The sequence below is a fragment of the Njordella calcicola genome (assembly GCF_056494125.1).
Genome location: NZ_CM151396.1, coordinates 6,574,550 through 6,632,220 on the forward strand (window position 1 = coordinate 6,574,550; position 57,671 = coordinate 6,632,220).

A 57,671-nucleotide genomic window follows, 5' to 3' on the forward strand; every position below is an offset into this window, starting at 1 on the left:
CAAGCCGCACTCGGTTTTCGCCGAACCGCTCCATCGACCAGCGCGTTCATCTTCCCCAACTCCAACCGCACGCGTGCACGGCCAGCAACCGATACTGGGATAACCTTTATCGTGCAGCGGGTTGTATGGAACGTCGTTCTTTAACAGGAAATTCCAAACGTCCTGCTTGGTCCAATTTGCCAGCGGACTGATCTTCACCAACTGAAACTTGCTGTCCCACTGGACGATATCCGCTTTGGCGCGATCGTCGCTTTGGCCGCGCCGGATGGCACTAGCCCAAGCATACAAGCCCTTGGCTGCATCACGCAAAACAGCTAGCTTGCGATCGCCGCAGCAACGGTTGGTATCGTGCGTATAAACTGGCCCGCCATGCAAAGCTTCATACTCTGGCACACTCAATTTCGCTCGTCGCAATTCGACCTGGATACCGTACTTGTCGCGGACCTTGTCAACTAGATCCAACGTGTCCTGAAACTGGTAACCGGTATCTAAATTGAAGATCGGCGTCTGCGGCGCTTGTTCCGCAAGCATCGCAATGATGCACATGCCTTCGGGACCAAACGCCGTGGCCATGGAAAAACGCGGCGCGAAACGATCGACCGCATACTGCAAAATCGCCTGCGGCGTCGCGGTTTCCAGCCGCTTACTAGCGTCCGCCAGTTCTGCAAGCAGTTCTTGGTCGCAAACCAACGGCGGATCGGCCGCGAGCGCTCCGGCGGCGTCAGGGTTCGAGAGGGGCAATCGCACTCCCGCTAAATCATTGAAAGCGGTCGGACTGGTTTTGAGCATCGTCATGTTGAATACTTTTCAAAGCGTCTCACGCGGCGAAACCGTCAAATTCTGTCTATATGATCGGCATTTAACTGGCCGCGGATGACATATACTACAAATCCGATCGAAATTGTCAAGTATGAATGGGAGCGGAAGGGGAGTGCGAGTGAAGCGGTTGGGGGGCGGCGGCACTTCGGGCTGTGTGGAAACTGGGCTAGCTTGTACAATGTGGCCAACGCCTTGGGATAGGTTTTGACAGCAAACTAGGAATAAAGCAGCAATCGATGGTTCAACGACTAGTGCCGGAGGATTTGAATTCGATAGATCAGCTTCCGAGCATTGAATCGCTGCTTCCCAACTACAAGATACCTCACGGGCGGTTTGACTCGTTTTCCATCGACGACCCCGCCGTGATTTTGGCGTGGCTCAAGCTGCTGACGCGGGAAGACGCTTATCAGCAACTGAAGTCCGATCCGACGCAGATCAGTTGTATTGGCCAGCATATCACTGAGCGATGGCGATCGGTGAAGCTTTGGTTGCAGGAGCATTCGGCATCGTTGACATCGCACACCGACGCGGCGGGCAAGTCTGCTTGGGAGCTTGATCCGATTCCGTTGATGATGCTTGAAAAGCAGTGGGTGCCTTTGGCGGCCGCGATTTCGCAGCGGGCTCGGTTGATCGATGCGATCACTCGCGATCTGTATGGCCCTCAGCGATTGTTGGCCGATGGCACGATTCCGATTGAATTGGTTTATGGATCGACTTCGTTTTTGCCTTCGATGCAAGCGTCGATCCGAGCGGGTGAGCCGTCGATCTATTTGTATGCTGCGCAGTTGTATCAGGATTCTACCGGTCGCTGGCTGGCGCTGGCGGATCGAACGCAGGGTCCCAGCGGATGCGGCCATGCTTTGGAGAATCGCATCGCGTTGTCGCGAGTGCTGGCCGAAGAGTTTCAAAGCTTTTATGTGCAGCGTTCGGCTTCTTTTTTTGCGACGCTGCGCGACACCATTTCCGCTTATGCCAATATGCGTCAGCCGGATGCCAGAACTGTACTCTTGAGCCCTGGGGTACGCAGTCGAACTTATTTTGAAGATGCGTATTTGGCACGTTACTTGGGGTATACGTTAACGCAAGCAGAAGACTTGACGGTGCGAGCTGGCCAAGTCTTTCAAAAGACGCTAAGCGGTCTGATACGTGTGCAATCGATATTGCGACGAGTCCAAGATGACCAATGCGACCCGTTAGACTTGCCCTCGAATGTTGGCGTGCCTGGTTTGTGCCAATCGGTCCGTGATGGCAGCGTCGCGGTCATTAATCCGATTGGCTGCGGATGGGCTGAGATGCCGGCCGTTGCGGCGATGCTGGCCAAATGGTGCCCGCGGATATTGGGCGAAGAGTTAATGCTGCCCACCGCGCCGATTCACTGGTGTGGTGATGCGGAATCGCAAGCTTTTGTTATTGAGCACATCGATCGTTTGGAGATCCGTGACGCGTTGAAGCGACATGATCAAGCCAAAATCCACAAGGCTGGTCGATCTCCGGATGAGAACGCTCGATTGATCTCGGAGATCAAATCCACGGGCTGGAAGTTCGTGGGGGTCGAGCCGATTAAGCATTCGACGGCAGCGGTTTGGAACAACGATCAAATCGAGCCTTGGCCGATGGTCATGCGTGTCTTTGCAACGCTCAATGAAGACCGCTATTCCGTGCTACCCGGTGGGGTGGCTCGCCTAGCCCCCAAAGATAGCCAGCTCAATGAATCTCTTGCTTGTGGAGTCATGAGCAAAGATGTCTGGATTGTGGGCACCAAACCACCGAATCCGTTGACGTTGCGAAAGCCTTTGCAACGGTCGGTTGAGCTTCGTCGCAGCAGCTTCGATTTGGCCAGTCGCGTGGCGGAATCATTGTATTGGCTAGGTCGATCGACGCAGCGAGCGGAATCGATGATCCGCCATGCAAGGACGGTTGCCAGTCGATTGATCGAAGATACCGATCTGCATTTAGCGCAATCTTATGCGGTGATTTTTGATAACTTGGATCGTGACGAAGACAAGACGTGGGACGAACCTCTGACTAGTTCCAACAAGATATTGAAGTCGGTGCGTTCGCGTTTGATCAAGACGTTATTTGATCCGACCGATTCGTACTCATTGCGCAGCGTGTTGCGTTCGATTGATGGGAACATGACAATGGTTCGCGACCGTCTGAGCTTGGATGGTGGTCAGTTGTTATCCGAGTTAACCAGTTTCCGGACCAACAGTCGCGTACGTGGTCCCGATGATTTGGGCGATACGTTATACGAGCTCAGTTCGATGCTGCGATTGCTGTCCGCTTTTTCGGGGATGGTGGCGGAAAACATGACACGCGGCCCCGGTTGGCTGTTTCTGGATCTGGGGATTCGCATCGAACGCATCTTGCAGCAAGTCCACCTGCTGCGATCGTTGCTTTATCATGACTATGCGTGGATGACACCGATTCTCGAAGCGTTGCTGGAGATTATGGACAGCGTGATGACCTATCGGTTCCGCTATTTGATGCAAGTGGAAATCGACCCTACCGTCGACTTGTTAGTGGTGGACGAATCCAATCCACGAGCCATTGCATTCCAGCTTTCGCGAATTGACGAACTGTTATCTGCATTACAACAAATCGACAAAATTGGCTTAAGCGAACAACGCAATGCCTTGAATGAGAGCCGAGCGGCCATCCGCTTGATCGACGCCGATGCGCTCTGTGCTCTCAGCCATGACGCCAGCGAACTGATGTTGCCGATGGTACAACCAATGAAGGCTGCTATTCCGCCTGTAGCTGCCGGTGGTGCTTCTAAACTGCGAACGATTCATCAGTTGTTTCCTGAACTATTGGCATCCAATGACAAGCGACATGCGTTATGCTTAGTAACCGACCGGATTGAATATTCGGTCAATGAGTTGCATAAATACTTGTCGGACCGCTTCTTTGTACATACCGCGAATGTACAAAGATTAGGTCAATAAGTATTCGAACTGAGGAAACCACGAAGGTACACGATCTAGGAAGTGTGGGTGTTGCGATGCTCTATCGCGTCTGGCACAAAACAACTTATCGATACGGTTCAACCGTCGCATTGTCGCATAACCAGATTCGCGTGCATCCGCGGAGTATGGAGCATCAAAGCGTTCTATCAAGCGAGATCCACGTCGACCCGGAACCCGCCACACGGCGTATGTGGGCCGACGCATTTGGAAACACCGCGGAATTTTTTTCGGTCGAACAGACGCACGACACCATGAGTGTCACCGCGACCAGTGTCATCGATCGTTCGTATCCCAAACTGGCCAGCTCCAACCCACGGTGGCGAGAATTAGTAGAATTGCGTCAAGAATCCAAGCATAGTTGGGATCGTTTGGCGTCACAGTTTATTTTTGATTCTCAATACGCTTATGGATTTGATGAACTGCATGCTTACGCGGCTCAGTCATTTGACAAGTATGAATTTTTAGGCGACGCGGTCAGTGATTTGATGCATCGCATTCATACCGAATTTAAATACTTGGCCGCTTCGACGACGATCGATACCACTTTGCAAGAATTGCTGAAGCAGCGCACTGGCGTGTGCCAGGATTTCGCTCATTTGATGATTGCGTGTTTGCGAAGTTTCCAGATTCCAGCGCGCTACGTCAGTGGCTATATCTTGACCCATCCACCACCGGGGCAAACCAAGATGGTGGGTGCCGATGCGAGCCATGCGTGGGTAAGCGTCTACTTTGGAAATGGCGAATGGGTAGACTATGATCCTACGAATGACTTAATTGTGGCTGATGAACACATCACATTAGCTTGGGGACGCGACTTTGCTGACGTCTCCCCAGTGCAAGGGATCTTTGTCGGCGGCGGTATTACTAAATTAAGCGTCAATGTCGATGTCTCTCGCGTAGGGCATTAACAACCGACCGCTTGATGCTCCTTCCACTTTCAGAATCTAGATAGAAATCAGTTTATGGGTTTGGGCTCTGACCTCAAAGTGCTTTACCATTTGGCTTTGAAGCCGATACGCGGTGCCGATCACGCACAGCGGATGGAAAATTTTTATGCTGGCCAAGCGGATGCGTATGACGACTTTCGCAAACGTTTGCTCAAAGGCCGCGAACTGGTCTATGAAACGCTAGGGCAACAAGCCGATGCAGGCGTGTGGGTCGATATGGGCGGAGGCACAGGCTCGAATTTAGAATTTATCGGCCCCAGCATCCGGAATCTGTCGAAAGTCTATGTCGTGGATTTGGCCAGTTCGCTGCTCAAGGTCGTCAATCAACGCGCTGAATCCAAAGGCTGGACCAATGTGCAAGCGGTAGTCGGAGATGCGACGATATGGGATGTCCCCGAAGGATCGGCGGACGTCGTTACCTTTTCCTATTCGCTCACCATGATTCCCGATTGGTTCGCCGCCATTGAAAATGCCAAACGCATCTTGAAGCCAGGAGGTAAGATCGGTGTGATCGATTTTTATGTTTCTCGCAAGCACCCCGATTCGATCTTGAAGAAGCATCGCTGGTCAACCAGATCTTTTTGGCCCGTTTGGTTTGCGAATGACAACGTCTTTCCGTCTCCAGACCATTTACCATTCCTGAGACATCACTTTGACACGACGTTACTCAATGAAGCAACTAACCGCATGCCCTACATGCCGTTTACCACGGTACCCTACTATCAATTCATTGGCACAAAAAGGTAAGCGATGAAGATTTACACCCATCAGATCGCATGTTTGGTCATGCTGTGCGTTTGCATCGCCAAATCAAATGAGTCGTATGCAGAGACGCCCAATGTGGTGTTGATCTTGAGCGACGACCAAGCTTGGACGGACTATGGGTTTATGGAGCATCCGCATATCCAGACGCCGAACTTGGATCGGTTAGCGGCAGAGTCTTTAACTTTTACGAGAGGCTATGTGCCCGCTAGCCTTTGTCGCCCGAGCTTGGCAACGATTATCTCAGGGCTTTATCCCCATCAGCATGGTATTGTGGGCAACGATCCACCAGCGCCAAAGTCAGCTCGCAATGCAAGAAATGCGATCCTGCAAACACATCCTGATTACTTGCCCGTTCGTGACCAATATATCAACGACATGCGTGAATGCCCCACGATCTGTAAACGTTTGACCGAGATTGGATACGAATGTTTGCAGACAGGGAAATGGTGGGAGGGGCACTGGAGTACCGGCGGTTTTACGCATGGCATGACTCATGGCGATCCTCTGCGAGGCGGGAGGCACGGCGATGACGGTTTAAAGATTGGTCGCGAAGGCATTAAACCAATTGAAGACTTTCTGGATACTCACCGGCAGCCATCCAAACCGTTCTTGATTTGGTACGCGCCCATGTTGCCGCACACACCCCATAATCCCCCACCACGTTTGCTGGACAAGTACTTGCCGCTAGCACCGTCGGAACCGATCGCCAAGTATTGGGCGATGTGTGAATGGTTCGATGAAAGCGTGGGCGACGTGCTGAAGGCGTTGGACCAGCGGCAGCTATCACAAAACACGATCGTCATCTATGTCACCGACAATGGCTGGATCAATCTGCCGGACCAGTCCGCCTATGCCGCTCGCAGCAAACGTAGCCAATACGATGGTGGTCTGAGAACTCCCATCATGGTTCGCTGGCCAGGACACGTGCAGCCTAACGTTGATCGCCACTCGCTCGCTAGCAGTATTGATTTGGTGCCGACCATCATGGCCGCTTGTGGACTGGCAGTTGACCCACGTTTGCCTGGAATCAATTTGTTGGAAACTTCTGCGGTCGCTGAACGCAAAAGTATCTTTGGAGCCATCTTTGAACATGACATCGAGTCGATGGATGATCCAGCAGCTAGTTTGATGTGGCGATGGGTGATCCAAGGTCCCATGAAGCTCATCCTGCCTCACTCCCGTCTGGCATCATCGCCAGCAGAGATGTTTGATTTGGACTCAGACCCTTTGGAACAGCATGATCTGTTCCAACAAAAGCCAGAGGTAGCATCCAGCCTTCATGCAGAACTTGATCGCTGGTGGACTCCAAGTGGAGCAAAATAGACGCGTTTAGATCTTGATTACCTTAGTTCCTGCAACTTCATCGTGCAGGCATTTGCGATTTTCGCGGAAGATCGCCAATCCTATGTGTGAAGTTGGAGTGAAAAACTGAAGGTGACTAGGAACTTAATTTTTGAATCGACGCGAAGTGACTGACCAAATGCGGTCATGCCTCAAGGCTAAAAAATGAAAGCTCTATACGGCACGCTCTGTGTTGGCTCGCCTTCCAGGTCCGGTGAATACGATCTTGATGGGCGCTGTGAGATTATAATGCGCTGGCCCCAGTATTACCGCCACCGTTGCGTTCACTATAGGCAAGATGGTGGAGGAATTAAAATCCCAGTTATCGTTTCCGGCCCCTATTTCCGCTTCGATCCGGCGTCGATTTGGCGAACTGATGTAACGTGTCGAGCCCATCAACGCCAAACTTACAGTGCCGTGGATGTAAGCCGCATCGCCAGCATTGATGTTGCCAGCGCTAACACCATATCGCCCCAAACCGTACAGGTTGCTGTTAATCCAACGGTCAGAGTTTCGAGCGTAGCCGCGCCTCACCAGATCATCAAAGCTGTATGTTCCAGTCGGTAAGGCGGGCCGCGCTGAAAGAAACTTCTGAACTATTGGAAAACTGCTGAGTTGGACGTCGCGACCGTAACCGAACGTCATGACCTGCAATTGAGGCATCTCAATGACGAGCTTGCCAAAGTCAGGCACGTGATCGTGAAGGTAGCCCGATTCGTACGGACTGAAAGGTTGGCCGTACTCTGCGAAATTGTTGATCTCTGCATAGTTCAGGTCGGAGTAGCTGGTGCAAGTCCAAACTTTACGACGGGCATCAAATGACCAAGCCATTTTGTCAATTTCTTTTGAAGGTTGATCGCTGCAACTCAGAACTTTGCCCCAGCGTTAGCAGTCATCGGTGGCTGTTGGAAATCGTTGCTAAAAAAAGTCAGATTTTGTCAAATATTACGTTTCGCTAGGTTTTTTCAGGCGTTTAAACAGAATCACGCTTGGTCTACAATGCTCGGCTTTCAGATCGGCTGCCCAGTTGGATATTCGACCGGACAGCCGCTTTCCCCTTGTGCTTTGCTGGAACGCCTTGCCGCTATGCTCGTATCAATCAATTGGCTGCGTGATTACGTGAACATCGATATCCCCGTAGATGAACTGGCACAGCGGTTTGCCATGTCGGGATTGAATCACGAATCAACCACGGAATTAGCAGACGACGTGGTCTTGGACTTGGAAGTCACCAGCAACCGCGGCGATCTGCTTGGGCACATTGGGATCGCGCGGGAAGCGGCCGTCTTACAGCAAACCGTGCTCAAACTACCTTCGCTGCAGTCGCCGGTCCGCGAGCACCCTTGGTCATCGGCGTCAGCGTCGCTGAGTGTCTTGAACCAAATGCCAGAATCTTGCACGCGATACACAGCCCGCGTAATCCGAAATGTCAAAGTAGGCCCGTCGCCCAAGTGGCTGGTCGATCGACTGCAAGCAATCAACATTGCGTCGGTTAACAATGTCGTTGATGCAACCAACTACGTCATGATGGAGTGCGGTCAGCCTCTGCACGCATTTGACTGTGCCAAGATACGTGGACGCGAAATTATCGTGCGAGCTGGCAACAAAGGGGAAAAGTTTACGGCGATCGACCATCGCCAGTACGAGTTGACCCCTGACACAATCACGATTGCGGACGCGGAGGGCCCGATTGCCATCGCTGGCGTGATGGGCGGTGCAGATTCCGAGATCACAGAGCAAACGACCGATGTTGTTATTGAGTCAGCGATATTTGCCCCACTGGCAGTCCGTCGCGCCGCTCGCCGCCTGAGATTGCACTCACCATCTTCGTATCGATTTGAACGACGAGTCGACCCTCTGGGAATCGACTGGGCAAGTCTACGCTGCTGCTTATTGATCCTTGAAATGGCCGGCGGTTCCTTGGAAGAGATCGCTTTGGAGACCAACCCCAGCAAGCACATAGCCGATCGCGTCACGCTGCGTGAAAGCCAAGTTCGCCGCGTCCTGGGCATTGAGGTTCCCTGGAACCAAACCGTTCGCATCCTTCAATCGCTAGGTTGCTCAGCCACACCAAAATCAACAACGCCCGATCAGCAGTCTGCGGAGTTTACCATCCCCAGCTTTCGCGGTGACTTGCCTCGCGAAGTAGATCTGATCGAAGAGATTGCACGGATCTGGGGCTACGACAAACTCAGCGAGTCGACCGTTGTACCCACGGTTCGATCTGCCAAACGAGATAAGGATGTCTTGTTGGACCGCTTGCGAGCAGTAATGGTGAGCAGTGGGTATTGCGAGGTTTTAACTCCCTCATGTGTGCGAGATAACTTGTCGCAGTTGATGGAAGTTTGGGAGGGGGGGCAACCACTGAAGACCATTATGCCGATGCTGGAAGGAGCTTCTTTGTTGCGACGCAGTCTGGTCCCATCGCTGCTAGCTGCCCGGGTTGGGAATCAAAGTGCTCACAATCTCGAAGCTAGCCTGTTTGAGACCGCATCGATTTATTTGACGGATGCGAAAGGTGAAAGTGTTCGCGAAAAGTATACGTTGGGCCTAGTGACCGGGCAGGACTACCGCAATGCCAAAGGCACCATCGAAGAGATCGTTGTGCGTTGCGATTCGGATATCAATTTGGTTTGGGAGCATTGGAGTAACGAAGCGATCGAACCAGGCACTGGTTTGCAATTGCTGATTGAAGGGCAATTGATTGGCTGGCTGGGGATCGTCGCCAGCAGTGTCAAAACCAAGCTCAAATTAGCCGGCACCATTGTCGCCGCGGAGCTCGATTTGGACAGTTTGTTGTCGAAGCTCAAGATCTTGCCGCAACTAACACCCATCAATCCGCATCCACTGGTCGAACGCGACTTGAACTTTGTGCTACCCGAAGAAGTCCGCTGGAACGAATTGACAGCTGTGATCGCGGCTGTCAACGAGCCATTGTTGCGAAACGTTATTTACAAAGAAACGTACCGCGATGCGAAGCGGGATGGTGAAGGCAAGAAACGCGTCTTGATTGGGCTGGCTTTGCAGAGCGACACTCAAACATTGACAACCGATATGGCAGACGTCGCGGTCGGCAAGATCGTCACTGCGATTGAATCTTCTTCCGGCGGCAAGCTTCTAGGAGTTGGTGCGTGAGCACTTCACAAGTCGTACAGCTTGCTCAAGACCTCATCCGCTTCAATTCCGTATCGCGGTTCAGCAATGCGGAAATCAGTGACTTTGTCGCCTCGCATTTGAAGCGACTGGGCTTTGAATTGGAACGCGTGGAGTATCTGGATGCAAAACAAGTTCGCAAAGTAAACTTAATCGCCAAAAGAGGAGCGGGCTCTGGCGGGATCATGTATTCCGCTCATACCGATGTGGTGCCTGTCGAGGATTGGAAGCCGACGCCAGAAGCGGCCTTTGAGCCAAAGATCGTAGATGATCGATTGTATGGTCGCGGTGCCTGCGATATGAAGGGCTCGTTGGCCGCCGCTTTGACAGCGGCAGAACAAATCGATGCACTCAAGCAAATCAGCCCGCTTTACTTCTGCATTTCTGCGGACGAAGAACTGAGCATGGTGGGAGCTCGGCAGATTGCCAAACACTCGCAAATGTTTCGCGAAATGGTCGCTGGAGGTACGGTCGCGATTGTTGGCGAACCAACAGAACTGGATGTCTATTATGCACACAAAGGCACATTGCTGCTCACGCTGAAATCGCATGGGATCAGCGCTCACACCAGTTCTCGCGCGGGCATCAATGCGAACCATCGGCTGTTTGCAGCATTACCAGAATTAGAACACTTGCGGTCGCAGACCGAATCCGAACCGCAGTGGCTCAATACCATGTTTGATCCGCCGACGCTAAGCTGGAACTGGATCATTCGTAATGAACCGTTCGCCACGAATATCACACCCAGCCTATCGGAGATACAGATCTTCTTGAGACCGATGCCGGAGGTGGATCATCACCAAATAGTGGCTCAAGTGAAATTGATTGCAGAAAAACATGGGTTGGAATTCTTGCGATCCGAGGAAGCCAAATGTCTCAGCGGGCCTCCCGATTCCGCCCTAGTGCGAACGCTGCTGCAAATCGTCGGCGCAGAATCGCCCAAGACGGCATGCTATGCCACCGACGGCGGCGTTCTGCAGGATTTATCACAGATTGTCGTGTGTGGTCCAGGCAGTATCGCGCAAGCGCACCGCAACGACGAATGGATTTCGCTTGACCAACTGCAGCGGGGTGTCGACGTCTTTCGGCGAGCGTTTGAGCACTATTGTTTGAACTGCGGCTAAACACATCACCCAACGGCTATGGTCGTAAGACTCGATCGGTGAAGCATCTTCAGTAGGTCTGGCTTTGAACGCTCGCAAACGAGCTCCTGCAGCACGAGTTTCAATAAATTCTGCCCTTTCTCGGGCGATTCGCATGCTGCACAGGCGATCACAAAACTCGACGAATTACGCCTTTGTTAAAACTTTGCATAGATAATTTTTAAAAAAGTGTAATTTTTGCGTTGGATTGCATCCTGGGTACGCCTTTAGGGGTAAGGCACTTTTCTAAATCCAGTCCACGCGCCCTGAGAAATTATGAATTCGATCTATCCTGCAAACCAACAGCCGCTTCCGGTTGGCATGAAAAAGGCATCTCGTCCCGCCAATGGCCGTCGAATCCGAGAGCTTCGCGAAAATCTGAATTTGACTCAAGTCGAACTTGGTCGGCGATCTGGCTATTCGGAGCGATTGATCCGGAAAGCCGAAGCGGGTGGAGTCATCAAATTGGAGACTTTCCAGAATTTAGCCGACGCGCTCTCGACGCCCAGTGCACGTATTTCGGTGAACGATTTAATTTTTATGGCAGCGACGTTGCCGTCGGGAGCGGAAGAGGCCTGCAGCTCTGATTGTTCGCAGGTCTCAGCCTGCATAAACAATGCACCTGAAGCGGCCCATGCCAGTTCCTGAGCAGGACGCAGTTGATTTTCTAGAGCGAAACTTCGGATGGGGGCCCTCTGTGGCAGTCGCTAGGCTGCCCAGCGATCGGCGTAGACGATTCCCTTAGCGTTACACTATGCACAATAGGCATACCAAGCATTACTAGAATGCATTGGAAGAATGACGGGTAATGGCCTACAGTTACGCAGGTTCGGTTATCCCGTCAGGTGTAACTGCCGAATTTTCCCCATCCTCATGAAGGAGAAGTCATGTCCTCTAAGAAGAAATTCGCTCGGGCAACTACGAGCTTGGCGGCAATGTGCTTTGCCACATCCGCGTTTGGCCAAACCCCCTCGGTGTCAAAGCAGAGCGCCGAAGCTTTGCAAGGCTTATCGCCCACCATCGTTGCTGAGTGTCCTGTGATTGGTGGCACACAGCGGCCAGCTTCGCAACGGCACACTGCTGCTGGTGCGATGAACACTCGAGATTGGTGGCCCAACCAATTGAATCTGCAGATCCTCCATCAGAACTCCCCCAAGGGGAATCCAATGGGCGAGGACTTTGATTACGCCACTGAGTTCAGCAAACTGGATTTGGCTGCGGTGAAGAAAGACATAGCCGACTTGATGACGACCTCGCAACCTTGGTGGCCTGCTGACTATGGTCACTATGGTCCGCTGTTCATCCGCATGGCTTGGCACAGTGCGGGAACGTATCGCGTCTCCGATGGCCGTGGAGGAGCGAGTTATGGGACACAGCGATTTGCGCCCTTGAACAGTTGGCCTGACAATGCGAACTTGGACAAAGCGCGTCGTTTGCTTTGGCCTATCAAACAAAAGTACGGACGCAGCCTCTCATGGGCCGACTTGATGGTTCTGACCGGCAACGTTGCGCTTGAGTCTATGGGCTTTGAGACGTTTGGGTTTGCTGGCGGCCGTGCCGATGTTTGGGAACCACAAGAAGATATCTACTGGGGACCTGAAAGCGAATGGCTGGGCGACAATCGTTACACCGATGATCGTAATCTAGAGAACCCGCTAGCTGCGGTGCAAATGGGATTGATTTATGTCAATCCAGAAGGCCCCAACGGCAAACCAGATCCATTAGCCTCCGCCAAAGACATCCGCGAAACGTTCGCTCGGATGGCGATGAATGATGAAGAAACTGTCGCGTTGATCGCTGGCGGCCACACGTTTGGTAAGGCCCACGGAGCGGCCGATGCGAGCAAGTTTGTGGGCGCTGAACCCGAAGGCGCAAGTTTGGAAGAGCAGGGCTTGGGCTGGAAGAACTCGTACGGCAAAGGCAACGCTGGCGATACGATCACCAGCGGTTTAGAAGGCGCTTGGACATCGACCCCCACAGCATGGTCCAACGGTTACTTTGATAACTTGTTCGGCTTTGATTGGGAGCTAGTCAAAGGCCAAGGGGGGGCGTGGCAGTGGACTCCCAAAGACGCGGCAGCCAAGGGCACTGTGCCCGATGCACACGATCCTGCCAAGACACATGCGCCAATGATGTTCACGACCGACATGGCGCTGCGAATGGACCCCATCTATGGCCCAATCTCAAAACGTTTCCATGAGAATCCACAAGAGTTCGCAGATGCTTTTGCAAAGGCTTGGTATAAGCTGACGCATCGCGATATGGGACCACATGCCCGCCTGCTGGGCCCCGAAGTGCCCGAACCGCAAGTGTGGCAAGATCCAGTACCTGCCGTGGATCATGAACTGATCAATGATAAAGACATTGCGGCCTTGAAAGACAAGCTGCTCAGCTCGGGCTTAAGCCAATCGCAGTTGGTCGCTACAGCTTGGGCTTCGGCGTCTACCTTCCGAGGTACTGACAAGCGTGGTGGAGCGAACGGTGCTCGCATTCGACTCGCTCCGCAAAAGGATTGGGAAGTAAACAAGCCGGCGGAACTGGCCAAGGTCTTGCAAACGTTGGAAAAGGTTCAAAACGATTTCAATAAGTCGCAGACCGGTGGCAAAAAAGTCTCGTTGGCTGACCTGATCGTCTTAGGCGGCTGTGCAGCGGTCGAAGCCGCAGCCAAGAAGGCTGGTCACGACGTACAAGTGCCCTTCACACCGGGTCGTTCCGACGCTTCGCAGGAACAAACGGATGTTGAATCTTTTGCAGTTCTCGAGCCAACGACCGATGGGTTCCGCAACTACCTTGGCCATGAGCATGACCGACCTGCCGAAGAACTGTTGGTTGATCGCGCTCATCGACTGACGCTCACCGCTCCGGAAATGACTGTGTTGATCGGCGGCCTGCGAGTGCTGGATACGAACGTCAACTTCCCAACCATGGGCGTATTCACCAAACAGCCTGGCGCATTGACTAACGATTACTTCGTTAACCTGCTAGATCTCGGCACCCAGTGGCAGAAGTCCACGGTTTGCGATCACTTCTACGAAGGCAAAGACTTGGCGACTGGCCAAGTGAAGTGGACTGGCAGTCGAGTTGACCTTGTCTTTGGATCGAATTCGCAACTGCGAGCAATTGCGGAGGTGTACGCTGCCGGAGATGCACAACAGAAGTTTGTGCAAGACTTTGTGGCCGCTTGGACCAAAGTGATGAACCTGGATCGCTTTGACTTAGACAAAGCGACTCAAAACGGCAGCAAATCAGTTGCCGCAAATCAGCGATAAGCGATTCGAAGCGATGTTTCAAAAGCCGCTGAGCCGAGGTCGGCCAGCGGCAGTTGCAAACGTAAAGGATGTAGTGGAATTCATTTCTGTCGTTCGATTCAGTAGCGTTCGAATCGGCCGAAAAACGCTGCTACCGGCTGTAGTGAGCGTCCTTTACCACTTCGATCAATTCGTCCAGCGACGCGGCCTGCGCGATCGCATCTTGATGATCATCGTAAGTGGATGTGCCCATTTGGCGAAGCAAGTCTGCCACCATTTCTTTGACGCCGCTGAGCGATTGTTGTTCCACTTGCACCAAAGTAGACTCCAAATTAACTGGACGAGGTCCCGTGACCAGAAGGCTAAGCGTCCCTTCTGTCATCGTGAGGTTTGTTTGCTGGATGATGCGATAATCGGAGTCAATCACGATTGGATCATTCTTTCTGTTCATGAATCGATTGCTCGGCATTTGATGTAGATCTTGGGGAGCACTGATGCGATCCCACAAACTGCCGTCCATGATTCGCAGACAGGGGAAGCGGAGATTCTCGGCAGTCAAGGTTGGAGGTGTTTGGCCACGCCACCAAAGCCAACCTGCCAAGATCAACATCATGACGACAAAATCAACCAGCAGCAGTATCAAAATCTTGAATCGCATTATTCATTAAATCGCGGGACTGAACTGAGGGCTATTTTCAAAGCCCTTCGGTGGCTTGCAGCTCGATCAAGTATGTGCGAGCGGATTCGTAATCTGGCCTGATCTTCAATGCGGCAGCGTACTCGTGCTGGGCACTGAAACTGTCACCGGCGTACTGCAAGGCAATACCATAGTAGAATCGCGTCGCGGCATCATGGGGCATTGTTCGTGCAGCATCTGACAAGATGACTTTTGCCGCAACGTAGTCTTGCAATTCTATCAACACAATGCCTTTGGTTCTTTTCAGCAAACTTTCATTGGGGAAAAGTTTTTCCGCTTGTTTGACGAGTTGCAACGCGGGCTGCCGCTGACCACTGCGAGCCAAATTCCGAGCAACTTGTTCAACTTCGTCGACGCTCATTTGACTGATCTCCGCCGCCGAAAGCTCTCCAACTGCGGCGTCGTTAGCTATCGCCGTAGAGTACGTTGGTCGCCGCAATGTTGGGGCGTTTCCTTGTTCGGCGGATTGCTTGGCTGTTAGCGAACCAACTTGCTTCTGGAGTTGAAGATCACTTGGGGAAAGTTCCGCAGCAATCTGCGTGTGTACCAATGCTTGATCTGAATTTCCGACGCGCACAAGTGCCTCGGCAAGATTCAGGCGAGCCCCCACGCTATCAGGTCTCAATGCCACGGCTGCCGTCAGATACCGTAAGCCTTCATCGGGGCAGGGTGGATCGTGAGCAACGGCCAGGGCGGTTCCTAAATAGTGGTTGACCCAGTAGTCGGCTGGATGGCGTTGTTGAGCGATTCGCAGGTAATTGATGGCATCGTTGGTTCGTTCCAGCAGAAATAACGATCCGGCTAGCTGAATGATGCTGTAGGGTGGTTGTCCATAGAGTTCTGCTGACGCAGCAAGTTGTCGCAAGGCCACGACGTCGGATTGAAGGACCGCTTGACGCAAGGCCATGCGCCAGGAATCCGAATCGAGTTTTGAAAGCACCTCATACGCCCAGATTGCTTGAGCTCCTTCGCATACAAGTTCGCATTCCATTGGCTGGCCAGCACCGCGAACATAAGTGACCTTGAACGCTTGGCCCGGCTGTCTTGTCAACAAGCGATATGTTTGTGACAACATTTGGTCGGCCGTAAATGACTCCAGCAGACTGATATCGTCAATTTTGAGCAAGCGGTCGCCAATCTGGAATGCGCCCGTTCGGGACGCCGGTCCTTCCGCTACAACTTCTGCGATGGTGACTCTGCCGCCTTGATGATGCAAGTAAAGTCCGGCACCAATAGGGATCTCATTGATCAGAAAATCTAGCGAGTCGATCAAGGAGCGATGAATGGACTTCGGACATTTTGCAAGTCGATCGGCGGCTATTGCCGTTGGCATTTCGAAGGGCTGTATGCCGAAATCACGAAACGCTTGCAAGACGCGTTCGACGCCCGCCTGTCGACCAAAAGCGTCATTACGATCTGCTTTCGCTTCCTTGGGCAACGCCGCGTTAGTCCGAACTCGTTGACGTGCTTCCTCCAATTGCTTGGCAAGCTCGATCGCTCTCTGATCGACCTGAATCGCCAGTTGCAGTTGTTGGAATTGAGTTTGAAGTCCTGGCAATTGTGAACGATTGATTAGCAGCGATTCAGCCTTTGCCAAAGCAGTTTGAGCAGCGACGAATTCGTCGGTTGACGTTGGCCCGCCTTGGCTAGCGCGCAGTCGAGCAGCGTCTGCTTCCTGGATCAAATAGCGCGCTTCCGAGGAGACACGAGCCAGCTCCATTCGTTTTTCATTTTCATAACGCCACCAGTTGAGCGCAGAGTATGCTCCGCTAAATATCAACGTTAGCGAAACGGCAGCCATGGCCAGCACAACCGTGCGACGGCGTCGATACAGTTTCTTGAGTCGATAACTTACGCTAGGTGCTGCCGCCGAAACAGGTTCGCTACGCAGATACCGCTGCAGATCGTCTGCGAAGTCATCCGGAGTTGCATAGCGTCGGGTCTTGTCGGATTCGATTGCTCGCAAGGTGATCCAATCGAGATCGCCTTGAATGGAGCTTAACCACTGGGTTGCTTTGCCAAAACCCATTTGAGCAACGACCGCACTGCGAGCTTCACTGTCCAATCGGTTGAAGCGAACCGAAGGCGTGACGGGCTGGAAATTCTGTATGTGCGCGATCACTTGTGCTAAGCTTGGACTAGCGGTTGCGGGCGTTGTCAAAGGAGTGGAGCCCGTGAGCAGCTTAAACAAGATTGCTCCCATGGCAAACACATCCGTCCGACCGTCGACTCCAAGACCACTAGCTTGCTCAGGACTCATGTAGGCGGGAGTGCCTATCATTTCACCGACTCGTGTGGCATGGCTGCTGTCATCTTGATACTTTTCGTCCATGAATTTCGCGATGCCAAAGTCGATTACCTTGACAATCAGACGGCTATCGCGATGGTCTTCAAGTTTTGCAACCAGAACATTCCCTGGCTTTAAATCGCGATGGATGACACCCGCGCTATGAGCTCTGCTGACCGCGCGAGCGATGCGAGTTACCAGTTCGATGCGAGCTTTCAAATCCAGCTTGTTGACCTCGCAATAGCGATCAATGGGCAGGCCTTTGCAATACTCCATCGCGAAGTAAGGATTTCCATCTGCAGTCGAACTCGCTTCGTAAACTCTAGCGATATCGGGATGATCCATTAAAGCGATCGCTTGGCGTTCGGCATGAAATCGAGCTAATGTTGCTTCGTCAGCGAGCCCTCGCTTAATCATCTTTAACGCGACAGGCCTAGTCACGGGATGCTGCTGAGTAGCTTTGTAGACCGTACCCATGCCGCCGCTGGCAATGGTACTTTCGATCAAGAAGTGCCCAATCACTGTGCCGATCAGTTTGTCATCAGCGGCGGCAGACGGCACTGCGGCAAATGGTTGATCGGGCAAGGACAACTCAGCGATAGATTGGGCCTCATTTCGCGAGCCAAATCGAATGGTATCGGTGTTGTCGTTTGCCTCCGTGCCAGCGGGCAATTCGGTACTATTGGGTACTGGCAGCACAACGACCGGATGCACAAAGCCGATGCTAGTCGAATCGATATTAGCTGCAGACACGATTACGTCCACCGCGTTTGGCAGCATAGAGTTTCTCGTCGGCCGCCTTTACCAGTTCATCGGCCTTCTCGGGGAACTTGAGAGAGGCGAAGTCGGAAACACCAACGCTGATGGTGATCGGTAACGGGCCTACCGAGGTTGGGAACACTTCAGACTCGACTGCCTTTCGGCAACGTTCTGCAACTTCGACCGTTTCTGCCAAGCTAACGCCGGTTAACAACACTGCAAACTCTTCGCCACCATAGCGAGCGAAGACATCATGGTCAGCGACTACACCGCTAATGCGACGTCCCATTTCTTTCAGGACTTCGTCACCGGCCAAATGGCCATGCGTATCATTGACCGACTTGAAGTGATCGATGTCAAACAGAATCAATGCGAGAGGACTGCCGCGATGGCAAGACTTCTGAAACTCGCGACCGATGATGTCCAGAAAGTATCGTTTGTTCAATGTTCCCGTTAGGCCATCTCGAGTCATCATCGAATAGACCGCCTCATGATAATGAAGCTCGATGTGATTGCTCGACAAGAATTTGTAAATATAGCTGCCGAACTGCACGCGATCGCCCGGTTGCAATCGCGAACTTATCACCCTGGACTCGTTGACGCAGGTGCCGTTGGTGCTGCCCAAATCGGTCACTTGATAACCGTTAGATGTTTGCTCAATAATGGCATGTCGGCGGGAGACAGAGCTATCTGGAATGCACATTCCCGCATTCGACTCGCGTCCAACCACCACCGACGACTCGGTGAGTTCAATCAACTGATGGTTCAAATCTAATGGATGGATCTGCAGCAAAAGTCCAGTCTGCAATTCGGCTGTTGGAGCAGATTTGGTTGCTTGCGGAACAGTGGCTTCCCAAGCGGATGGAATTTCAGTCGTACTCATAATGACTTTTTGGTGCCGTTGAAGTGGCGATGGTCCAGTGAGGAATAAGTTAACTTTCTTTCTAATCTAGGTCAGGCAGAAGAATGGCTTGTGCTAGAGCCTAAACATCGTTTACTGCCAATAGGCCAGCGGTCTCGATCTGCTGATCGCGAGGGTTATAGCGAGGCAAGCGACACTGTTTACTTTCCAATACGAGCTTGCACCAGACGTAGTTGCTGCTGGTACGTTGCATCGGCCGGTTCATATTTGATCGCCAATTGCAGTTCTGCGACGGCGGACTGGTAGTCCCCTTGAGCGATGTAGGCTTGGGATTTTTCAAAGTAGGCGCGGGCAAGGTGTTCTTTGTGGCGAGTCGCTCGGTTCAGGTGTACTAGAGCATCGTCGTACTTCTTTAGCTGCAAGTAAGTCATGCCGATTCCCATGTGAGCTTCACCGTATCCTGGATTAATCTCAAGGGCTTTATTGAAGGCTTCGATCGCTTGCGTGTATTGGCGATTGTTGTACAGATCAAAGCCGCGTCCTTGCCACAAATCAGCAGATTTGGGGTTTGCCTTCAAGCCTTCAACGATGGCGTGGCCTGAGTGTCCGTACCCTTTTTGTTTTTGAATAACCATCGCGCGTGCGGAGGCAATATCAAAGTAGGTCGGCATGATTTTTTCCGCCGCGGCGATATCCGCTAGAGCCGCTTGATAGTTACCAGCGCCCGCATGGCTGAGCGCTCGACGACAGAAATAGCCGGGAATCTGATCGTTGCATTCAATTGCTAATGTGTATTGAGCCACAGCTTCGTGGTGCAAGGATTTTTTCTCTAAAGCGTATCCCTTTAGGAAGTACAAGGCTGGCATATTCTTGGTCACGGCCAGCGCGCGGTCGAGATGCGAGATTCCTTCGTCCAGCAAACCTTTCGCGAAGCAATAGGCGGCGAGCATGGCACGAGCCTCGGGATGAGCAGGATCGATCTCAATCCCAATCTTGGCTTCGCGTCCCATGCCCTCCAAATCATGGAGATGATGGCAGGCAAATCCACGAATGACGTGCGCCATGATAAAGTTGGGATCGCATTGCACAGCCATCGTCGCGTCGGCGAATGCCTTTTCATACTTTTGCCCTATGCGATGAGCGTTTGCGCGAGCAATGTACGGCAAAGGATCGTTGGGAGCGGCTGCAACGGCCGCTTCGGCAATCGTCAATGCTTCAGGGACTCGCGAAAGATCGCGAAACTGCTCTGCGCGGTAAGTGATCAATCGCGACTTCTGAGCTAGTGCTAATCCATCGTTTGGATGGCTTTCGAGAATCTGATCCACAATCTGTTCCGCTTGGTCGTAGCGATCTTCGCGGATCAACTCTTGAATACGGTCCATATCGGCTGCATCTAACGACTGCTTCGAAGCGGTAGAACTTTCGTCGGCATGTGAGTCAATTGCGGTTGTCTGAAGCAAAAATGCAACGGACAGAACACACCAGAAACGAATCATTGCAGTTGGTAACAAGGACATGATGAAATGGTTCAACGAATAAGTAGTGCGATGTGGATTAGGATTCAGGTTAGGTAAGTTCTTGGATTACTGAGCAAGTCGTTGTTGTGTTGGCTTTGCAACTGGCTTAGGACTTGAACGGCTCTCTGGTCGTGGCGACGTTGGCGACCTTCGCTGTGAAACAAAGCTGCGTATTTCAGCCAAATCCGTTCGACTAGGGTTGATCTTCTCTGCACGAGCGACGTCTTCTCTAGCCGCTGGAATGTCTCCCACGCGAGCGAGACTGACTGCTCTACGCAACAGGATCTCGTCATCTTGATCATCCAAACGTATGGCAGCGGTGTATGCGAGAATCGCCTTGTCGTATTGGCCAATCTGGTCCAGACCGTAAGCCTTTACAAAGTGCAGCATCGGAATGTCAGGGTATAAAGCGATTCCGCGTTCAAGCATTGCAAATCCCTTGTCCATATCATTGGTTGAGAATAGCAAACCTGCTGTAATCGAAAGTACCAGCGGATGGTTGTCGTCGAGTTCTAAGATGATGTTCAAATCGCGGTGCATCAGCTCTTCATCCTCGATTGACTTGTAGATTACCGCTCGATAGACATAAGCGACCGCATCGTCGTCATGCAACTCAATCGCTCGGTTGCAGTCGGCCAATGCACTTGGATAATTTCCGCCGACACGATGAGCATTACATCGCGCGAGATAGGCTCGCGATTCATGCGGAGCTAGTTTCACGGCTTTATCCGCAAGCTGAAGAGCATCTGCGAGCAGCGCGGAGTCTTCTTTCGATTCGGCTTGCTCGCTCATGCAACGCGATCGCTCGGCCAACGCTAATGCATGGTTCGGGTTTTCTGCCAAGACATTATCAATGATCTTGTTCGCCTGCGTTTTATCGCTGCGGATCCAAAGTTCGCCAGCCCGCTTCACCATGCGATCGGCCTTGGATTGAGACAACAACCTTCCCAGCCCTTGCGCTCGATTGCGCAGGACCGGTTGCTGTGTTGCGGCGTACGTCTTCATAACGAAAGTTTCGACATCCTTTTTGACGAAGCGTTCTAAGTCCAGCAACGTAACTTGGCCGTCGGCTCCCGCTGCGGCACCGCTCAATCCCCGAGCGACGGCGTGGAAGAACACGCCATGAACGACATCGTTTTGGTGGCGTTCGTAAGCCAATTGGCCCGGTGAACAACTGAAGAATACGGCAGTTCCAGCCGGCGGTTCCGGGACGCTTGTCGGATTCTTGGGAAGCTCGCTGAGCGTCGCAGAACTGGATGATGGATCGTCGACCGCAGCAAATTTCGCTGGCACTTGATCGCGGCAGGCATCAATCAGCACGAGTTTGAATTCGGCTTCACATGCCTTCATCGAAGCATAGATTTCTTGCAGCGCAATCAGACTGGATGCATCGCTTAACTGAGCATCTGCGGGACAAAAGTAGTACTGGCCATCAATTGTTTGTAGACCATGGCCGGCCAGCGCGATCACGACAGTATCTTGCGGATTCTTGACATGGCTAAGCAACTCCAATTGCTTGCGGATGTTTTCTGCTGTCGGCAACAAACGCGGATCGCGCGTCCCCGTCCGATGGGTCATCAGTGAAATTTGATCTTTATGAAAGCCACCTTCTTGCAACACACGATTCAACTCCATCACGTCCGGTTCAGCACCTGGCAGTTCGCTTAGAATGTTGCCTTCATAAACTCCGACACCAATCAGCAATGCATGCCGCAGAGCATCGGATGGCTTTTCTGCGGCCGCTGCCAAAGAGAGCAATACCAAGCACCCCGCACTTAACAAGGCAACTGAAATTCTTTTGCATCTGAGTAGTATCGACTGAAACATGGAAGACCCGTATTTATTGACTAGCGGTGTTGTACAGTCACGGTTGTTTGATCGAGTGATTCTGCGTCCAGCGTGGGGCGTTCATAGCGCACGGTGATGACTTCTCGCACGGCGCCAACATTGCGTTGCGATCGAGATTTCGTATCGACAATTTGTTCCCCGAAGCCCGTCGCTCGAGAGCGACCTTCGCGACGAGGTCGCTGACGTTCATGTTCCCAACAGGCGGCAAACGAAGCGCTAATCAGCCCCGTGTCGGGAGACGGATGCAGTTTTATTCGAGCCGCCGCGCTCTCGGGAAAATCAACCACCTTGAATTGCAGAGTGGTGTCATGATTATTGTCCCAGCCATAGACAATCGTCGATCCAGGCTGGTTGTCTTTCGCGGCAGGAACAATCCAGTGGTTCGGGCGAGGCGACTGTTGACTGAATTCGAAAACATTGACACCATCAATGGTCAAACGCACAGCCGCGTCATGCTCTGAATGGTTGATCAAGCGAATTGCATAGATTTCATTTTTGGTGATCTGCACAAATGGCCGGGTATTCGTATTGGGAACGAAGGAACGTGGCTGATACTTGCCTTGTTGAAGAATCAGAATCTCTAAACCGTACGATGATGCGGGAGACGCGGAAATCTCAGACCCTTGGATATAAGTCTCGGGGTTTTGGATGGCACGCTGAAATGCCACGGATTGAATGGCTGGTTCATTGCTGCCTTGAGTCATCACATTCAAGCCTAACAAGCGTGGGACGGTCTCCGCACCGAAAACGAACCTTGGAAACTCTCCCAAGGTGGTTCCGTCCTGAGCGTCGATCAATCGCGAGACAAGCTTGACTCCGTACAACCCTGACTCAGGGTCGTTGTAAGGCAGATAGTTTCCGGCGAGTTCGAAGCGATAGTTGTTGGCATCGACTTGAATGTCTTGCTGCTGCAGAATTGCAGACAGTTTCAGTTGGATCTCAGGGCCCGCGCTACCTTTGACGCTGGTTGCTGCGGTAAAACCGCCGACAGCTATTGCTCCGCCACCGCGTTTATCGACTAATGGCAATACATGCTCCGTCACCATCGCGTGCAACTCTTTATCCAGCGCGCCGTCGCCATGTAATTTTGGTGAATGGATTGCCAACACCCAGCCAGCAACAAAGATGCTTAGGTAACGGAGCGATGAAAATGTAGTTCGCGAGATCATGCTGCTGTGAAAATGCGCTAAGGTTGAGAAGCGGATGAATTGCGTGCTTTGATGTGGCTGGTTGTGCCTGGAAGATAAGGCGTGCCAAGCTTGAGTTCTACCGCGACATCTTGAAACAAAGAGGTTCCGTCAATGGCCTCCCAGCGAGTGCGTTGGATGCTGCCTGGGACAGATTGAAACAGTATGCCCAGCCCCAATCTTTTCAATTCGCGGTCATGTTCAATTTGGGAAGCGATCATATCAATCGATTCAAGACCTAACTCGATTGCTACCTCGCGAGCGGTAAGATTGGCAAGATACCTTTCGGCCACATATGAGATCGGTTCAGTGACTCCTTTAAAATCCGACGGAGCATCGAGGAATGGGGGACTTTCCGCAGCAACCACGGCTCGCATGGCAGTGGCGTACTGCTGGCGATCTTGCTCCACCAGTCGCTGGAATTGATCGCGAGTTACATAAAGTTTTTGGATTTGCTCTAGGGCATCACCGGCGAACGAACCTATATCTCGAATCTCGTCACGCACGCTTGATGTAACACCCGCATAATGACAATGCATACAAGACAATCCGTTGGTCATCGCTGGCGTGCCCGCGATTGCGGTGGGATCGTAAACAATATCTGCACGGGCTGCGCCGTCGATCCTTTGGCCACTTTCGTCCAGCAGAAGAAACCCTTGCAGCCCATTGGGCAAACTAAAGATCACTTGGCTACCATCATGTTCGAAGGCATTTCGGTTGAAGCGATTGCCTTCGAACTTTGGACCTAAAGGAAATCGGATCAAATCACCTCGCCCACGGCGCGGCGCAAAATCATAAGTGATCCAATACGCGCCAAACTTTGATTCATGCCGTTCCACCAAACGATTCTGCTGCGAAACGTTGCTGCTACCAAAACCCGCGCGAACGGAATTTCCCGATTCGATATCCGATAGACGGTCAACCCCTAAGCGTAGTTCCAGTTCATCAACGGTTGCGGGCAAGTCTAGCAAGTCATGATAGAGCGGCGGTCGCGAGGCGTTGAAGGCAAACCAATCCGCCCGAACCATCGGCAGTTCCGTGTTGGCCAATTGCTGGACATCCAACGACACTTGCTTAAGTTGTTCATCGCGAACATAGTCATACTTCAGACCATAGGGATACTGACGTAGGATCGACAACCACTGGCGAGCGGAGGACCATTGCAGCAGACGCAAGTCAATCGCCAGAATCGTTCCATCGGAATCTGGGACGATATCAGGAGTGATGATGGTCGGTTGCCACGACAGGCTATTAATCAGTTTCGTAGTCGCCCTACGGATAGTACTGAGATCGTATGCGGTGAATCGGTCGTTGTTATGCCAATTGGCCAGCGAAATGAATCGCAAGCTTCCACGCGATTCCGGATCTGCGGCCAAAAGGTAGTCGCGTATCGCTTGTAAGTCCTCGATGGGGCGGCGAAAACGCCGGACCGACTCGGAACTTGAAACTGCGTTGCTGGACGAATCTGAAAGCTTGATCAGTTTGGAGCTAGCACTAGGCAAAGGAGCGTCGGTCCACGCTTGACCGTAAGATTGTTCCGGCGCAAAAACGAACATCCATAACATTAAGTTCAGATGAATGAGTTTCGTGTTGAGCAGGATTTTCGTCGTCATAGCATCGCAAGTTCGATTGGCTGAAACCAAAAAACGGTAGGACCGAACTAAACCATGCATTGAGAAAATATAGGTTTGCCGCAAGAAAATGCGACCATTAAGGCTGCTTGACTGGCACAATTGGTACAACCGAACCGGAGGCGAAAAGAATTCGCCTCCGTTTTGAATCTGTACATTGGACTCGAAAGTTTCCTTAGGTTCGTTACCATACTCGCCATGAAAACTGCGACTGCAACTGCGACCCTTGTTTTGCTACATTTTACTGGCGACGATCGTCCCGGCATTACCGCTTCTCTGTCGGAATTGCTGGCAACTTTCGGCTGTTTGATCATCGATGTCAACCAAGCGGTCATCCACCAATCGTTGCTATTGGGATTGTTGATACGCATCCCAGAAGGGTTGGATCCTGATCAGGTTATCGCCCAGACGCAGCAGCGTGGCGGCGAGCTAGGGCTGAAGTGCAAACATAAGTTCGTATCCGATCAAGATTACGATGACTGGGTAGGCCGCCAAGGCAAATCGCGTTTCATTCTCACGATGTTAGCCCGCGCGATCACGGCCCAACAGTTCCATGCGGTGAGTCAGATGTTGGCCTCGCAAGGATTAAATATAGACGTGATCACCCGATTGTCTGGGCGTCCTCCCCGCGAGGGTTCCAGCAAACTGACACGAGCATGTGTGGAGTTCTCGTTGCGGGGGGAACCGCGAGACACCAACCAACTGAAGGCCAGTCTGTTAGAACTTTCCAGCCGCCTGAACCTCGACTTAGCTTGGCAAAGAGACGATGCGTATCGTCGCATCCGACGCGTGGTCGCGCTGGACATGGACTCGACCTTGCTCCAAGCCGAAGTCATTGATGAACTGGCTAAGGAAGCTGGCGTAGGCGACGAGGTCATCGCGATCACCGAAGCTGCGATGCGGGGGGAACTAGATTTTGATGAATCGTTGCAACGGCGAGTCAAGTTGCTGACTGGATTGTCGGAAGCTGTGCTACCGAAAATTGCGGCTCGACTCGAATTGACTGAAGGAGCAGAGTTGTTGCTGACAACCTTGCGCAGGTTTGGCTATCGCACCGCGATCATATCTGGCGGCTTTACCTATTTTGGAAATTACTTGCAACAGAAACTGGCCATCGATCATGTCTACGCCAATGAGCTTGAGATTATTGATGGCAAGTTGACAGGACGCGTGCTGGGGCCAATTGTGAACGCTCAACGTAAAGCAGCGTTGCTTGAGCAATTGGCTGCTGATGAAGGTGTGGATCGTAAGCAACTGATCGCTATTGGCGACGGAGCTAATGACCTTCCGATGCTTTCACGAGCTGGTTTGGGAATCGCGTTCCATGCCAAACCACTTGTGCGTCAATCCGCCGAACATCGAGTATCCACTATGGGTCTGGACGCCGTGCTTTATTTGCTGGGCGTCCGTGACCGCGATCTCATTCAAGTGTAGGTGGCGCTCTATCTCACAAACAAGTGCATATAGCGTTGGCCATCAGAGCCCATTACCCAAGCAGCACCAGCATAAGTGTAATTCTCGTAAGTGCAGCAAGTGCCCCAACCCCAGGAGGGGGCCATAGCGCCGCAACCAGCCGACTTGGCTGTCGCGCCGGCTGGCAAGTACGCGAAGTCGTTCGGCAAGTGGCCTTCGATACGTTTGGAAGCGCGAACCTGCGCACAAGCCAGAGCGGCTTGATTCAGTTGTGGATCAGGCAAAAAAGGTTTCAAGCCGCGTTGAGCTCGCGCAGCATTCACCTCGGAAAGTGCATCGGCCACCATGGCCATATTGCCAGAGGATGGTACCGGTTGAGCTGCCGCCGATGGCAGACTTTGCGACGTTTGAACCGCCGCGGAAGGGTAACTAGTTACGTTGGAAGTTGTGCGATAACTTCGAAAGGGTCCAGCTTGGACAGGAGTGTGAAGAACCAACGCCGCGATGGCAAAGAGAGAAAGAGTACGCATTACAATCCTTTTGGTATGCAAGCCATTGATGCCGCCGTATGGATCACGCTCAATCGCATTGCGATCGCTTTAAGTTGATCCGCCCGCCAACGAGCATCAAATGATACTGGAATAAACAAGCGGACCATCGTGCCGCAGAATGCCCAGCCCTGCAAGCCTTAATTGTCCGCGGTGCGGTAGGCCAGGACGACTAACCGGAAGGTAACTTTTGGCTATTTCTGAAGTTAGATTTTGCTAGCGCGACGCGTTTTTTATCTAATTTTTGAATAAATTCGAAATCCAAATACGCCTTGCGTCGCCAAAGCGCCAGAATAATCCGGGGTTAACCAGCCTCTGGATCTGCGGTACGATGATCATAGATCTATAGCAACCAACATTGAATTCCAACCTTTTCCAACTGATTTCCTGGGAGTCCATCACCGTGAGCGCCGTGCAAACTCGACAAACCATTCGCGTAGGCCATTCGCCCGATGCCGACGATGCGTTTATGTTTTATGCACTGGCCAAGGAACAGTTTGATACGACTCCTTTCGAATTTGTGCATGAACTGGTTGATATCGAGACGCTTAACCAGCGAGCTTTTCACGGCGAATTGGAACTTACCGCGGTCAGTTTGCACGCGTATGCCTATCTGCAAGATAAGTACCTGATCTGCTCGTGCGGTGCCAGCATGGGCGACAACTACGGTCCAATGGTGATCGCCAAAACGCCGATGAGCAAGGACCAGTTGCGAGGCAAAACCATTGCCGTACCGGGCTTGCTCACGACGGCGTTTCTATCGCTGAAGATGTACTTAGATGACTTCCAGCATGTAGTGGTCCCTTTCGATGAGATCATGGAAGCCGTCAAAGCAGGTGTCTATCAAGGTCAAACAATCGACGCTGGCTTGATCATTCACGAAGGCCAACTCACTTACCAAAACGAAGCGATGCATTTGGTCGAGGACCTCGGAAAGTGGTGGATGCGCGAGACGGGACTGCCGTTGCCGCTAGGTGCTAATGCGGTTCGCAAGGATCTGGGGCCTGAGAAGATCGAATTGATCAACAAGTATTTGTACATGAGCATCAAACACGGTTTAGACAATCGAAAGCACGCCTTGGATTACGCATTGAGCTGGGGCCGGGGCTTAGAACGCGACAAAGCGGATGAGTTTGTAGGCATGTATGTCAACGACTGGACTTTGGATTTCGGTGATCGCGGTCGGCAGGCCGTTGCGTTATTGCTGAAACGCGGGTACGAATGCGGAGCAATTGACCGCTTAGTCATTCCTGAATTCGTACCGCCGCCAAAGTTCAATTAAACGCTTCGGAGTTTCCTCGTTGCCGCTCAGCATTAGTTCCGCATACAAGCACTGTCTCCGCTGTGGCCATGAGGTCGCAACCACAGATGGTTCCCATTCCGTTGCCTGCAAGCACTGCAATTACACGCAGCACTTCAATCCAATAACCGCTGTCGGCGTGATCATTTACGACCAGTTCGGCGAAGTCTTGTTGATCCGCCGTAATCGCGAGCCCGGAAAAGGCAAACTTGGATTGCCAGGTGGATTTGTAGATATCGGCGAGACCGCTGAAGTGGCGGCCACGCGAGAAGTCTTTGAAGAGATCGGCATCTCTGTGACCGCTTTAGACTTCGTCGCTACATTTCCAAACCAATATCTTTATCAAAACGTGGTCGTCCCGGTTCTCGACATCTTCTTCAGCGCTCGCATGGACGACCCGGGACGCATGCACTTAGCCGCTGATGAAGTCAGCGAAGTCGTAAGGCTGCCAATCACGGAGGAAACACTATCGCAAGTTTGCTTTGAATCCAATCGGCAAGCGATCCTAATCGTAAAAGACAAACTCATTCTATTATAACGCGAGCGGCAGCAGTTTTTCTACCGTAGTGGGACTCGCCAGAATTCCATTTGTAATTCGGGAATTTTGGCGAGTCGCACTGCATCGGTACGTTTTCATCTGCGGAAGACAAACCTGACTTAGGCAAAGCTATCGCTGTTGAAGCAGTCGAGATTCCGCTGCCTCGTCGTGACCCAATGCCTCGTTACTGCAACCGAAAGTCGTCCACGATGGATGTTGGTACATTGAGACTTCCCGCCAGTCCTCACAAGCTGCCCCTGAGCACCTCGCCATAAAACTCATTAAGATATTCACACCGCGAGAGATAAGAGAAACGCGAGAGGATCAACGACCGACTAATTTAAGGCGAATGGAAGCAATAATTTTATCGTAGTAGAATCCGCCAAAATTCTATTTCTACTTAGGGAAGTCTAGCGAATTTCATTACATCAAGTACATTTCCATCTGCAGTTCTCCGAAGGATCGCGAAGGCCCATCGATTTGGCTCAATCCAAAACGTTTGATGTGTACCAAGCTGCGAGTTAAGAATGTCCAACTACGATCTATCGGGCAGGCCATTTCCAGCATGGCATGTCTAGAATATTGCCGCCAAACAAGCCCGTCGCGCCGTTGTTTTTCTCCAAACGAAACTGTTCACAGTCGGGACTGTCGCTCAACAACTCAATCAATGCTTCCGAGTGCGTAACCACGATCATCTGCGTACTGGCACTGCAGCGGACAATGAGATTGGCCAGGGCGGGCAACACATCCGGATGCAAACTGGTCTCAGGTTCGTTGAGCACAAACAGCCTGGGCGGCCGCGGGCTGAGCAGCGCCGCGCACAGCAGAAGATATCGCAAGGTTCCGTCCGATAGTTCGGCCGAACTGAGCAAGCGCATCATGCCGGACTGTTCCAGGTGAACTTCCATTCTTGCACGCTCGCATCGGACCAGCAGACGCGATTCGGGAAACGCGTCTGCGATACTTTGCTCCAAGTCCCGCTGCCCGCCGCCTTCGATGATCGTCATTAAAGCCGCCGCTAGATTCGAACCGTCGTTGGCAAGTACTTCGGTTCGCGTTCCAATCTCCACACGCCGCGCTGGTGCATCGCGATCGGACCGCAGATGATCGTAGAATCGCCAAGCGGCCAGTTGGTGGCGAATGGAAAACAACTCCGGTGCAAGCCTTGGTTCCGCAAACTCCGTAACGATACTCAAGTGCTCTGGCATGTTTTCGTCGATCGTTTGCCACTTGCCATCGATATCGCGGCAACTGACCTTTCCTCGCCGACGGTCGGCCAATAGATTGCCGCTTGTTATCTGCGAGCCTCGCCAAACCGACTCACGCTTAATCTCAGGGTCTAACATAAAGACCGACTGCGATGGCACGGGCAACCCTAAATCGATCGTATAAGTCAGTTCGTCGGTGCTGAAACCGAGTTGCAAGGCAATCGGTTTTGAACGCTTATAACTGCCTTGGATGGGATTGTCGCCTGAGAGCGTCTGAGCGGATACGCGTTCTGGGCCAGCCCATAGTGCCGAAGGCAGCCCGCCTTCCTTCGCCAGCGAACTGATCAATTGGCCGTGGCTGATATCGGCCATCAACCGAAGCGCACGATAGATGTTTGATTTCCCGCTGCCATTGGGCCCAGTGATCAGATTCAATTGCCGCAACCGCAACGCAATCTGCTTGACCGATCGATAGCCCGCGATAGCGATGGTGTTTAGCATCCAGGCTAGCCTTGAATGCAACGATTGGTCAGTACGCCAATCTGTTCAATTTCTATTTCCACTTGATCACCTGGTCTCAGGAAGCGTTGCGGTTGCCGCGCCATTCCCACGCCGGGTGGAGTGCCCGTATAGATCACATCGCCGGGACTGAGCGTCATGACTTGCGAGATATACATGACCAGATGGACGGGATTGAAGATCATCTCGCGAGTTGTACCATCCTGCATCGTTTCACCATTGATGCGACAGGCAATCCGCAGGTCGGTTGGGTCCGAGATTGAATCGGCTGTGACGATCGCCGGTCCCATCGGAGCGAACGTATCGAACGATTTGCCTAGGAACCATTGCTTGCCGGGTTTGCCCGTTTGCCAATCGCGAGCAGAGACGTCATGGCCGACGCTGTAACCAAAAATTGCGGACTTTGCAGTCGCCTCGTCAGCGTCCTTAATTGTTTTGCCAATCACCACGACAAGCTCGGCTTCGTAGTCCACTTTATCGCTGACGCGGGGCAAAATAATATCGTCGCCATCGCCAATCATTGCTGTCGGCATTTTGCAAAACACAATTGGCTCGTCAGGAATCGTCGCTCCTGTTTCGGCTGCATGATCGCGATAGTTAAGCCCGATGCACAAGATCTTGCCGGGGCGGGATAGCGGAGCCAATATTCGAAGCGGCTCTTCGGAGACACCCAAGCGTTTGGATAAATAGTCGATCCGCGAAGCAAAATCATCCCACTTGGCAATCACTTCGATGGTATCGGTAGGCAGCGTAGTGTCGGAACCGGTGATGTCTTGAATCCCGGAAGTGGTCAAGAACCCCCACCCCAGTGAACGATCATTTCTGCGAAATCGACAAATCTTCATGGATGCCCTTCGATACAGTTTCTCAAAACATTAATACAAAAGTGGACGTGCTGGAATACACAGCAACGGTAAAGACAGCGACGCAATCGCCAAGATCGATCTTGCCCAACCAATCTGCACCGCATCATTTCGGCTGGGGGGATGCCGCAGCTTCAACAGTAAAATCAAAACCAACATCAGCATAAAGGGATACTGCCCCGTCGCGAAGATGTACACCACGCACAAGGCATAGGCCGTATATGCTACGTACACCGACAGTGGCCCAAGCAATCCAAACGTCACGTGCCCACCATCCAGTTGGCTCATCGGCAACATGTTCAGGCCAGTTACAAACAAACCAATCCAGGCAGCCATCAGCAATGGCGAAACAGCCGCCGGCGAAAAGCCATCTGCGACGCTAAACATATCCGTTTTCATCCACGTATCGAGCATTTGGAAGATCAAGGGGACTCCCAGGCGAAAATTGCCGACCGTCGTGTACTCAGGCGGATTATCGCTGAGCAAACCAAGGACTGCCACCGGAATGGCGACCACTAAACCGGCCAGTGGCCCCGCAATACCGATATCAAAAATCTCTTTGCGGTTCGCGCTGCGGCCGTCCATCATGATGACCGCCCCGCATGTTCCAAACGCGTTAAATGGAAATGGAATGAAGATTGGATAGGACGACATGACGCGGTAGATGCGGGTCATCACATAGTGTCCCATTTCATGAGCAAGCAAAATGCCGATAACCGCCGCAGAAAAGATCAACCCTGTTCCCCAATTGGCAATCAAGCATTGCCGAATCAGCAAAGCCGACGATTCGCTGATCGTTTCCGACAAAATGTTCTCCGGCGACCAGGCAGTAACTCCCGCCCAGAATGTCGAGACGATCGTCAGCAAGAACATCACTAGCGGGAAAAGCCATCTGCGTCGCTGCTGCGGAGGCTCAAAGACCTCGTACTGCGTGTCGAAACGCGATCCATAATCGGAATCGAGTCGCGGGTGATCCTGAGTCGCCGTTTCCGAGCTATTGGACAAAACTTTCAGCCTTTCAAATTTCGTAACCGTTCACGGACACATCTTGTTTAACCATCTGCCGCTAACGGGTAAACGCAATAGCGTGCAATCAATAGCAGTGAACACCGTCGGCTTATTCTAAGCGATTCTTCCCCGTGCGCTAACTAGCGGAAGCGAAGCAATTCGCGGTTAATCCCAATCCTCATCAAAGCCCAATCCGCAGATACTCGCTATGAGCGACGCGAAAAGATCTAGATCGAAAGGTGGTCGGCCAAGGCAACTGCAGCGCACATCTGCTACCATGGCGAACTAATCAGCTACTGGTACAATCGCGATCAATACAAGTTCCGATTTCACCAAACGCTTCAGCCAAGCCCGAATTTTTCTACGAACCCCAACCTACTGTCATGATCACTCGCATCTTTGCCGCAACGCGTTTAGGCACTTTATGCTTGACAGCAATAGGCCTAACCAGCTTCGCTCAACCGGCTATTTCTCAGGACTGGCCTCAGTTCAACGGCGTACATCGCGACGGTAAACTGCCCGATAACTACCAACTAACTGAATTGCCGCCGGGTGGGTTAACCAAACGCTGGTCAGCGGAGATTTCCGGTGGCTATTCTGGGATTGCGGTCGATCAAAATCGTTTGGTTGTGACCGATTTTGTACTTGAATCTGGCTCGGTGACCAACAATCCAGGTTCGCGTGACGAAGTTGTTGGCCAGGAACGCGTGCTGTGCTTTGATGCGACGACCGGCGATTTGCTGTGGCGACACGCCGAGAATCGTCAAATCGCGGTCTCGTTTGCAGTTGGACCGCGGGCGACTCCTACCATTGATGGCGATGTTGTCTACACGCTTGGCAGCGAAGGCCATTTGATCGCTCAAAACATCCGCTCGGGCGAGGTTCTATGGCAAATTGCACTTAAAGAACGCTACAACACCGAAAGTCCATTGTGGGGATATTCTGCGTCCCCTTTGGTGGCCGGCAAATTGCTGTACACGTTGGCTGGTGGAGTTGGCAGCACGGTCGTCGCTGTGGACAAAATGACCGGCAACGAAGTTTGGCGAGCAGGCAGTTCGGCCGCTACCGGGTACTGCCCGCCTATGATGCTAGGCCAAGGCGACGAGCAGCAGTTGCTGATTTGGGATCCCGAAAAGCTGAACGGTATCGATCCCATGACGGGAGAAGTTCTTTGGACAGAACCTTTGAAGCCACAGTACGAAATGTCGATCGCTCCGCCACTGTTGCACGACGGAAAACTGTATGTCAGCGGCATCGGCGAGGTCGCAGCGATGTATCAAGTCAAAGCGAATCGCGCTGGACTTGAAAAACTTTGGAGCGAAAACAATCCAAAAGCAGCCGTCTACCTTTCGAATGCTTCCGGAGTCTTCGTCGACGACATGATCGCGGGCAGCGATTGCGGCAGCGGTAACTTTATTGCGATCAATCCTAAGGACGGGACAAGGTATTGGGAAAGTATGAAGCCGACGGCCAACACCGATCGACGAGCCAGCCATGGAACCGCCTTTGTGTTTCCGGCCAGCAATGGGTTGTACTATTTATTGAGCGAAACAGGCGACTTTTTGATCGCCAAACTATCACCGGCAGGTTATGAAGAAATCTCGCGGCAGAATCTCTTGGAGCCAACCAACTCGTGGCAAGGGCGCAAGGTCCTGTGGGCTTATCCAGCGTTCGCCAATGGGTGTATCTATGTTCGCAACGACAAAGAAGTTGCTTGCTTTCAAGTCCAACCCTGAAGTTAGCAAGCGGCCAAATTGAAATGATGCGAGAACGCCTTAAGTCGCTTGCGACCACACTGCGAGTCATTGATGATACGCCTCATCGGATCGCTTTAGGCATGGCGTTGGGCATTTTTGTGTCCTGGACACCTACAGTCGGAGCTCAAACGTTATTCATCCTGCCGCTCGCATGGTTAATACGAGCCAACGTGGTATCCGCAATTATCGGCATCTACTTGTCTAACCCCATCACATTGCTACCCATGTATTGGGTAGAGTATCGGGTGGGGGCGATGTTCATGCCCAATCCCCCCACGATCGAAGATTTCAAGAACGCGTGGAGCGCTCAGGAAACGACGAATGCTGCACTGCAGGCCAGCGGAGTGGGCTGGCGGTTATGGTTGGCCATGTGGATTGGCGGAATCATCATCGGCGCGGTCTGTGTCGTCCCAAGCTATTTCGCGACGCACTGGCTGGTGCTTCGTTCGCGAGCCAGACGCCTGCGCGATGCCGCGGCGGCAGAGAAGTTAGCCGAGTTGAACTCGAACGACAAAGAGCCTGCTCCACCCCCCGATAAGTAGAGTGGGCTGCCAGCCCGTTGAGGGTTTTGGGAATGGTTCTAAAGAGCCGCCTGTGTTAAGAAATCTAGTTGCAATCTTAACACTTCGTTTGTCAGTTCATGATGGCTGGTAAGCTATAGTTGATGATTCCGCGATGGAAGATCGCTTCGATCCGTCCGTTCCTATTCTGCACTCGAGAATCATCATGCAAACATCTCGTAAAGGCTTCACCATTGTCGAGATGTTGGTTGTCCTGATTATCATCGGAGTGTTAGTTGCGTTGATCTTCCCAGCTATTCAAGCCGCGCGAGAAACGGCACGACGAGCGCAGTGCATGAGCAGTCTGCGACAAATGGGCTTGGCACTTGTCAATTATGAGTCGACGCATCGCTATTATCCCGAAGGCCGCATGGCGCCCGATTATGTTTTGAACGGTGTGGCCCAAGCAAACTACACCAATTACAACTCGGTACCCACTAGCGGTGCTTGGACAGGCTTTCGATCTGTTCACACGTTTCTTCTACCGCACATGGAGCAAAGCGTGGTGTACAACTTGATTAACTTCACCGCCTCGACATCGGTCCGCATGACCCAAAACGGTAACCCGGTGAACGCAAACTATGAAGCGTACTCTTATGCGCAAGGCTTGTTCATCTGCCCATCGGAGTACAACAACTTAGTGGTCGTATCCGAGAACAATTATCGCTACAACTTTGGCGGCAGCACACATTTCGCTGGTGCGGAAAACTCGAGCCGCAACAACAATCTTGCAGCGACCATTAATGTTGCTGGCAAAAGGCTTTCGTCACGTGGGAATGGCGCATTCACCATCGGCTCGCCCTTGAAAGCTGCTGATTTCCTGGACGGGTTATCCAACACCGTGGTCTTCTCGGAACGCATTATGGGCAGTGGGGGGCGTATGGATTTGCAGCTTCCTCAGAAAGGAGACATCACTACCATGCCAGGACGCGTCAACGCGATGCTCGATCCAGACGTTGCCATGCGAAATTGTTCTGTTCCGCCGTTTATTGCGACGACAAACTTCAATTCCGCGGGTCGTTGGATTGGCGGTGAAGACTGGTCCAATGGCTGGCCTTTCGCGTTCTATACCAGCACGATGTATAACCACGTCGCTCCCCCGAATTGGAAGTTCAACGACTGCGGAACTTGGAGCGCGACGCCCGATGCACCTGGCGAGCATGCGATTGTATCCGCTCGCAGCTATCATCGCGGCGGCGTCAATGTGGTCAGAGGAGATGGCTCAACGCAGTTCGTGCACGACGAAATCGATTTGCCAACGTGGCGAGCGGTTGGTACGCGCGCCGAGCAAGAGAAACTGTCGCTGCCCTCGAAGTAAGCAGCAGCCACGACGACCTCAGCGGGCTGTCCAACCGCCATCGACATACAACAAGCTGCCCGTCGTGAAGCTAGAAGCTGGACTGGCGAGGTAAATTGCGGCTCCTTGAATTTCTTCCATCTTGCCCCAACGTTCGAGCGCCACTGCGCCAACAATGAACTTTTTGGCTTCCTCGGTATCCGCGATAGGCACATTCATTTCCGTCAAGAATGGTCCTGGGCAAATCGCGTTGCAAGTGACGCCGAAATGAGCCACCTCCAATGCTAACGCTCGCGTCAATTGCACCACCGCCCCCTTGCTGGTGGCATAAGGCGTGCGATTAGCGAGCCCCACAACTCCCAGCGTGCTGGCCATATTGATGATGCGTCCATACTTGGCCTCCTTCATGATCGGCAGCACAGATCGACACGCGTTCCAACTCCCATGAACATTGGTTCGGATCACTTGATCAAATTGATCGCTGCTCAGGTCGGTGATAGGGCCCCGGATATTGATACCTGCGCTATTGATGAGGATATCGACACGTCCCCAACGCTTGCGTGCGGCTGCGACAGCGTCCTGCATGGCTTGTAAATCGGTAACATCTGCCGCATGAGAGACTGCTTCGATGTTGTACTCTTTTGACAACTGTTCAGCGACTTGTTCGGTTGTGACTGTGTCGCGGCCCAGCAACATCAGGTTGGCTCCAGCAGACGCGAGCCCTGCGGCCATCGCTGCTCCCAAGCCCTTCCCACCGCCAGTGATAATCGCGACGTGCGAGTCCATGCGGAACTGTTTGATTCCTGGTAAACTGTGGAGAGTCATATCTAACTTGAGGTCACTATTATTATGATGAAAAACAAAACTCGATTCTGGTGCGTCTTGGCAGTTTATAAGAAGCTGCAGAGGCCCATTCTACTGAATTTGGTGAGCTTGATTTTCGCATCGAACATTTTGTGTGCGGCCGAACGAAACATCGTTTTCTTTATCACCGACGATGAAGGCCCGACTTTGGGTTGCTATGGCGATACATCGGCCAGGACGCCCGCTATCGACGCCATGGCCGCTGATGGCGCGGTCTTCCGCAATGCATTTGCGACCACGGCTTCGTGCAGCGCCAGTCGTTCGGTCATCTTGTCCGGACTGCACAATCACAAGAACGGGCAATTCGGCCATCAACATGACTATCATAAGTTCGCTTCGTTCGATCATGTCGCCAGCCTTGCTCTTCCACGCGTGCTGACGCAAGCCGGCTATCGCACCGCTCAGATAGGTAAATACCATGTCGCGCCCGAGTTCGTTTATCACTTTGAACAGTATTTGCCTGGCCAGGAACGCAACGTGGTCCAAATGGCCGAGAATTGTCGTAAGTTCATCATGGCAGAAGACGACAGGCCTTTCTTTTTGTATTTCGCTACGGCCGATCCACATCGGGGCGCCCAAGCGGACGAAACCTCGGCGTTAGAGCTCAAGCCCAACTTGTTTGGCAACAAACCCAATCGAGGCAGTTATCCCAACACGACCGAGCAGTTTTTTGAGCCCAGCGACGTGACGGTGCCATACTTCCTAACCGATACGCCTGAGACGCGAGCCGAACTAGCGCAGTACTATCAATCGTGCAGTCGGATCGACCAAGGATTTGCAAAGCTGATCGAGATCTTGAAAGAGGCGGGCGTTTACGACAAGACCTTGATTGTCTTTACTTCCGATCATGGGATGGCGTTTCCTGGAGCGAAAACCACGGTGTATGAAGCTGGATTGCGTGTGCCCTTTGTGGTGCGCAATCCCTACAGCGGCAGTCGAGGGGTGCAGACACAAGCGATGATTAGTCATATTGATATCACGCCCAGCTTGCTCGATTTCGCGGGCGGATTGGATCAGGAGGTGAATGGTCCCAAGGCTTGGGTGCCACCACAGGAGATCTTGGCCGAAAACCACCGCGACACGAAAGACAATCATGCCGGGCCGTTCAAGTTCCGAAGCTACCACGGTAAGTCATGGCTGCATGTACTGGACAACCCTCAATCCACGCACTGGGACACGATCTTTGCCTCCCACACCTTCCACGAGATCCAGATGTACTACCCAATGCGAGTGGTCCGGGACAGCAGCTACAAATTGATCTGGAATATTGCGCATCCATTGCCTTTTCCGTTTGCGTCAGATCTTTGGATTGCCTCCAGTTGGCAGGCACAATTCTCGCAGGGAACCGACGCGCCGTACGGCCAGAAAACGGTTGGCGAGTATATCCAACGGCCTGAGTTCGAATTGTATGACATGCAAAGCGATCCTCAGGAAGCCAAGAATTTAGCGTCCGATCCTGCATTTTCGGCCACTTTGGAGCGGTACAAGACCAAGCTTCGCGAGCATCAAGACGCTTTGGAGGATCCTTGGAAGATCAAATGGGAATACGAGTGAACCGCAGCTCGGGAGCGAGAAAATGCGGAGTTTCTGGCTACTGGACGAGCGTGCATTTTGGCCGCAGCCCTCTGTCTAGGAAAAGAACAGTTTCGTCTTTTTTTGGAACAAGGCTTGCGTAGCTGGTATCCTTGTCGATACACTACGCGGCTCGCTGTTTACTAGCTTGCATAGGGGGAGTCCTGCAAAGGCCCCCTGTTCAGTTTGAATTTTGCAAGTTTTTTGGTCTTGTTGCGTTGGTTGAAGGAGTCGGCTAGATGCCGCGTTTACTGGGTGTTGACCTTCCGAATGAGAAGAAGACTGTCATTTCGTTGCAGTATCTTTACGGTGTTGGCGACTATGTCGCACGAGAAGTCTGTGAGAAATTGCAGATTGATCTCAACAAGCCTGCGCGTGAACTGACCGAAGACGAACTGAGCCGCATCGGTGCAATGCTCGAACGTGATTACACGGTCGAGGGGCCACTGCGCCGCACGGTTGGCCAAAATATTCAGCGATTGAAAGAAATTCGTTGCTATCGCGGGATGCGGCATCGATCCAGTTTGCCAGTTCGTGGTCAACGAACGCGAACTAATGCACGTACCAGGAAGGGGCCGCGTAAGACGGTCGCCGGTAAGAAGGGCGTGAAGGATCTGAAATAGTGATCGCTAGCAGCGTGGATTGGGTGTTGGTTCGCTCAAGAAATATGCTGCTGGTCGGATGAATCGCTGTCGATGCGTCGTTTTTGATTTGCCTATTTTGTAAGTAACAGGGTTTGGATCGTGGCTAAGGCTGGAAGTTCCTCAAACAATAATTCGAATAACAAGCGTAAAAAAGTTCGCCGCAACGTAACGCAGGCGATCGCTTTTATTAAGAGCACGTTCAACAACACGCACGTCACGATCACTGATCTGAAGGGCGATACGTTGTGCTGGGCAAGCGGTGGCACGAGCGGCTTCAAGGGCAGCCGTAAGAGTACGCCTTTCGCTGGCCAAGTTGCTGCTCAACAAGCTGCTGAAAAGGCCGCGAAGTACGGTGTTAAGGAGATTGAGGTGCGAGTGAAGGGGCCTGGAGCTGGCCGCGAATCGGCAATCACAGCGTTACAAAGCGCTGGGATTACAGTGAAGCAAATCCAGGATACCACTCCTATCCCTCACAACGGCTGTCGACCACGGAAGCGACGCCGCGTCTAGGTCGACGACGAGTAAAGGATTGTAAACCCATTTTTTCATTTCGGTTTCACTGCTAAAGAACAGAGGTTACCACGATGCATGTCCGCTGGCGTGGTCTGGAATTGCCAAGCAACGTACAGGTCGAGCGCTCGACGCTGAGCCCGACTTACGGGAAGTTTTACGCTGAGCCGTTTGAACGCGGTTACGGTGCTACGATCGGCAATAGCTTGCGACGCGTCCTGCTTTCTAGCTTGGAAGGTAGCGCGGTCACGCAAATCAAGATTCGTGGAGCTCAACATGAGTTCTCTTCGATTCCTGGCGTGATGGAAGACGTAACGGAGATTGTCCTGAACGTTAAAAGCTTGATTGTCAAAAATCACAGCGACTCGACGCGTGTTATCACCGTCGAAAAGAACTCAGCAGGTGAAATTCGCGGTAGCGACGTTCAAACCGATGCTGATGTTGAGATCATTAACAAGGACCATGTCCTGGCAACCTTGACCTCCGATACACCTTTCATGATGGAAATGGTCGTTGAGAATGGTCGCGGCTATATTCCCGCGACGGAACATTCCAGCGGCGATCATGAAATTGGGATTATCCCCGTCGATGCCTTGTATTCCCCGGTCGTCCGCGTCCGATACGATGTCGAGGAAACTCGCGTTGGTCAAAAGACGAACTACGACCGCTTGAATCTGGAAATTTGGACGGATGGTTCCGTTGGCCCCGAAATGGCCCTGGTCGAAGCGTCAAAGATCTTGCGGAAACACCTCAACCCGTTTGTGCAATACGCAGAGCTTGGCCGACAAGTACACGCGACTGCTCGCGGAGGCCCGGGTAGCGCAGAAGCTCAATTGGAATCCAAACTGAATATGTCGGTAGCGGAACTGCGCCTGTCAGTCCGAGCCAGCAATTGCTTGGAAGCAGAAGGCATTCAAACACTGCGAGATCTAGTTCAACGCACCGAAGACCAGCTTTTGGAAGTTCGCAATTTCGGCGAAACAACCTTGACTGAGGTTCGTGAAAAGCTGAGCCAGCACGGTTTGCACCTTGGCATGCGAGTTCCATCCAGCCAATCCCTGCGATAAGCAGGCTTGGCAACAACGAAGATACATTTTCATCCATTTGTTTGATTTATTGATTTGGTCTAATCATGCGACACTTACGACGCGGACGTCGGTTGAACCGAACGTCTCCACACCGCAAATCGTTATTTGCTAACCTGATTTCGGCTTTGTTGCTTACCGAGCGAGAAGTTTTGGAAGGCGTTGATCCAAACGCGCCCAAGACTCCTGGTCGTATCATTACGACCTTGGAAAAAGCGAAGGAAATTCGTCCGCTGTTGGAGCGCTGTGTCACCATCGCCAAAAAGGGCTTGGCCGCAGAAGCCACTGCCGAACAATTCGCGGCCCCCAACGACGATCGTAAATCGGACGCGTGGAAGCAATGGCGAACCAGCGACGCTTGGAAGCAGTGGGCAAATGCTCGAGCTCCTGGAGTCAACGCACGCCGCAAAGTGTTGTCGGTGATCCGCAACAAGCAAGCGGTTTCCATTCTCTTTGACAAGGTCGCGCCGCGATTTACCGATCGCAACGGCGGCTACACTCGCATTTTGCGGCTTGCCAAGCCTCGCCTGGGTGATAACGGCACTCGTGCGTTGCTTGAGTTCGTCGGCCAAAACGACCGCGTCAGCAAGAAGAAGGCTCAAAAGCCTGAATTCGCCGCTGCGTCCAGTGAGACCGCCAGCGAATAAGCTGCACGGAGCTCTTAGGATTCTACCATTTGTTTCGCTAATCCTGCGGCGCCCAGATATCCGGCGTCGCCACCCAGGGTTGCGAAACGAATCTCGGTGCCATTGGCAATGTTCGCGAAACTGCGAGCTCTCAAGCCAACCACAATGTTCGATAGAAATCTACGACCTATCGGACAGCCGGCCCCTCCAAAGGTCATCGCCCCACCGATGACCACCAGTCCCGGGTCCAACGCATGCACTATTGATGTGATCCCAATCGCCAAATATTCGGCTGTCTCATCAATAATTTGGTTGGCCAACCCGTCGTTATGCAGCGCCGCGTCGTGCAGCATTCGGCCATTGAGTTGCGATTGCCTGCCGCTCAAGAGACTTGACGCCCCGGCATCTAATCTCTCCCGAGTAATATTGATAACCGCGCTCGCACTCGCATACGCTTCTAAGTGTCCTCTTCCGCCCCCCCAAGCACAAAGTCTTGCATTCGGGCTGCCATCAATGATGATGTGCCCAAGTTCGCCGCAAGAAGAGTTCTTGCCCACACACATGCGACCATCCAAAACAATTCCACCACCGACGCCAGTCCCAAGCGTGAGCATCGCCATGCTTGTGTAGCTATGTCCGCTGCCCAACCAGTACTCGCCCCAACTTGCCGCGTTGGCATCGTTGTTGTAAGCCACTTTGAGTCCTGACAAATTCTCTAGGCACGAGACGATGGGAAAGTGATGCCAGTTCGGATGGTTGGGCGGCTCGATCAGAAGTCCATTAGGAATATCCTGCGGGCCTGGTGTGCCCAACCCAATGGCGGCCAACGAGCGATGGTCAATCCCGATAGCTCGTGTGATACGATCGATTGCTTCTACCGATGCTGACATCGCAGCTTTGGGGCCTTCGGGTTCCTTGGTCGCAATTTCTTCAAACCCCAAGGTGTTGCCAAATGTATCCACGATTCCAATCTTGATCGATGTGCCACCGACATCAACGCCCGCGAAGAAAGGCGGTTTGGCATCCGACAGGTTTACGATTGCTTGTTTGGTCATTCAGGTCACTTTCTCTAGAGCGATTGAATCAAGATTTGGCGGACAGCGTAGCCTTTAGTGTAAGTCAAGTTGAACGGCAGCGACATCCGAATTTTCCCGGCCGATGCAGACTCCGCCAGACAAGTCCCTTGCCAGAAGCTGGCGCGACGCCATCACCATCCCGAAATAGGTACAATAGAGATCAGTCGACAGACAATCCTCATTTGCTCCTCTCATCTATCCGGCAGGTGCCATCATGATCGATACGATTCTCGAACGTCCCATGTTTGTTGCCATTCTTGGAGGCATTGTTGGGCTTACGCTGGCCTGGATATGGCTGCAGACCAGTTACAAGTCAATCGCTTATGCCGCGGCATTGGTACTGGTGTTGACGGCCGTATGTGTCACCTTAGGCTACACGATTGATACGCCGCGTGAACAGATCACGGCCTGGTTATATGAAACGGCGAATGAGTTACAATCGAATCGATTTGACTTGATTCAGCAAAAGATCCATCCCGGAGCTTCGCCCGAATTGCGTTCGTTGGAAGCGCGAGCTGAAGGGTTGGAATTCAAAGTAGCAGCGATCAAGAAGATCCATGAGATTATCCTGACAGGCACCGAGCCCAATCGCAAAGCGATCGTGAAGATGAATGTTTTTGTCGAACTTGCGATTAGTGGTTATGACCAAAAGATCCCTCGCTATGTTGAACTGACGATGTATCAAGTCGATGGTCAATGGTTGGTCAGCGACGCACGCCATGAAGAGCCAACTTATGGCTTTCGTATCCACAACGACTAGTTATGCAATCGCATGTTTGTCCAACTTCTCACTATCAAGGAAACTTCCAGAATGATTAGTAGATCACGCCGATTGGTTCGAACTTGTTGCCTACTAACGATCGTTTCGATTGGAGTAAGCGCAGTGGCAAGGGCTCAGGAAGCAGCGACTTCAACCAACAGTTCGCTTCCGAACATTGTGTTGATCATGGCTGATGATTTAGGCTATGGAGAAATTGGATACTATGGACAACAGCGAATTCAGACACCAAGAATTGACCAGTTGGCTGCTCAGGGAATGGCGATGACGCAGTTCTATGCGGGAGCCACCGTATGCGCGCCATCGCGATGTACGTTGATGACTGGCAGGCACAACGGGCATGCTACCGTCCGAGGTAACGCAGGATTTGAAAACCCGATCGCACAGTCCTTGCTAGCCGACGACTACACGATGGCTGAGATGCTCAAAGAACGTGGATATGATACGGCTTGCATCGGCAAATGGGGGCTTGGTGAACTAGGCGAACCCGGACATCCGATGGATCAGGGCTTTGACCATTTCTTTGGTTACTTGAATCAACATCATGCGCATAATTACTATCCTGGCTTTCTGTTTCACGACCGCAATCCTGTGACCTTACGCAACGTCGTGCAACTGGCCAATCCAGAACGAGGGGATGTCGGCGGTGGATATGCGACGACGAAAGTCGATTACTCGCATGACTTGTTTATGGACAAGGCCGTTGCCTTCATCACTCGTCCTCGCGAGAATCCATTCTTTCTCTATTTGGCCCTTACGCTGCCCCACGAAAATAACGAAGCGAATCGCATGATCGGTAACGGAGCGGAAGTGCCAGACTGGTCACAATACGACGAGGAAGACTGGAGCCTGAACACGAAACAGCATGCTGGAATGATCTCCAAATTGGATGAAGGGGTGGGCCGCATTGTCGATCAATTGAAGCGACTTTCGCTAGAAGAAAACACGCTGATTGTATTCACCAGCGATAATGGGCCACACAATGAATCCAGCCATGACCTTTCCGTTTTCGATCCCTCCGGCCCGCTGCGAGGAATCAAACGAGCGCTCTACGAAGGCGGGGTCCGCGTGCCAACCATCTGTTATTGGCCAGGCAAGATCGAACCCGCATCGGTAAGCGACCATATCGGTTTTAGTGGCGATTTCTTTGCCACATTCGCTGATTTGACTGGAGGCCCTGTCACTCACGAGAACGGTCCTATCGATAGCATCTCCATTGCACCTACGCTGTTGCAGGGGTGGGCTGAAGCGTTTGGCCCTCAAAAGAATCACCCGTACCTGTACTTTGAATTTTACGAGCAAGGCTCGCGACAATCTGTTCGCTTTGGAGATTGGAAGGCGATTCGAGAGCCCATGCTGACCGGCCGCGTGCAGTTGTTTAACTTGAAGGAAGATTTAGGTGAAACCAACGACCTGGCTCAGAGCCATCCCGAACAAGTGCAGCAAGCAATCCGCTACATGGATGAAGCACATGTTCCGAACGAACGTTGGCAAGTCCCTGTGAAGCAGGCGAAGTCGAATTGATTGTGATCCCAGATTGGTTTTGCTCTGTCACGGAATTGGACGAGATCGATTCGACCAACTCCTATATCCAGCGTCAACTCGCCAATGGTGAAGAGCTCTCCGGTTTGCCTTGGCTGGTTCATGCCACTCAACAAACCGCAGGTCGCGGCCGAAATGCGAAATCATGGCTCAGTGACTGTAATTCGCTGACGTTTTCTATCGCTTGGCAGCCCCCCCCTGTTGATCCACTGCGGCTCGCTCGATTGCCACTGCATGTAGGTATTGCGGTCTCCGAAGCGCTTAGGCCTTGGGTCGACGTCTTCCCCAAAGTCAAATGGCCAAATGACGTCATGCTCGCTGGTCGCAAAGCGTCTGGCATTTTAATGGAGTCGACAAAGCTAGCCGGAGAACAAGTTCAGGCATCGCAAAGTTTACCGGTGCTGATCATTGGCATTGGCATAAACTGTGATGTTGATCTAGCAGTGTTGGATCCTGTCGTCGCATCGCGAGCCACCAGTGTTCGGCATCACTTGAAAAGCGAACATAGTGTGCTGGATAATGCTGCGCTGAAAAAGCTGGTCTTCCAAAGCGTGCTTGTTCAGTTGGCAAGAATGCTTTCCAGTTTTGCCCAATCAGTGATCGACCTGGAAGCGGATTGGCCACGCTTCTGCTTCTTGAGCGGCAGATACATCGCGGTGCAAACTCCGATGGGCCGCCTGGAGGGCGAGTGCCAAGGCATCGATGAACGCGGAGCGATTATTGTCCGTGATGCCAACGGCCACTGGCAAACCGCTTTGTCTGGCGAAGTCATCGAGTACTGAAGGATTTGCGCGTGCATCTAGGAGCAAAACAATGACCGCGAAGAAGCCAAAATTCTATGTGGTATGGCAAGGCCGTACGCCTGGCGTCTACACAACCTGGGACGCATGCCAGGCGCAGATCAGCGGGTACTCGGGGGCCAAGTATAAATCATTTGGCTCTATGGCCGATGCTCAAGCTGCATATCAAGAAGACGCTGACGAACATTGGGGCGTTGGTTCTGGCGATGCAAAGGACAAAAATTCAACGCCGGTCGTTGACTACGAACGATTGGCAGACCTGGGAGTCGACATGTCCGCGTGGTGCGTTGACGCTGCTTGCAAGGGGAATCCGGGCGAGCTCGAATACCAGGGAGTCGAGCTATCGTCTCGCATTCACTTGTTCCATATGGGCCCGTTTCCGGAAGGCACTGTGAACATTGGTGAGTTCCTGGCGATTGTGCACGCGCTGGCGTTGCTGCATGAGAAGCAACCTTACACGCCGATCTATTCCGATTCGAGGATCGGCATCAGTTGGGTCAAGCGTGGGAAGTGCAAAACTAAACTTCCGCCCTCAAGTGCCAATCAGCGTTTGATGAATCTGGTCGCTCGCGCCGAAAAATGGTTGGCTGAACATCGCTGGACCAACCCGCTGTTGAAATGGGAAACCAGTCGCTGGGGTGAAATCCCGGCCGACTTCGGTAGGAAGTAAGTATCTAGAAAGCAGGAGAGCCTGAGTTGGTCTTGGTTTTGCCGGCTAGGCACCGTGAACAACATAGTTCGCCATCAGTCCGGCGATCGGGAAGTTTCCTGGCCCGAATGGATCAGTTATGATGAAGGCAAGCGAGTAAGCAACGTAGACTCAAATTTTCCGATCAGGGGCGCGCCTATGGCGAACGCGAACTACCAAGATTTGATCGATCGAGTGATCCATTTCGAAATCGATCCTGGCCCAAAAACTTTCTCGTTCGAAGATCGCTTGGCCCACGAGAATGGTTGGACGTTGAATTTCGCTCGCGAAGTCATCCTTGAATATAAACGATTTTGCATTTTGGCTGTATGTGCAGGCCACCCAGTAACCCCTTCCCAAGCGGTGGACCAAGCATGGCACTTGCACTTGACTTATACCCATTCGTACTGGGATCGCTTTTGCCGAGAGGCATTAGGAAAGCCGCTTCATCACGGTCCTACCGCAGGCGGACTATCTGAGAGTCTTAAGTTTCAAGACTGGTATGAAAGAACTCTTGAAAGTTACAAAGATATTTTTGGCTTTTCGCCGCCGGCGCGAGTTTGGCCAAACGTTAAAGAGAGGTTTGCCGGAAACGATCAAATCCACTGGGTCGATCGCCGAGCGCATGTCATTCTCAGCAAACGATTCCTGAAACAAACTATGTTGGCTGTGTTGATCGTGCTGACGAGCATGGTTGTTTATGCTTGGCAAGACCGGCGTTGGAATGTCCCACCGTTTCTTTGGAATGGAGAAGCATTCCTGGTGTTCTACGTCATCTTAGGCCTTGCCGCATTAGTTCTGATCGCGGTATCCCGTACTATCTCGTCCAAGTCAACTACGGCAGCAGTAGCGGATTCAGAAGATGTGGAGCTGAGCACGGACGAGCTCGCGGTTCTAGCGGGTGGCCCAACGCGTCTCATGCAGGTGTCACTCACTCGCCTTTACTTGGAGAACCAAATCGAAGTAGTAAAACGATGGTTTTCGCATTCGCTGCAAGCGGTTAAAAAGCAGCCCACGACGAGTTTAATCGATAGAGATATCTTCGAAGCGATTGCAAGTCATGCGCCTGCGAAACATCTGGCGCGAGTCGTGAAGCCTCATTGCAATAAGATTGAGGCGCGACTCCGAGATTTACATTTGATTCAAACTCACCGAGTTACGGCGATAACGTGGCTCGCTTGCTTGACGATGATTTGCTTGGCAACCTTACGAATCATTCAAGCAGAGCAACGCCAAGAACCGTACATTTTTCTGATCGTCGCACTCACTTTCTTCCTCTTCATAGCTTTTGCCCTAAATGCAACTGGCTATTCGACAGTTGCAGGCAGCCGCCAGTTGATCCAGGCTCGCAGAAAATCGCAGCAAGCTGCCAATCACAACTCCCCGCAGACCGCAGAACAAGCTGACATTCCGCGTGCCGTGGCCGCATTAGGAGTCGGTGCGCTGCGATCCGTCACTGGCGCCGCGATCTTATACCAATTCTTGCATTCAACGCACGGAGGTAGCGGGGGAGCAACCGGAGGATGCGGAGCAGGAGGTGGCGATGGGGGAGCAGACGGAGGTGGTGGGGGATGTGGTGGGGGATGTGGTGGGGGATGTGGTGGTTGTGGCGGCGGTTGCGGAGGCGGTTAGACTGCGAAATCTACTGCAAATGCTCATCGAACCAACGGATCAATCCGCGAACCATTTCAGCCGACTGCTGGGCATTAAAACCATGTGCGGCACCTGGAAAGACCACAAGTTCTGATTTCACTTCGACTTTCTTAAATGCCTCCGCAATTTTCTCGCTGTGCCAGAGAGGTACCAATTCGTCCTTATCTCCATGGAACAATAGCGTCGGAGCATCGTCCGCAGTGACAAACATCAACGGCGACACCGAAGGAGCGTCCTTGGGCTCGAAACGCAACGCGGGGAACTGCTCGCGGCGTGGGTTACCGGGTTCTACATATGGCACCAAGTCAGTCGGCGGGTAGACGGCCACAACGGCTGCAACGCGTGGGGCAACCTGACCATCGATGGCAGGAAGATCATTTGTTTGCGTTCCCAGAATTAAAGACAAGTGACCTCCGGCGCTGAATCCAAACACGCCAATTTTCTCTGGATTGATCTTCAGGTCCTGTGCATGATTGGCAATGTATCGCAGCGCGAGTTTAACATCCGAAACGGCCTCGGGAACAACGTACCGTGGACTACTGCCATGCCGAACCGCGATGACCGTATAGCCTTGATCGAGCATAGGTCGAAACATGCTCATGGACTGTTCGGGAGGCAGCCAAGTAGAAACCCAGCCACCACTGACCATGAACACCAATCCGACTCCCTTGGCATTTTTCGCAGGAGTGAAAACGTCAAATGTTAACGCCATTCCATCCTTATGACCGTAGACAACATCCGGCCGAATATCAACGGCTTGGTCAGCATAGGAAGTGCGCGCGGCCTGATAACTAGTCAGGGAAACAATCAGCATCCAGATCGAGTATAATCGCATAGTACTTTTAGAACATCGAATAGGGAAAGAAAATTCGAATTGCCGTCCGCTTGCTGGGTCCACATCAGCAATAGTATTCTAACAGAGCCTACGTATTCGTGTTGTTACGCCATGAGCAAGTCCTACAAGACCATGAAGCCAAGTAAGTTCATTTCTATCGTCTTCCTTTTTATCGCTCTGGTTGGCAGGGTTACGCTGGTTTCAGGCGAAACCAAGAGCCCTAACGTCCTGCTTGTGATGACCGATGATCAAGGCTGGGGCGACCTTAGCCTGAACGGTAATCGCAACCTGCAGACGCCGAATATGGATCGTCTGGCACTTGAGGGAGCAAGATTCAATAACTTTTACGTCTGTCCGGTTTGTTCGCCAACAAGATGTGAAGTATTGACAGGACGTTATCACTTAAGTTGCGGAGTTACCGGCGTCACGCAAGGCGGGGAACGGATCAATCTTGACGAAAGGACACTCGCAGATGTTTTTCAGCATGCGGGATATCGAACTGGGCTTTTCGGCAAGTGGCACAACGGAACGCAACATCCTTATCATCCGAACAATCGAGGTTTTAGTGAGTTTTACGGTTTCACTTCCGGACATTGGGGGCACTATTTCTCTCCGGAGTTAGATCACAACGGTCGGATTGTGCAGGGCGACGGGTACTTAAGTGATGATTTTACAAATCGCGCCATCGCATTCGCTCAAGCATCTGCACAACAGCCTTTCTTTATTAAGCTATCGTACTGCACTCCACATTCTCCGATGCAGGTGCCCGACTCGTGGTGGAGTCAATACAAAGATTTGCCGCTTACTTCGCGAGCCACAGCCTCCGACCGCGAGAATATCGATCATACGCGTGCAGCGTTGGCGATGGTATCCAATTTGGACTGGAATATTGGCCGCTTACTAGATGCCCTTGAGCAATCGCGCCAACTGGACAATACCATCGTGTTGTTTATGACTGACAATGGACCTAACGGGCACCGATACAATGATGGAATGTCCGGGATCAAAGGCAGTGTCGATGAGGGGGGCGTTCGCAGCCCACTGTTTGTTCGCTGTCCGCGATTGATTCAAGCTGGTCTAGAAATTGAGCAATTGGCCGGCGCCGTCGATATTCTGCCAACGCTGGTTGAACTCTGCGAACTGAGCGACGCCGCTTCGAAAGTAGGAATCGATCAACGCGGAAAGCAACTTCACGGAATCTCGCTAGCAAGATTTTTGACCCAAGCAAATCAAGCGATTTCCTATCGAAAGTTATGGACTACCTGGAACAATAAACACAGTTTGCGCACACAAGTGTATCGCTATATCGATGATAATCGACTGTACAACATACATGAGGACCGGGCGCAACGCGAGGAACTGTCCGGCCAGCAGACCGAACAGTTAAATGCGATGAAAACAGAGCTCCAAGCCATCGTCACGACCTTCTCGCGCATGAAGGAGAATCGGCCATTCACAGTCGGCTATGCTGCAGATGTCCCAGACCAACTGCCCGCGCGCGACGCCATCCTGAGCGGCGGATTGGAGTATTCTTCAAAACATCCCAATTGCTCTTTCATCACAAGCTGGACCAATACCGATCAGCAAATTGCCTGGCCCGTCGAAGTCCTGGAGCCCGGCAGATATCGCTTTGAAATCTACTATCAATGTCCAGCGGAGATGCTGGGCGCAACACTCCAATTAGAAAGCGACCTTGGTCCAAGTTCTGAGATGTTACGTTTTCGGTGGGAGGCTGCTTTTTCATCAGATCTGGTTGGAGCTGAGGAAGATCGAGTCCCGCGGCAAGAGTCTTACTGGAAGACCTTCGGCAAGCAGGACATCGGGACGATGGAGTTGCAGGCTGGCTCACAAACACTAACGCTAAAGGCAGAAGCAGTACCGCATGCCAGTGTCGGGGAAGTTCGAATGTTAGTCGTTACACGAACTCTTTGACAAGCGAATTGGCAAAGGACTGACTAGTCCGAAATCCAGGCACCAGACGGCGAGCGTAGGCCTGTAATAGATGTTTCGGATGTACTGCTACTTGGCTGACAATTTAGCACAGGTCTGATTTTCAGGTTTGTTTTTGCGTCGCACCGAGCCGATGTGAGGAGAGCACGGAAGTGGCATTTGCGATCGGTGATGGATTGCCCGACAATCAAGGCGGTTTTATGGACTTCTGGTGTTACTCATGGCGCAACTCTCTCGCATTGACCAACCTGCAAACGCTCAACCTTTGACATTCCGCGTTAATCAGGCTTTACAATCGAACCCATATCTCTCTGGAACTCACATCTCTTTTTCGGCCAAGGCGGGAAGCGTAACCTTGCGAGGATCCGTTCGGTCTTTTTATCAAAAGCAGATGGCTCAGGAAGTCATCCAAAACTTTGCTGACGTGCACGAAGTCAACAACCAAATTGAAGTCGCCATTTCAAGGTAAAACTGCACTACAGCCGTTGCAATCCGAACAATCCATGAAACAATTCTGAAAGTCAGTTCTAAACTTCGGTCTTTCAGGCATCATGAGCAACGGTAAGCAATCAGTTTTAATTCTTGGCGGCGGGCTCATTGGGCTCGCGTCCGCTTACTATCTTAACCGATCCGGTTACGCGGTGACTGTCGTTGACAAAGGCCGCATCGGAGGGCAGTGCTCGCACGGGAATTGCGGCCTGATTACGCCCAGCCATGTTCTACCGTTGGCTGAGCCGGGGACAATTCGCTACGCAATCACGGCAGCTCTGAAACGCAGCCCGGCGCTTCGCGTTCGGCTGCGATGGGATGTTCGTTTGTGGAAGTGGCTATGGAATTTCGCGCGACGGTGCAATCATGACGATATGGTCGAAGCGGCCGGGGCCATCAACTCGCTCTTAAAGTCGTCTCGCGACCTTTACCGACAGATCATCGTTGAGGAGAATCTAAACTGCGAATGGCAGAAGCAGGGATTATACTTCGTTTATCAGGACAAGCACAAACTTGACCAGTACGAGCCTACCAATGAGTTATTGACTCGTGACTTCGATGAGCCTGCAGAACGTATCGACGCAAAAGAGTTGCAGCGGCGGGAGCCGAGTCTATCCAAACATTTAGCTGGAGCTTGGTATTTCGAAACCGATACACATCTGCGGCCAGACCGTTTGGTAAGCACGTGGCGGGACTTGTTAGCGCAACGCGGCGTTGTATTCTTGGAAGAATGTGAAGTGCTTAATATCCGTCGCGAGTCGGACAAGGTCGTTGGCGTCGACACTTCCCAAGGCGCACAAACAGCAGACGAGTATGTTATTGCACTCGGGTCTTGGACGCCGTTGCTCACTAAGGCACTTCGTTTTGACGTTCCCATCCAACCTGGGAAAGGTTACTCGATTACCATGCACGGCAATCCGACCAAGCCCAATGCGCCGATGATTTTCCCTCAACATCGCGTTGCTGTCACACCGTTTGAAGCCGGCTTGCGACTAGGCTCGATGATGGAGTTTGCTGGTTATGATTCTACGATTCAAGAAAAGCGATTAGAGCACCTAACGAAGACAGCCAAGCTGTACTTCAACAACTGGCAAGGCGGTCCCATTGAAGAGAAGTGGTATGGCTGGCGTCCTATGACTTACGACAGTGTGCCGATTATTGACCGAGCCCCCAAGCTATCAAATGTGACGATTGCGGCTGGGCACAACATGTTGGGTTTGAGCATGGCGCCTTCCACAGGAAAACTTGTGGCCGAAATTGTCAGTGGAGCGGATCCACACTTGGCCCTGAGACCATACGCGGCAGGGCGTTTCTGAGTATCTCATACAATCGCATTTGACAAAGTTCGCAATGTCGTTGTAGCATGGTGAGATCGTTGGTGTTGATAAGGCTACCAGCGACTGCTGGAAATTATTCTTTGAAACCCAAATTGGCGCCTGTGATGGGTTTTGGCGCTGGAAATGAAGTCGACAAAACTTCGACGACAAATCTGTTACGAAGCCGCTCGGTCTATGTATTTCCGACAAGAGTCTGAATACTACCGAGCGAAATTAAAAGCTGCGAAACGAATCTGCCAAGGTTGGGTCAAACCTTCTGACCTTCCTAGCAATTCTGAAATCCGTGACGAGATCCAATCGTTTGCCCGGCTGCATGAGGGCAAGGCTCGTATCGACAATCTCCAGCGTATGAGGTTGGTTGCCTTGCGAGTGATGAGGTTGTTGAATCGCTTTCGCCCCAAGCTCATTGGCAGCACACTGACCGGACATATCCGCAATGGCAGTGATATTGACGTTCATGTTTTTTCCGACAGTCTGCAAGCTGTCACGCAAACGCTTGATGATCAGTTGCTGTTCTACGACGTGGAACGCAAGCAAGTTCGCAAACATGGCGAAGAGCGAGTGTTCTTGCACATCCATTTGCGAGATGAATTTCCAGTTGAGATCACCATGTATGATGCTGCCCTGCACAGCCATGTATTCAAGAGTTCTATTACGGGCAAAGCCATTGAAAGAGCCTCCATCCCGCAACTTGAACAATTTCTGAGACAAACCTATCCAGACTTAGACATTGATCTTGAGCTAAAGGATTTGGACGAACAACCAGATCGCTTCCAGTTATATACAGCGTTGCTATTGCCGCTGGAGAATGTCAAGCAACATGCCAAGTACCATCCGGAAGGAGATGCCTTGTACCACAGCTTGCAGGTATTTGATTTGGCGTATGAGGAACTCCCTTATGATGAAGAGTTCCTCCTGGCAGCACTGCTGCATGATGTAGGCAAAGGCATCGACCGGGAAGACCATGTCGGTTCCGCCCTCGAAGCGTTGGAAGGTTTTATTTCGCCGCGTACCGCGTGGCTGATCGAGCACCATATGGAAGCCCATCGCATTGCGGATGGATCGATTGGCGTCCGCGCCCACCGACGGCTTCGAGAAAATCCCAACTATGAAGATCTGCTGGTACTGGGCGAGTGCGATCGAGGCGGGCGAACTCCCGGCGTGGTGACCTCAACGCTCGAAGAAGCGATCGAATGTATCCGGGGGATTTCTGATCAGTATTGACCTGTAGAAATGCGAGGCGGTTTGAATTAAGCTGTAGTTCTCCCGTTGTCGACCGTCGGACCTTCATTTTAACGACCGGTCGCGGACAACGCAGTGCTTTTTCGTCATCCTCCCAGCCCCCGCCATCCCAACATGAAGTACCTGATTCATTTTCTTTGCAGTAGCGTCTTGCTCACTGCGGTTGCTTCGCACGCAGTCGCTCAAGACCAAGCAACACCCGTGGTCGCCGTCAAAGTGGAAGCGGTTCAAGAAAATCCCGACTACATGTTACTGGGCGAGTTCCAGGGCACAGTCCAAGACGAAAACGATTCGGAACAAACATTTGCGTTGCAGGTTCGCCCGGTAGGACGAGATCGGTTTGAGGCCATTGGCTACTACGGTGGCTTGCCTGGCGAAGATGGATTTCAAAACGAGCTGATTCCGATGGTTGGCAAGCGGCATAAAGAGTTTGTGGTGCTGTCGGGCAGCCCATGGGCTATTTTTGCGACCCAAGAGCAATGTGTTTTGGTCAACTTAGATGGCAATAAGATCGGCACTCTGCAGCGGGTCGCACGGAAAAGCCCAACTCTGGGTGCCCGAGCTCCAAGCGAAGCGATTGTGCTGTTTGATGGCAGCAGCACTGACCAGTTTGTCAATGGCCAGATGACCGAAGATGGGCTGTTGATGAAGGGAACCGAAATTAAGCAATTGATGCAAGACTTTGATTTGCATCTTGAGTTTTGGTTGCCATTTATGCCCGCTGCTTCCGGCCAACAACGTGGCAACAGTGGAGTGTACATCCATAGTCGCTATGAATGCCAGATCCTGGATTCGTTTGCGCAAGACTTGCTGTTCGATGGCTGTGGTGCCATCTATCGCTTTAAGTCGCCAGAAGTCAACATGTGCTTACCACCGTTGACATGGCAGACATACGACATCCGCTTTACTGCCGCCAGATGGGCCGCCGATGGCAGCAAGCTGCGCGATGCCCGGCTAACCATTTGGTTGAATGGAGTAAAGGTTCAAGACGACGTCGCATTGCCCAACAAGACGGGCCACGGTTCGGCCGAGCAAGTACTGCTGCTACCGATCAAGCTGCAGGATCATAACGATCCCGTATTTTTTAGAAACATTTGGGCGATTGACCGCGGTCTCAGCGGCTTCCTGGAATTTCCGGTCTTGGGTACGGACGAGCCTGCCACGCAGGGCGACGGTAGTGAAAACGCGACCTCCGACGGGGAAAGCAATGGTACCAGTTCAGACGAGAGTACAACTTCAAGCGAACCAGTTGCCAGTGGCGATCCTGAAATCGCCGAAGACATCGAAAACGACTAAGCGCAAAAGCTTGGGCTTAATGTCGTGATTTGACTGCGAGCAGTTTCCTGCTTGCACTTCTAATCGAAAGTAGATCTCCAAACGATCTGCGTCTAAATAGACCTACATCTATCTAAATGTTCACAGACCTCTTACGTGAACGAGTCGTATAGCTTCAAGCTATGCTCACAAAAAATCTTTTTCAAACACGTTGCAAACTTGGTACGTAGTGTGCTTTACAGGGTTAGACAGATACCGTCACCCGAAGAATGTGTGGTGGGTCTTTAGCAGTCACTCTCGTAGCAGTTACATAGTACCCATATGTCGAGTTCATCGCCATCGAAAGGGTCACTTTATTCTACGCGTGTTGAACGGCAGCTTCAACTGCTTTTTACAACGCTGAGGTTAGTTATGCCCGATCAAAATACTTATATGGATGAACAAGTGGACCACTCAAACACGATGCTTAAGGAACCATTCCATCTGATTCCCTCCTTGCTGGATGCGTCCAGCTTGAATTGCTTCGTTTTTTCGTTAGCCTCCGACGGCACGGTTCAGTATGTTTCTGAATTCGTGAGCGATTTGTTAGGCGTATCGCCAGACGAAATGGTCGGTCGGTCTTTCGACGACTTCTTGTCGGAAAACCCCAGGAATGAAGCAGTTAGGAATCGATGCTGGAATTCGATCCCTAGTAACTCCGTCACGAAATGTCGATGTGAGTTATTGGTCTCGGGAGATTCTCGCCTGCCAGTAATCATGCACAACATGGGCGTTTACGACGATGAAATGCTAGTAGGACTGATCGGAATTGTTCAGCCAGAACAGACCGGAAATGCTTTCGAAAGCGATGCCAAATCTGAGGAACGTGCGAAGGCCCAACAACTCGCCGCCCAGCTTTCCAAGACTGAAAGAGAAGTGGTCGAACTTGTTGTTGCTGGCCACATGAACAAGTCAATGGCAAAGATGCTTGGTGTCGCCGTACGAACTATCGAAGCACGCCGAGCGAGAGCCATGTCTAAGCTCCAAGTTCGCTCGCTACCAGACCTTGTTAAAACTTGGATGCTGGTTGAAGGAAACTAATCTTGGAGACTCCATGGAGTCTCCGATTGTGGTATTGCGCGATTTTCGGCCGACCAACATCGGCCGATGTGCGGCAATTGTCACTTTTTCGCACACGCGGCCGTCGTCAGTTGTCCGCAAATCGATCAGTGTTGTTTGAGCACCGTCTCCGTATCCTTGCTCTCGATTTCTTCGCGGTTCAGAGACTCATGTTCTGCCAGAGCCGCAGACGCTTCGGCTTCAGTCACCTTACCAACATACGTAAGGATATGCACACTGTATGGAGCAAGATTGAAGAGTGTGTCATGTTTGTCGGCGATCGTGATTTGGGGCGGCGAGTAGTTGCCAAACTCTGCCGCATAGCCTTGCCAGTCTGAGTTGAATACTAGGTTCCAGACGCCTTGACGCGGTAGTCGAACTTGCGTTGCTTCACGCGCCACCGCCGAGAAGTTAATCAATACACAGACATCGTCGCCGGGACCTCCGTGGTACCAGCGATGGATGGAAAGCAGATTGCCATCGCCATGTTCGGCCAATACGGACCAATTGCTGCTAGTGAGTCCTTTGGAGTTCCCTGCAACATTTCGTCGCAGCATAATTAGATCGCGAACCATATTTACGATGCCGCGATTCTCTTCTAGTCGACTCCATTCGACAGGATGCGTGTCCCGAAACCACTCGTCAAGCAACAGTTCTTGCCCCTGAAATAACATTGGTACACCTGGGCTACAGAGCGCCAGAGCGATGGCCGCCGTTGCGCGCTTTTTCGCATGCCAAGCGTCTGGGTTTTCCATGTCAATCTCTGAGGGCACACGGGCCTTGCCATTGGCAACCTCATCGTGAGACTCAGTGTAAATGACTCGTTGATAAGGATCATTGTTGTAGCGAAATCCAATCGCTGCCTTCAATGCGTCGATCGAGCGATCTTCATCGCTGGGAGTAATCGCTACACCGCGAACAGGGTGAACAAAAGCGGCGTCCCATTGCAGATCAAACCCAGCGCCGCCCTCGGCGACCGGCTTGGTCAGCCACTCGTTGTTCTGAAGATCTTCAGCAATGGTGATCTTGCCTTTGAACTGATTGCGCACCATCTCGTTGACCTCTTGAGTCAGTGACCAGCCGTCGGCCAGATCACCAGCCGGGTCCCCGTCCCCGCGTACATGCCGTATGAACAACGTCATGTCGAATCGCAAACCGTCGACCCGGAACTCGTCAAGCCAGTAGCGCGCGTTGTCCAAGATGAATCGTCGAACCTCAGCGCGTCCGTAGTCTGGCCGAGTATCTCCCCAGGGAGTTGAGCTGCGCCAATCATTGTAGAAGTAGATGCCACCTTTATCGCCCTGACTCCAGCCATCGAATTGCCATAAAGACAGATCGCTCGGGCCAAAGTGGTTATAGACAACGTCCATGATAACCCCAATACCGCGTTGATGAGCCTCCTTGACGAACGCCTTCAATCCCAG

At 52.2% G+C, this 57,671-nt stretch carries 47 protein-coding genes and 1 pseudogene (3 of these 48 only partly in view); 30 read left to right on the forward strand and 18 right to left on the reverse strand.

The window, feature by feature from the left end; genetic code table 11:
• A protein-coding gene (locus tag SH302x_RS25350) for an RrF2 family transcriptional regulator (protein ID WP_479365771.1) crosses the window boundary here: on the reverse strand, nt 1-50 show its start. 553 nt of this gene lie to the left of the window's left edge; only the first 50 of its 603 coding nucleotides appear in the window; it begins with the start codon at nt 48-50; its stop codon lies off the left edge, out of view.
• A protein-coding gene (locus tag SH302x_RS25355; protein WP_479365772.1) for a phosphoadenylyl-sulfate reductase crosses the window boundary here: on the reverse strand, nt 1-795 show its 5' portion. 15 nt of this gene lie to the left of the window's left edge; only the first 795 of its 810 coding nucleotides appear in the window; its start codon is at nt 793-795; the stop codon falls past the left edge of the window. The genes SH302x_RS25350 and SH302x_RS25355 overlap by 65 nt, the downstream gene beginning before the upstream one ends.
• Nucleotides 796-1,055: 260 nt before the next feature.
• Here SH302x_RS25355 and SH302x_RS25360 point away from each other — a divergent pair, with 260 nt between their 5' ends.
• Genes SH302x_RS25360 through SH302x_RS25375 form a run of 4 tightly spaced genes read left to right on the forward strand, consistent with a single transcriptional unit; the run spans nt 1,056 to nt 6,823 of the window.
• Nucleotides 1,056-3,767, forward strand: a complete 2,712-nt coding sequence (locus SH302x_RS25360) for a circularly permuted type 2 ATP-grasp protein (RefSeq protein ID WP_479365773.1) — start codon at nt 1,056-1,058, stop codon at nt 3,765-3,767.
• Between the two features lie 56 nt (nt 3,768-3,823).
• The gene (locus SH302x_RS25365; RefSeq protein ID WP_479365774.1) at nt 3,824-4,696 is read left to right on the forward strand and encodes a transglutaminase family protein; all 873 of its coding nucleotides are present in this window, start codon (nt 3,824-3,826) and stop codon (nt 4,694-4,696) included.
• A gap of 54 nt (nt 4,697-4,750) precedes the next feature.
• Complete coding sequence (locus tag SH302x_RS25370) at nt 4,751-5,482, forward strand: class I SAM-dependent methyltransferase (RefSeq protein WP_479365776.1); 732 nt, start codon at nt 4,751-4,753, stop codon at nt 5,480-5,482.
• 3 nt (nt 5,483-5,485) lie between these two features.
• Nucleotides 5,486-6,823, forward strand: coding sequence for a sulfatase family protein (locus SH302x_RS25375; RefSeq protein WP_479365778.1), 1,338 nt, complete (start codon nt 5,486-5,488; stop codon nt 6,821-6,823).
• A 192-nt stretch (nt 6,824-7,015) separates the two neighbouring features.
• On the opposite strand, the gene SH302x_RS25380 is transcribed toward SH302x_RS25375, so the two are convergent.
• The gene (locus tag SH302x_RS25380; RefSeq protein ID WP_479365780.1) at nt 7,016-7,672 is read right to left on the reverse strand and encodes a hypothetical protein; all 657 of its coding nucleotides are present in this window, start codon (nt 7,670-7,672) and stop codon (nt 7,016-7,018) included.
• 168 nt (nt 7,673-7,840) lie between these two features.
• Here SH302x_RS25380 and pheT point away from each other — a divergent pair, with 168 nt between their 5' ends.
• From pheT to katG, 4 genes are all read left to right on the forward strand, one after another.
• Nucleotides 7,841-9,976: a phenylalanine--tRNA ligase subunit beta gene (gene pheT, locus SH302x_RS25385; protein ID WP_479365781.1), complete on the forward strand. Its 2,136-nt coding sequence runs from the start codon at nt 7,841-7,843 to the stop codon at nt 9,974-9,976.
• On the forward strand, nt 9,973-11,118 hold the full coding sequence (locus tag SH302x_RS25390) for a M20/M25/M40 family metallo-hydrolase (RefSeq protein WP_479365782.1): 1,146 nt from the start codon (nt 9,973-9,975) through the stop codon (nt 11,116-11,118). The genes pheT and SH302x_RS25390 overlap by 4 nt, the downstream gene beginning before the upstream one ends.
• A gap of 294 nt (nt 11,119-11,412) precedes the next feature.
• The gene (locus tag SH302x_RS25395) at nt 11,413-11,784 is read left to right on the forward strand and encodes a helix-turn-helix domain-containing protein (protein ID WP_479365783.1); all 372 of its coding nucleotides are present in this window, start codon (nt 11,413-11,415) and stop codon (nt 11,782-11,784) included.
• Nucleotides 11,785-12,023: 239 nt separating this feature from the next.
• Complete coding sequence (gene katG / locus SH302x_RS25400) at nt 12,024-14,405, forward strand: catalase/peroxidase HPI (RefSeq protein ID WP_479365784.1); 2,382 nt, start codon at nt 12,024-12,026, stop codon at nt 14,403-14,405.
• 130 nt (nt 14,406-14,535) lie between these two features.
• Here the strand turns inward: katG and SH302x_RS25405 are convergent, their stop codons facing one another.
• The 7 genes from SH302x_RS25405 to SH302x_RS25435 form a co-directional block, all read right to left on the reverse strand.
• Entirely contained in the window at nt 14,536-15,042 is a 507-nt protein-coding gene (locus SH302x_RS25405; RefSeq protein WP_479365786.1) for a hypothetical protein, read from the reverse strand.
• A 37-nt stretch (nt 15,043-15,079) separates the two neighbouring features.
• A complete protein-coding gene (locus SH302x_RS25410; protein ID WP_479365787.1) occupies nt 15,080-18,148 on the reverse strand; it encodes a protein kinase domain-containing protein in 3,069 nt (1,022 codons plus the stop codon).
• Entirely contained in the window at nt 18,108-19,010 is a 903-nt protein-coding gene (locus tag SH302x_RS25415) for a diguanylate cyclase (RefSeq protein ID WP_479365789.1), read from the reverse strand. The genes SH302x_RS25410 and SH302x_RS25415 overlap by 41 nt, the downstream gene beginning before the upstream one ends.
• A 179-nt stretch (nt 19,011-19,189) precedes the next feature.
• Nucleotides 19,190-20,506, reverse strand: coding sequence for a tetratricopeptide repeat protein (locus SH302x_RS25420; RefSeq protein WP_479365791.1), 1,317 nt, complete (start codon nt 20,504-20,506; stop codon nt 19,190-19,192).
• Nucleotides 20,507-20,572: 66 nt separating this feature from the next.
• The gene (locus SH302x_RS25425; protein ID WP_479365793.1) at nt 20,573-22,264 is read right to left on the reverse strand and encodes a caspase family protein; all 1,692 of its coding nucleotides are present in this window, start codon (nt 22,262-22,264) and stop codon (nt 20,573-20,575) included.
• Between the two features lie 89 nt (nt 22,265-22,353).
• The gene (locus SH302x_RS25430) at nt 22,354-23,523 is read right to left on the reverse strand and encodes a hypothetical protein (protein ID WP_479365794.1); all 1,170 of its coding nucleotides are present in this window, start codon (nt 23,521-23,523) and stop codon (nt 22,354-22,356) included.
• A gap of 17 nt (nt 23,524-23,540) precedes the next feature.
• On the reverse strand, nt 23,541-25,154 hold the full coding sequence (locus tag SH302x_RS25435) for a hypothetical protein (RefSeq protein WP_479365796.1): 1,614 nt from the start codon (nt 25,152-25,154) through the stop codon (nt 23,541-23,543).
• A 216-nt stretch (nt 25,155-25,370) separates the two neighbouring features.
• Here SH302x_RS25435 and serB point away from each other — a divergent pair, with 216 nt between their 5' ends.
• Entirely contained in the window at nt 25,371-26,606 is a 1,236-nt protein-coding gene (gene serB, locus SH302x_RS25440) for a phosphoserine phosphatase SerB (protein ID WP_479365798.1), read from the forward strand.
• A gap of 8 nt (nt 26,607-26,614) precedes the next feature.
• Here the strand turns inward: serB and SH302x_RS25445 are convergent, their stop codons facing one another.
• Entirely contained in the window at nt 26,615-27,115 is a 501-nt protein-coding gene (locus tag SH302x_RS25445; RefSeq protein ID WP_479365799.1) for a CAP domain-containing protein, read from the reverse strand.
• Between the two features lie 421 nt (nt 27,116-27,536).
• Here SH302x_RS25445 and SH302x_RS25450 point away from each other — a divergent pair, with 421 nt between their 5' ends.
• Nucleotides 27,537-28,415, forward strand: coding sequence for an MqnA/MqnD/SBP family protein (locus SH302x_RS25450; RefSeq protein WP_479365800.1), 879 nt, complete (start codon nt 27,537-27,539; stop codon nt 28,413-28,415).
• A 19-nt stretch (nt 28,416-28,434) separates the two neighbouring features.
• A complete protein-coding gene (locus SH302x_RS25455; RefSeq protein ID WP_479365802.1) occupies nt 28,435-28,971 on the forward strand; it encodes an NUDIX domain-containing protein in 537 nt (178 codons plus the stop codon).
• A gap of 542 nt (nt 28,972-29,513) precedes the next feature.
• Here the strand turns inward: SH302x_RS25455 and SH302x_RS25460 are convergent.
• Genes SH302x_RS25460 through SH302x_RS25470 form a run of 3 tightly spaced genes read right to left on the reverse strand, consistent with a single transcriptional unit; the run spans nt 29,514 to nt 32,566 of the window.
• Nucleotides 29,514-30,680, reverse strand: coding sequence for an AAA family ATPase (locus SH302x_RS25460; RefSeq protein WP_479365804.1), 1,167 nt, complete (start codon nt 30,678-30,680; stop codon nt 29,514-29,516).
• Between the two features lie 5 nt (nt 30,681-30,685).
• Nucleotides 30,686-31,543: a fumarylacetoacetate hydrolase family protein gene (locus SH302x_RS25465; RefSeq protein ID WP_479365806.1), complete on the reverse strand. Its 858-nt coding sequence runs from the start codon at nt 31,541-31,543 to the stop codon at nt 30,686-30,688.
• A 30-nt stretch (nt 31,544-31,573) separates the two neighbouring features.
• A complete protein-coding gene (locus SH302x_RS25470) occupies nt 31,574-32,566 on the reverse strand; it encodes a site-2 protease family protein (protein WP_479365807.1) in 993 nt (330 codons plus the stop codon).
• 386 nt (nt 32,567-32,952) lie between these two features.
• Between SH302x_RS25470 and SH302x_RS25475 the strand changes: the two genes are divergently transcribed.
• The 3 genes from SH302x_RS25475 to SH302x_RS25485 all read left to right on the forward strand — a co-directional run bounded on the left by SH302x_RS25475 (nt 32,953) and on the right by SH302x_RS25485 (nt 36,204).
• The gene (locus SH302x_RS25475; RefSeq protein ID WP_479365808.1) at nt 32,953-34,305 is read left to right on the forward strand and encodes a PQQ-binding-like beta-propeller repeat protein; all 1,353 of its coding nucleotides are present in this window, start codon (nt 32,953-32,955) and stop codon (nt 34,303-34,305) included.
• Nucleotides 34,306-34,328: 23 nt separating this feature from the next.
• Nucleotides 34,329-34,868, forward strand: a complete 540-nt coding sequence (locus SH302x_RS25480; RefSeq protein WP_479365809.1) for a DUF2062 domain-containing protein — start codon at nt 34,329-34,331, stop codon at nt 34,866-34,868.
• A 184-nt stretch (nt 34,869-35,052) separates the two neighbouring features.
• Nucleotides 35,053-36,204, forward strand: coding sequence for a DUF1559 family PulG-like putative transporter (locus SH302x_RS25485; RefSeq protein WP_479365810.1), 1,152 nt, complete (start codon nt 35,053-35,055; stop codon nt 36,202-36,204).
• Nucleotides 36,205-36,222: 18 nt separating this feature from the next.
• On the opposite strand, the gene SH302x_RS25490 is transcribed toward SH302x_RS25485, so the two are convergent.
• Nucleotides 36,223-36,969 (reverse strand): SDR family NAD(P)-dependent oxidoreductase, encoded by a 747-nt coding sequence (locus SH302x_RS25490; protein ID WP_479365811.1) that lies wholly within the window; start codon nt 36,967-36,969, stop codon nt 36,223-36,225.
• A 66-nt stretch (nt 36,970-37,035) separates the two neighbouring features.
• On the opposite strand from SH302x_RS25490, the gene SH302x_RS25495 reads away from it, so the two are divergent.
• The 5 genes from SH302x_RS25495 (at nt 37,036) to SH302x_RS25515 (ending at nt 41,505) form a co-directional block, all read left to right on the forward strand.
• Nucleotides 37,036-38,601 (forward strand): sulfatase family protein, encoded by a 1,566-nt coding sequence (locus tag SH302x_RS25495; protein WP_479369316.1) that lies wholly within the window; start codon nt 37,036-37,038, stop codon nt 38,599-38,601.
• 269 nt (nt 38,602-38,870) lie between these two features.
• Nucleotides 38,871-39,242 carry a 30S ribosomal protein S13 gene (gene rpsM, locus SH302x_RS25500; protein WP_479369317.1) on the forward strand — a complete coding sequence of 124 codons (372 nt, stop codon included), beginning with the start codon at nt 38,871-38,873 and terminating at the stop codon, nt 39,240-39,242.
• Nucleotides 39,243-39,362: 120 nt separating this feature from the next.
• The gene (rpsK, locus tag SH302x_RS25505; protein ID WP_479365813.1) at nt 39,363-39,773 is read left to right on the forward strand and encodes a 30S ribosomal protein S11; all 411 of its coding nucleotides are present in this window, start codon (nt 39,363-39,365) and stop codon (nt 39,771-39,773) included.
• Nucleotides 39,774-39,847: 74 nt separating this feature from the next.
• Nucleotides 39,848-40,840, forward strand: a complete 993-nt coding sequence (locus SH302x_RS25510) for a DNA-directed RNA polymerase subunit alpha (RefSeq protein ID WP_479365814.1) — start codon at nt 39,848-39,850, stop codon at nt 40,838-40,840.
• A gap of 65 nt (nt 40,841-40,905) precedes the next feature.
• Nucleotides 40,906-41,505 carry a bL17 family ribosomal protein gene (locus tag SH302x_RS25515; RefSeq protein ID WP_479365816.1) on the forward strand — a complete coding sequence of 200 codons (600 nt, stop codon included), beginning with the start codon at nt 40,906-40,908 and terminating at the stop codon, nt 41,503-41,505.
• Nucleotides 41,506-41,519: 14 nt separating this feature from the next.
• Here SH302x_RS25515 and SH302x_RS25520 read toward each other — a convergent pair whose 3' ends face one another.
• Nucleotides 41,520-42,539 (reverse strand): ROK family protein, encoded by a 1,020-nt coding sequence (locus tag SH302x_RS25520; RefSeq protein WP_479365818.1) that lies wholly within the window; start codon nt 42,537-42,539, stop codon nt 41,520-41,522.
• Nucleotides 42,540-42,774: 235 nt separating this feature from the next.
• Here SH302x_RS25520 and SH302x_RS25525 point away from each other — a divergent pair, with 235 nt between their 5' ends.
• From SH302x_RS25525 to SH302x_RS25545, 5 genes are all read left to right on the forward strand, one after another.
• Nucleotides 42,775-43,320: a hypothetical protein gene (locus SH302x_RS25525; protein ID WP_479365820.1), complete on the forward strand. Its 546-nt coding sequence runs from the start codon at nt 42,775-42,777 to the stop codon at nt 43,318-43,320.
• Nucleotides 43,321-43,371: 51 nt separating this feature from the next.
• Nucleotides 43,372-44,862 carry an arylsulfatase gene (locus tag SH302x_RS25530; RefSeq protein ID WP_479365821.1) on the forward strand — a complete coding sequence of 497 codons (1,491 nt, stop codon included), beginning with the start codon at nt 43,372-43,374 and terminating at the stop codon, nt 44,860-44,862.
• Nucleotides 44,826-45,662 (forward strand): biotin--[acetyl-CoA-carboxylase] ligase, encoded by an 837-nt coding sequence (locus tag SH302x_RS25535; protein ID WP_479365822.1) that lies wholly within the window; start codon nt 44,826-44,828, stop codon nt 45,660-45,662. The genes SH302x_RS25530 and SH302x_RS25535 overlap by 37 nt, the downstream gene beginning before the upstream one ends.
• Nucleotides 45,663-45,693: 31 nt before the next feature.
• The gene (locus SH302x_RS25540) at nt 45,694-46,350 is read left to right on the forward strand and encodes a ribonuclease H1 domain-containing protein (protein ID WP_479365823.1); all 657 of its coding nucleotides are present in this window, start codon (nt 45,694-45,696) and stop codon (nt 46,348-46,350) included.
• A 177-nt stretch (nt 46,351-46,527) separates the two neighbouring features.
• A complete protein-coding gene (locus SH302x_RS25545) occupies nt 46,528-48,000 on the forward strand; it encodes a TIGR04222 domain-containing membrane protein (RefSeq protein ID WP_479365825.1) in 1,473 nt (490 codons plus the stop codon).
• A gap of 10 nt (nt 48,001-48,010) precedes the next feature.
• Here SH302x_RS25545 and SH302x_RS25550 read toward each other — a convergent pair whose 3' ends face one another.
• Complete coding sequence (locus SH302x_RS25550; protein ID WP_479365827.1) at nt 48,011-48,856, reverse strand: alpha/beta hydrolase; 846 nt, start codon at nt 48,854-48,856, stop codon at nt 48,011-48,013.
• Between the two features lie 132 nt (nt 48,857-48,988).
• Between SH302x_RS25550 and SH302x_RS25555 the strand changes: the two are divergent.
• The 6 genes and pseudogenes from SH302x_RS25555 to SH302x_RS25580 form a co-directional block, all read left to right on the forward strand.
• Nucleotides 48,989-49,978, forward strand: a pseudogene (locus SH302x_RS25555) (sulfatase-like hydrolase/transferase); the annotation flags it as partial.
• 1,048 nt (nt 49,979-51,026) lie between these two features.
• A complete protein-coding gene (locus SH302x_RS25560) occupies nt 51,027-51,275 on the forward strand; it encodes a BON domain-containing protein (protein WP_479365829.1) in 249 nt (82 codons plus the stop codon).
• Between the two features lie 82 nt (nt 51,276-51,357).
• Nucleotides 51,358-52,611, forward strand: coding sequence for an NAD(P)/FAD-dependent oxidoreductase (locus SH302x_RS25565; RefSeq protein WP_479365830.1), 1,254 nt, complete (start codon nt 51,358-51,360; stop codon nt 52,609-52,611).
• 144 nt (nt 52,612-52,755) lie between these two features.
• Nucleotides 52,756-53,856: an HD domain-containing protein gene (locus SH302x_RS25570; protein WP_479365831.1), complete on the forward strand. Its 1,101-nt coding sequence runs from the start codon at nt 52,756-52,758 to the stop codon at nt 53,854-53,856.
• 132 nt (nt 53,857-53,988) lie between these two features.
• Nucleotides 53,989-55,170, forward strand: coding sequence for a 3-keto-disaccharide hydrolase (locus SH302x_RS25575; protein WP_479365832.1), 1,182 nt, complete (start codon nt 53,989-53,991; stop codon nt 55,168-55,170).
• Nucleotides 55,171-55,560: 390 nt separating this feature from the next.
• On the forward strand, nt 55,561-56,229 hold the full coding sequence (locus SH302x_RS25580; protein ID WP_479365834.1) for a LuxR C-terminal-related transcriptional regulator: 669 nt from the start codon (nt 55,561-55,563) through the stop codon (nt 56,227-56,229).
• 125 nt (nt 56,230-56,354) lie between these two features.
• Here the strand turns inward: SH302x_RS25580 and SH302x_RS25585 are convergent, their stop codons facing one another.
• Nucleotides 56,355-57,671 carry the 3' portion of an alpha-amylase family glycosyl hydrolase gene (locus SH302x_RS25585; RefSeq protein ID WP_479365835.1) on the reverse strand. 552 nt of this gene lie beyond the right edge of the window, so only the last 1,317 of its 1,869 coding nucleotides appear in the window; its start codon lies off the right edge, out of view — the gene reads right to left on this strand; its stop codon occupies nt 56,355-56,357.

Excerpts from the sequence above, each read along its gene's own strand:
- serB (WP_479365798.1), top strand. The coding sequence starts at position 25,371 with ATGAAAACTGCGACTGCAACTGCGACCCTTGTTTTGCTACATTTTACT.
- SH302x_RS25530 (WP_479365821.1), top strand. The coding sequence starts at position 43,372 with ATGATTAGTAGATCACGCCGATTGGTTCGAACTTGTTGCCTACTAACG.
- SH302x_RS25410 (WP_479365787.1), bottom strand. The coding sequence starts at position 18,148 with ATGCTGCCAAACGCGGTGGACGTAATCGTGTCTGCAGCTAATATCGAT.
- SH302x_RS25565 (WP_479365830.1), top strand. The coding sequence starts at position 51,358 with ATGAGCAACGGTAAGCAATCAGTTTTAATTCTTGGCGGCGGGCTCATT.
- SH302x_RS25525 (WP_479365820.1), top strand. The coding sequence starts at position 42,775 with ATGATCGATACGATTCTCGAACGTCCCATGTTTGTTGCCATTCTTGGA.
- SH302x_RS25465 (WP_479365806.1), bottom strand. The coding sequence starts at position 31,543 with ATGAAGATTTGTCGATTTCGCAGAAATGATCGTTCACTGGGGTGGGGG.
- SH302x_RS25445 (WP_479365799.1), bottom strand. The coding sequence starts at position 27,115 with ATGCGTACTCTTTCTCTCTTTGCCATCGCGGCGTTGGTTCTTCACACT.
- SH302x_RS25490 (WP_479365811.1), bottom strand. The coding sequence starts at position 36,969 with ATGGACTCGCACGTCGCGATTATCACTGGCGGTGGGAAGGGCTTGGGA.
- SH302x_RS25510 (WP_479365814.1), top strand. The coding sequence starts at position 39,848 with ATGCATGTCCGCTGGCGTGGTCTGGAATTGCCAAGCAACGTACAGGTC.
- SH302x_RS25480 (WP_479365809.1), top strand. The coding sequence starts at position 34,329 with ATGATGCGAGAACGCCTTAAGTCGCTTGCGACCACACTGCGAGTCATT.
- SH302x_RS25545 (WP_479365825.1), top strand. The coding sequence starts at position 46,528 with ATGGCGAACGCGAACTACCAAGATTTGATCGATCGAGTGATCCATTTC.
- SH302x_RS25435 (WP_479365796.1), bottom strand. The coding sequence starts at position 25,154 with ATGACGACGAAAATCCTGCTCAACACGAAACTCATTCATCTGAACTTA.
- SH302x_RS25360 (WP_479365773.1), top strand. The coding sequence starts at position 1,056 with ATGGTTCAACGACTAGTGCCGGAGGATTTGAATTCGATAGATCAGCTT.
- SH302x_RS25575 (WP_479365832.1), top strand. The coding sequence starts at position 53,989 with ATGAAGTACCTGATTCATTTTCTTTGCAGTAGCGTCTTGCTCACTGCG.
- SH302x_RS25430 (WP_479365794.1), bottom strand. The coding sequence starts at position 23,523 with ATGATCTCGCGAACTACATTTTCATCGCTCCGTTACCTAAGCATCTTT.
- SH302x_RS25380 (WP_479365780.1), bottom strand. The coding sequence starts at position 7,672 with ATGGCTTGGTCATTTGATGCCCGTCGTAAAGTTTGGACTTGCACCAGC.
- SH302x_RS25405 (WP_479365786.1), bottom strand. The coding sequence starts at position 15,042 with ATGCGATTCAAGATTTTGATACTGCTGCTGGTTGATTTTGTCGTCATG.
- SH302x_RS25415 (WP_479365789.1), bottom strand. The coding sequence starts at position 19,010 with ATGAGTACGACTGAAATTCCATCCGCTTGGGAAGCCACTGTTCCGCAA.
- SH302x_RS25460 (WP_479365804.1), bottom strand. The coding sequence starts at position 30,680 with ATGCTAAACACCATCGCTATCGCGGGCTATCGATCGGTCAAGCAGATT.
- SH302x_RS25550 (WP_479365827.1), bottom strand. The coding sequence starts at position 48,856 with ATGCGATTATACTCGATCTGGATGCTGATTGTTTCCCTGACTAGTTAT.
- SH302x_RS25495 (WP_479369316.1), top strand. The coding sequence starts at position 37,036 with ATGAAAAACAAAACTCGATTCTGGTGCGTCTTGGCAGTTTATAAGAAG.
- SH302x_RS25485 (WP_479365810.1), top strand. The coding sequence starts at position 35,053 with ATGCAAACATCTCGTAAAGGCTTCACCATTGTCGAGATGTTGGTTGTC.
- SH302x_RS25580 (WP_479365834.1), top strand. The coding sequence starts at position 55,561 with ATGCCCGATCAAAATACTTATATGGATGAACAAGTGGACCACTCAAAC.
- SH302x_RS25475 (WP_479365808.1), top strand. The coding sequence starts at position 32,953 with ATGATCACTCGCATCTTTGCCGCAACGCGTTTAGGCACTTTATGCTTG.
- SH302x_RS25515 (WP_479365816.1), top strand. The coding sequence starts at position 40,906 with ATGCGACACTTACGACGCGGACGTCGGTTGAACCGAACGTCTCCACAC.
- SH302x_RS25370 (WP_479365776.1), top strand. The coding sequence starts at position 4,751 with ATGGGTTTGGGCTCTGACCTCAAAGTGCTTTACCATTTGGCTTTGAAG.
- SH302x_RS25420 (WP_479365791.1), bottom strand. The coding sequence starts at position 20,506 with ATGTCCTTGTTACCAACTGCAATGATTCGTTTCTGGTGTGTTCTGTCC.
- SH302x_RS25365 (WP_479365774.1), top strand. The coding sequence starts at position 3,824 with ATGCTCTATCGCGTCTGGCACAAAACAACTTATCGATACGGTTCAACC.
- pheT (WP_479365781.1), top strand. The coding sequence starts at position 7,841 with ATGCTCGGCTTTCAGATCGGCTGCCCAGTTGGATATTCGACCGGACAG.
- SH302x_RS25395 (WP_479365783.1), top strand. The coding sequence starts at position 11,413 with ATGAATTCGATCTATCCTGCAAACCAACAGCCGCTTCCGGTTGGCATG.
- SH302x_RS25375 (WP_479365778.1), top strand. The coding sequence starts at position 5,486 with ATGAAGATTTACACCCATCAGATCGCATGTTTGGTCATGCTGTGCGTT.
- katG (WP_479365784.1), top strand. The coding sequence starts at position 12,024 with ATGTCCTCTAAGAAGAAATTCGCTCGGGCAACTACGAGCTTGGCGGCA.
- SH302x_RS25560 (WP_479365829.1), top strand. The coding sequence starts at position 51,027 with ATGGCGCAACTCTCTCGCATTGACCAACCTGCAAACGCTCAACCTTTG.
- SH302x_RS25520 (WP_479365818.1), bottom strand. The coding sequence starts at position 42,539 with ATGACCAAACAAGCAATCGTAAACCTGTCGGATGCCAAACCGCCTTTC.
- SH302x_RS25540 (WP_479365823.1), top strand. The coding sequence starts at position 45,694 with ATGACCGCGAAGAAGCCAAAATTCTATGTGGTATGGCAAGGCCGTACG.
- SH302x_RS25570 (WP_479365831.1), top strand. The coding sequence starts at position 52,756 with ATGAAGTCGACAAAACTTCGACGACAAATCTGTTACGAAGCCGCTCGG.